Source organism: Priestia aryabhattai B8W22 (assembly GCF_000956595.1).
GTDB lineage: Bacteria > Bacillota > Bacilli > Bacillales > Bacillaceae_H > Priestia > Priestia aryabhattai.
In genome coordinates, this window is sequence record NZ_JYOO01000001.1 from 1 (window position 1) to 57,671 (window position 57,671).

The window sequence follows — 57,671 nt, forward strand, 5'->3', positions numbered from 1 at the left end:
AAAGAGCACGTCTTTTTTTATTTATGTTATTTTCCTAATGACTCATTTTGAGAAATAATACGCTGCTTCTGGCTTTTTCGGCCGTGCAATACAAGGTATACTGCTATAGCTAAAAGAGCAATAATGGAACAGAACATATACATTCCTTTGTACCCGGCTGCTGTGGACAGAATACCTAGCAAAAAGGACCCTAAGCCCATTCCAGAGTCAAAAAACACAAAAAACGTAGCTGTGGCAACACCTCGGCGATGAGGAGAAGCTTTTTTTACAGCAATGGATTGAAAACTTGATGTAATCGTTCCAAAGCCTAATCCAATCAATGCTCCAGCTAATAAAAATACCCAGCTTGTTGTCGCTTGGCTAAGCAAAAAGATACCGATAGCTAGAGATAAAATTGATGGATATACCACGCTGTTTTCTCCGTATTGGTCAAACCATTTTCCAGTAAAAGGTCTAGAAGCTAATAAGCACACCGCGTATACAACAAAGAAAAAGCTTGAAGCTTGCGTAAAGCCCATTTCTTTTGCATAAATAGACACAAACGAAATAACACTTGCATATGAAAAAGCTACCACAAGGCCAGCAACAGAAATAGGCAGCGAACGGTATTCAAAAAACGCCGCAAGACCTTTAGCTGGCTGTATTTCATTTGTTGCAGAAGAAGCTTGCACCTCGGGTACACGAAGTACTAGACTGCATACTACTGCTAAAACAGAAGATACAACCGCAACGGTAAAGACCGCTGTATGACTCAAGCTATTTGTTAACGTTAATCCTACAAACGGACCCACTACCATCGCTAAGTTCATGAACGTCGCATAGTACCCCATCCCTTCTCCTTTTCTCTGTTCTGGGATTACATTTGCAACAATTGCCCCTGTAGCAGTTGTGCTCATTCCAAAACCAATACCATGAAGCACACGAAGCAGCAGCAGCGCTGATAATGAGTGGATATTCATATATAGAATAGAACCAATTAAAAAGATGAAGACACCTATTAACAGGACTTTCTTTTGTCCTAATGTTGTCATCCACTTACCGGCTAGCGGCCTGAACACAATACCGGACACTAAAAAGATTGTCACAATTAGCCCTAGGCTTTGTTTGCTTGCATGAAGTTCATCTGTTGCAAACAGCGGCAATGTGACAGTTAACATATAAAAAATGACAAAAACAAAAAAGCTAGTCAGTGAGACCGCTAAAAAATCTTTTGTCCATAATTTCGATTTCTGCATGATTTTCCTCCTTTTATCTTTTCATTCGTACCTATTTATTAAAACAAACTAAAGCATAGTCCAGAAATAATATGTATACGAATTATATTAACTCAAACTATTATAGGGTTCATATATGTAAGTGTCAACATGTATTTATCGATTTTGATTTCCATGCAAAACTTCGCTTTCCGCGGGCCGGCGCTGAGCCTCCTCGTCGCATACGCTCCTGTGGGGTCTCACCTGCTCCGCTTTTGCCGTAGGAGTCTTCGCCTTATCCTCCAATCAACTGCTAGAAAGACCTACACACATGAAACCTACGTTTACCACAAAAAAACAAACCATGAATCAAACACTTTGATTCATGGTTCGTTTTTCACTTCGTCTAATATTCTTTTGTCCTAGCCTCTTTTAGAACCTTCACTTCTTTAAATGAGAAATAATTTGATCCGTTACTTCACTAGTAGTTGCGCTGCCTCCAACATCTGGTGTAACAATTCCCGATTCCGTGACTTGTTCAATAACCTCTAACAAATGACTGCCTAATTCTTGCTCACCAAAATGATCCAACATCATTTTTGCCGTCCAAATCTGTCCGATTGGGTTTGCAATTCCTTTTCCGACAATATCAGGTGCAGACCCGTGCACCGGTTCAAACATCGAAGGATATCTTCCATTTACATTAATGTTTGCAGCAGGAGCAACGCCGATACTCCCCATAATAGCAGCTCCGATATCTGTTAAAATATCTCCAAATAAATTGCTTGCCACAATGACATCAAAACGACTTGGATTTGTGACGAAAAAAGCCGCCAGCGCATCGATATGCTGTGAGTCTGTTTCAATATGCGAATAACTCTTTGCAACATCTTGAAACACTTCGTCCCAAAACGGCATGGAATGAACAATTCCATTTGACTTCGTTGCGCTTGTAACCCTTGCTTTTCTTTTAGAAGCTAATTCAAATGCATAGCGCATCGCTCGTTCTGTTCCTTTTCGAGAAAAAACCGCATTTTGAATCGAAATTTGATCTTCTCCTTGATAAATCCGGCCTCCTACTTCACTGTATTCCCCTTCACTATTTTCACGAACAACGATTAAATCAAAGTCTTTTGGGTTCGTTAGTGGAGATGCAATGCCTTTTAGCCTCTTGGCCGGACGAATGTTAATTACCTGCTGAAATTCTCGACGAATCTTAATGAGCAGACCCCATAGCGACACGTGGTCTGGCACAAGATTTAAATTTCCTACGGCTCCTAAAAAAATTCCGTCAAAGTCCTGAAGCTGTTTTAGCCCATCTTCAGGCATCATTTGTCCATACTTCAAATAATAATCACAGCTCCAAGGAAATTCTGTAAATTCAAATTTTACTCCTCCGTGAATATCTGCAATCGTATGAAGAACTCTAACCGCCGCTGGAACAACTTCTTTCCCTACTCCATCTCCTGGTATGTTAGCTATTTCTAACGTTTTCATCAAAAATCCCCCTGCGTCTTTTATGTAAAAAATTATCGGTCGACCGTCGACTGATATGATCTATTTGATTATACGTAAAAATAACGCTTTCATCAAGAAAATTCTGAATATATTCATTCTCTTCAAAAATTCAAAATTATTATGACTCTTATGAACAAGCGTATTATAATTAGGAAATAAATGATTATAAATAAACGAGGTATATCAATGAATAATTTTGATTTACATAAGCCGTTACCATACTATCTTCAATTTTATGAAAAAATTAAGCAAATGATTGTGAACGGTGAATATGAAGCGGGTCAGCGAATCAATGAAACCCAGCTAGCTAAAGCATTTGGGGTCAGCCGCTCTCCCATAAGAGAAGCAATGCGTTTATTAGAGAAAGATGGCCTTTTAGTTGCAGATCAAAAAACAGGCTTTATTGTTTATTCACTGTCTACTGAAGACGTAGAAGAAATTTACCAAATCCGTACCGCTTTAGAGTCTTTAGCCGTTGAGCTATGTATCACTCGCGCTTCCGATGAAGAGCTCTTTTCATTGAGCAGCTGTTAGAAAGAACGGCTGAAGAAATAAAGCAAGGAGCCGAAGATTCTAGGCTTATCGAACTAAATGAACGTTTTCATCAGCTGATTCTTCAATACAGTCATAATAAACATTTAAAAAAACAGCTTGATAGCGTAAATGTATTGATTTATTTTTGCCGCGTGCTTAATTTTAAAGGCAAAGGACGAGCTGCTGAGATTTTAGATGATCATCAACAAGTGTTCACCTTTATGAAAAAACGCAGTTTAAAAGCTGTTGAACATATGCAAAAACATTTACATCATGATCTTGTTCATTTACAAAAACGTTTAACCATCAAAAGCGCCTCTTTAAAATAAGAGGCGCTTTTTTCAAATTGGCAAAAACACTCCAGGTGCTTCCCCATGCTCATCGTCATCGAGCCACCATTTAAAGCCTTCTTGTGCAACTAATTTTTGCGCTTCTTCAGGGCCTTGTGAACCGGATGGATATTCATAAAGCGGCAGCATGTCAGCCTCAAATGCATCTAATACAGGCTGCACCCATTGCCAAGATAGCTCAACTTCTTTCCAATGCGCAAAAAATGTGGAGTCGCCGATTAATGCGTCGTAAATGATTCGTTCATATGCCTCCGGCACACTTTCTTCTTCCCTTGAAAACGTAATACGAACCGGCTCAATAACGCCATTTTTTAATGGATTTTTGCTGTTAAGCTGCAAAGCGACGTTTTCGCTTGGGCTAATTTCAATAATAAATAAGTTTGGTGCTACTTTATCATAAGGAGTTTCATACAGACCTTTTAAAGAATCTTTAAATTCTATGACGATACGAGTTGATTTTTCTTTCATTCGCTTGCCCGTTCGAATATAAAAAGGAACACCTTTCCAAAATGGATTATCAATCCATAAGCGAGCTGCTACGAACGTGTCATTTTTAGAGTCTCCTTCTACGCCGGGCTCTTCTTTGTATCCTCTAACAGATTTGTGATCAATTTCTCCGCTTCCATATTGTCCCCGCACAACGTCGCGAGCTACTTCTTCCGCTTGGATTTTTCTTAGTGACTCCATGACTTTTTGCTTTTCTTCTAAAATGTTTTCTGAGCAAATTCGTTTTGGAAGATGCATAGCTGTCATCATGAGAACCTGCAGCATATGATTTTGAATCATGTCACGTATGGCCCCTGTATGATCATAATACCCTGCACGATTTTCAACACCGACTGTTTCACTTGCCGTAATTTGCACATTTGCAATGTGTTTGTTATTCCACAGCGATTGCAGGACGGGGTTCGTAAATTCAAGCGCTTCTAAATTTTGTACCATCGGTTTACCTAAATAATGATCAATTCGATAAATTTCTTCTTCTTTAAACGTACTGCTTAGCTTTTCATTAAGCTCTCTTGCTGAAGCAAGATCATGTCCAAACGGCTTCTCAATCATAAGACGCTTCCAGCCTCCAGTTTGATCCAAGCCGCTTTTTTTTATATGCAGAGCAATTACATCGAAGTATTCTGGTGCTACGGACAAATAAAACAAACGATTTCCTTTACTTCCTTGATTTGTTTCTTGCTCATTCACAACCTTTAATAGCTGTTTGTAATCTTCTGTTTTGCTTGCGTCTACTGCTTGATAATGAAAAAGGGACAAAAATTCTTCTTCGTTACTTTCCATTTTTCGTCTCGAAAAATCGTTTATAGATTGCTTTACACGCTCTTTAAAATCCTCATGAGACATCTGCTCGTACCCTGATCCAATAATAGAAATAGCATCAGGGAGCTTTTTGTCTGTAAATAAATTATAAAGAGCGGGAAAGATTTTTCTTTTTGCTAAATCACCCGTTGCGCCAAATAAAACAAAAGTTAAGGACTCCACGTTTTTTCCTCCCGTCAGGTTGTATGTATGATGGATTTTCTCTTCTCCTAGCTTACCTCTGTTTATTTGGGAATATCCTTTTTTCATCAAAAAGGACGCTCACAAGTGCGAGCGTCCTTTGTTATTCACATTAAAATATTTGTCATTCCCCACAGCAGCAAAAAGCTCAGCAGAATCGTCATATTTGAAACGGTTCCGACAAATTTTTGATCGTATTTGAATTCTACTGCGTAAGGTAAAACTGATCCCGCTACGGGTAGAATGAAGCAAACTAAGATTGTATACCGGAACATATCTTCAAATGGAAGCAAGAAAAACAGCGCAATTCCTACGCCAAGTCCGATCACATAGCGAATGCTTAAAAACATGATAATTTTTTTCAAGTAGCTTTTTTGGAACGAAAAATTTAAATATACGCCTAAAAGCAAAAGAGAAAGCGGCATATTCGCTTTAGAGATAATACCTGAGACGTCTAATACATATGCTGGTAAATGAATACCTATAATCGCAAGAAGACAAATAATTACATAGGTAAGAAGCGGCATCGATTTTAATACTTTGTATAAAATCTTTTTAAATTCAATGTCAATATCATCCCCTGAATAGTAGCTGCCAATTACATAGCATAAAACAAAAATAACAAAAGCATTTCCGACATCAAACATACCAAAGTATTTAAGCCCTTCTTTTCCCCAAATGCCTTCTACTAACGGATAAGCAAACATTCCAATATTAAACCCTGGAATCATCATCGTTAGCATACCTTTCACTTTTCGCTCATCTTTTCGAAAAACAAAAACTCCGACAGCAGCTAACAGCAAGCCATAGACAATCCCAATAACTAACAGTAAAATAAGCGATCCATCAATTTTAATACTGCTGAATGTAACGATAATCAAGCAAGGCATTGTAATATTAAAAATAATTCTTGCTAACGCTTCCCCGTCTTTTTGCTGAAGGAGGTTTGTTCGTTTTAGTATGTATCCCAATAGAATAATTGTAATGGAATACAAAAACTGACTGTTAAAGCTACTCATAGACCTACTCCCTTACCTTCTTTTATACTTATTTAATCGATTGTTTTACCCTGTCTTTTTTAATCCTTGTTTCATTATAATATAAGCAGCCTAAAAAGAAACTAGAGAATTGGATGCACTTTACCTGTTTGTTAGACAAAAACAGCTTAGTAACAAACGAAAAAACTTTCTTCTAAATTGATTTTAAAACAGGACATTTTTCTTTTTTATGGAATTTACTTAAAAGGTATGAGTATTTTTATGAGGAGGAAAAAACGTGAAACGAAAAATGATAGCGTTTACTTTTTCTGCTGCTCTTTGTTTTTCCGCTTCAGGATCTCTTGCTGAAGCTGCTAACAAAACAAATGTAATTCCAAATGCTGATCAATCAGCAGAAACCTATTTTGACGGAGCGAACGGGAACTGGCTGACGACTAAAAACCCGGCTCAATATCAGCAGGCTACGCTCTATGGAAACATCGGGCTTACTCCTTATAACTGGGGAAAAGCTGAAAATGAATCAGGCTGGTATCGAATCAATCAGCCAGCTGCGGTTAAAGGAACGCAAGTAAATGGAATTTTTGAAGACGCTCAGTTCGTCATCCGGGTTCCTGATAACTGGAATGGAAAACTTGTGGTAGCAGGCATTCCTGCTACGCGTAACGAAACGTCCATCGATTTATTATTCAGCGATTACGTTCTTAAAAAGGGCTATGCGTTTGCTGCAATTGATAAAGGAACACAAGGAGAAAGTGATCCTACCGATCCTTTTGCTAAAGTAAAAAATGCACTTGCCAATGAAGACGACAGCGTAGCAGAATGGAATATGCGCTATCGCCAAATGACAAAAGCAGCCCAGCAATATCTGACTACTCATTATTCGGACAAACTAATCGACCCGGCCAATCGAAAAAACCCTGCAAGCGATTTGATTCGAAACGATCATAAAGTACCAACATATGCAATTGGCATTTCAAACGGTGGATATGTCGTCAGATACGCACTTGAGCACGATGATCCAAAACAAACAAAAGAGCCTCGTTTATTTGATGGAGGCGTCGATTGGGAAGGCGTATTGTGGAGTGCAAAAGCGCCAAATTTAATCAGTTCACTAACACCTGTTGTCAACAACGCAGAAGAAGCGCTGTACGGAACGGGAAAAGAGCAGAAAAAAGCGATTAAACAAATGTATAAAGCCGGCCTTCCGAAAGGATCAGAAAAACTATGGAATTATCATGATCAAGTGTACTGGGCGATCACTTTAAATATTTACCGTGATCACTTTGATCCAACAGCTCCCGGAAGAACAAACTGGCACAACTACTTAAACTTTACTTCATCAGGCCTACGGGACCGCTCATGGGACTACATCTTTGAAAATTATCGCTACCAAACCCGACCAAAAAGCGTAAAAGAAAATGTAGCAAAAGTAGAAAATACAGGTGATATCGATGTACCTCTTATCAGTATGACCGGCTCTCTCGACTCACTTATCTTCCCGTCTATTCACGCGGAAGGCTATGAAAAACTCGTTAAAAAAGCTGGCAAGGCAAATCTTCATCGCCTTTATACCGTAAAAAACGGAAATCACGTTGATAGCTTAGTGTGGAATAAACAAACGGATCCAAATCAAGAGCTTCAGCCCCTGCTTCCATATGCTCATCAATCTTTTGATTTGTTAGTAGACTGGGTAGAAAATAAAAAAGCAGCGCCTGCAAGTAAAGATATTAAAGCACCAAAAGACAGCCTTAAAGTCATCGACATAAAATCTGAACGAGAAGTAGATCCCCGCTGAGGCTGAGATATAACGAAATGAATCCAGCCTAAAGGCGAACAAATGAGATACATGAGCTGGACTGCTTGTGACACCGCAGTTGATTTTCGTGCAAGGCTTCGCTTTCCGCGGGCGGCCGCTGAGCCTCCTCGTCGCTTGCGCTCCTGCGGGGTCTCACCTGATCCGCTTTTCCCGTAGGAGTCTTCACCTTGCCCTCCAATCAACTGCTAGGGGGAACGAAACAGATAAAACTATACTTACCATCACAAAAAAACGAACCACTAATCAACATGTTGATTAGTGGTTCGTTTTTCACTTAGGCTAAAATACGTTTGTCCTAGCCTCAGTCTTCATAATAATCAAGATACAAATGGCCTGTTGAGTCTGCTTGCCCTAAAAATACCTTATCGACTTTGGCACCTTTCTTTTTAAGCTGCTCTTTAACCCACGCTACGCTATATCCCAGCTCATGAACCGCTTCTTTCATTATATTTCCGTCCATGATAATCGTTTGAGGTAATCGTGTCGCCTCTCCTTTTATTAATAAATCTTCTCTCGTAACGTTTTGCTTTTCTTTTTTTAACAGCACGCTTAATTCGCCGTTTGTTTCCAGCATGGCAAAAGCGACGTCTTCCACATAAAAAATGTCTTTTTTCCGAAGCTGCTCCATGAGCTCATCTACTGTATATTTTTCTTTTTTTACATTTTCCTCAAGGATTTTTCCTTCTTTAATGAGGATCGTTGTCGTGCCTTCCACCGCTTTTCGAAAGGTGATGCTTTTTAACGATATGTTTGAGACAACAATAAGAAATGATGCCCAAACTAAAATTGCTACTACGCCATGACTTGCCTGTAAATCTACATCCATTGAAATTGTTCCTGCAATATCTCCAATTGTAATGCCAACGATATATTCAAAAAAAGAAAGTTTGGATAACTGTTTTTTACCTAACAGCTTTGTAATAAAAAACAAACCAAGTAAAATCAACACTGAACGAAGTACTACTTCCATCCAATGATTCAACGCATGCACCTTCTTTACTAAAATTGATGTATCTTTTATTTTGTGCATATTTGTACGTATCAAAGCAGATTTTCATCTTCCATTATTTACATACCTTTCACGGCAGGTTAGAGTAGAAAGAAGTAGGAAACAAATTGGGGGACTTATGATGAACGATGAAGTGTTAACCATATTTAACGACCAACAGGATCGCATAGGAACAGCGTCTCGCAAAGAAGTTCACGAAAAAGGCTATTGGCACGAAGCGTTTCACTGCTGGTTTGTCAGCCGCGAAAATGATACAGACTATATTTACTTCCAAATTCGCAGCGAACAAAAACAAGATTATCCCGGCGCGCTTGATATCACAGCTGCCGGACATTTGCTTCATACAGAAACCGCTGAGGACGGTGTAAGAGAAATTCACGAAGAGCTCGGCGTCAACATTTCATTTGATGAATTGCTTCCTTTAGATGTCTTTAAATACGAAGTATCTCAGCCGCACTATATTGATAAAGAATTTGCACACATATTTTTATACCACAACTCTTATCCTCTTAGTGCTTTTACGTTGCAGCAAGAAGAAGTATCAGGACTTGTAAAAGCACCTTTTTCTAACTTTTGCGAACTATGGCTTGGAAATCAAACAGAACTTATCGTTGAAGGGATAACAAATGAAAAAGAGCCTATCCACCGTACAGCACATAAAAGTGAATTTGCTCCTCATCCCGAAGCTTATTATAAAACAATTATTGCATGTATTAGTCAGCAGCTGAATTCAGCAAAAAAAGCTTAGAATCCTAAGCTTTTTTTGCTGAAAAAATCATATATGTTGCACTGCCAAGCGCAACAAGCTTGCCGCTGCTGTCTTCAATTTTCACTTCTCCAACAGCAAGCGTTTTGCCGCGGTGAGACAGTGTAGATTTAGCAACTAAATAATCACCTATACCCGGCCTTGTGTAATTTACTTTTAACTCAACTGTACTGGCACTTTCCTCTTCAGAAAGAGAAGACCGCACAGCTGAACCAACCGCCGCGTCGATAAGCGTAGCAATAACGCCTCCATGAACCGTTCCTCTTCCCTGCAGAAGCTGCGGCTGAATCGTGATTTTTAACTCCGCATATCCTTTTTCAAGCAGCTTTTCTTCAATACCTATATAATCCCAAAACGGAATCATCCCTTTACTCGTTCGTTTCATCAATCTCATCCTTTGCATAAATAACTATGTAAGAAATTCTAGAAAGGCTGGAAAACTCCTGTTTTTTACATACAAAAAGCGCTTGCTCTTTAGCAAGCGCTTTTTATCCTTCTATTTTTCAAATAAAAACTGCACTTTATTTTCTTTCCATTCTAACTTAGCGTTAAAGGTTTTATCACCTTTTTTAAACCCTTCAATCAAATCTGTCTGTCCTTCGCTTAGCAGCTTTTTTAAATTAGCCTGCGTGACTGTTTTACCTAAAATCTTTTTTGATACGGTAAACGTGCATTTTGTTTTTGCATAGTTTGAGCATCCGTAAAAGGAGCCTTTATCGACTACTTTTCCATCGCAAAGCTTACATGAACCAAACGATTTAGAAGAAAAACCTTTACCTTTGCCCTTACCTTTTCGCTGAATGGATTCAGTATCGTATCCGCTGAAGTTCCACTTGCTTTCTGCTTCGACAGCATCTTCGATAATTTTAGCTGACAGCTTCTTTGTTTGTTCCATAAAGGCAGCGGCTGATGCTGTTCCTTCACCAATTTCAGCTAAACGCTGCTCCCACTTAGCCGTCATTTCTGGAGAAGCTAAAATTTTATCTCCAATCGCGTCAATCAATACCTTTCCTTTATCAGTCGCAAATACTTGGTTTTTTTTCACATCAATATATTTACGATCTTTAAGCATTGTAATGATTCCAGCGCGCGTAGCTTCCGTCCCTAAGCCTTCTGATTTTGCTAAAATCTTCTCAAGCTCGTCATTATCTAAATGCTTACCCGCCGTCTTCATCAGTGTAATCAATTGACCTTCCGTGTAGCGTTTTGGCGGCTGTGTTTTACCTTCTTTTACGTCTACTTTAACAACTTTACCTTCTTCACCTTCTTGGACATTCGGAAGGATAACATCATCGTCTTTCTCATTTTGAAAAATTACTTTGCGCCAGCCTTCTTGAATTTGCTGCTTTCCTTTTGAAATAAAGGCGGCTCGCTTTTCCACGAGTGTCGTAATGGTTGTATAGTCAAAAATCGCTTTTTCATAGTGTGCTGCAATTAGCCTTCTTACGACTAAGTCGTAAATTTTCTGTTCGTCTCCTGACAGTTTGCTCGGGTCCTTCACTTGTTCCGTCGGAATGATCGCATAGTGATCACTCACTTTTTTTGCATTTACATAGCGCTTATTTCCTAGAATTGAAGAGTACGGAAGCGGAAATAAATGTTCGTATTCAGAAAAAGCGCTCAGCTTTTCTAAAATCTCAGGAAACGTTTCTGCTTCACCTTCTGTTACGTAGTTTGAGTCTGATCTCGGATAAGAAACAATTCCTTTCTGATACAACCCTTGCAGCACATCAAGCGTCTTTTTAGGTGAAAACTTAAACGCTTTATTCGCCGTTGCTTGAAGTGATGATAGATTAAATAATAAAGGCGGCTGGAACTCTTTTCGCTCCGTTACGAGTTCATGAACTTCCGCGTCTTTTCCTTCGCAAAACTGAGCAATTTTATATGCCATCTCTTTTTCTTTGAGACGTGATTCTCCGTCTTGATGCCATTTGCCTTCATACTTCTTTCCTTCAATATCAAACTTAGCAAGCACTTCCCAAAAAGGCTCTGATTTAAAGTTATCAATTTCCTTTTCACGCTTTACAATTAAAGCAAGCGTTGGCGTCTGCACGCGTCCTGCTGAAAAAACATCTGACATGCCATGCTTTTTTAACAAAATGCTATACACCCGTGAAGCATTCATCCCAACGACCCAATCTGCACATGCTCTTGTATAGGCTTCATAATAAAGGTTGCGCGTATCGCTTTCATCTTTTAATTGTTGAAAACCATCATAAATGGCTTTTGGCGTTAAAGAAGAAATCCACAATCGTTTCATCGGCTTATGAACACCTGACAGCTGAATGATATTACGGACGATTAATTCTCCTTCGCGCCCCGCATCTCCCGCATGTATGATTTCTGTGACCGTCGGCTTTTTAAGCAATTTTTTTACCACTTGAAACTGCTTTGCTTTTGAGCGCGTCACTTCATATTGAAAACGGTCTGGAATCATTGGCAGCGTGTCAATTGACCACTTTTTCCACTCCGGCTTATAATCTTCCGGACTTACAAGCTGACATAAATGCCCCACTGCCCACGTCACATATGCTCCGTCTGTAAACACTTCATTCGGTGGAATCTCTAAATAGCCGTCGTGACGCTTCGGCTTGAACTGTGAAGCTAGCGTCGATCCTTGATCCGGCTTTTCTGCAATAATTAACTTCATGTATTTAATCACCTTACATTTCAAATTTCCATGTGAAACTTAGTCAGTTTTATTATTTTATCATAGAAAGAGCTGTTGGAGTATGAATGGGGAGAAAAGTAGTTTCAATGAGAAATACATATTCCATTTTAAAAGCGTGTCAGTGTCCGTTATAATTTTTCAATAAAAAAGCTGTAGATCATTTTCTACAGCTTCGATACACATCTGAATTTTTCTGGCACAGTCATTATCATATCGACTAAAACAAATCTCCTTTAGCACGCGTTATGAAATAATCAATAACCACATATACAAACCAACAAGCGTAATAAACAATGTCGGAATCGTTAAGATAATCCCCGTTTTAAGATACGTTCCCCAGGAAATTTTCACGCCTTTTGTTGACAGAACATGAAGCCATAAAAGCGTCGCTAAAGAGCCTATCGGGGTAATTTTTGGTCCTAAATCCGATCCAATGACATTTGCATAAACGAGCGCTTCCTTGATTGTTCCAGCTGCGTGTGTGGCATCGATTGCTAGTGCATCAATCATAACGGTTGGCATATTGTTCATAATCGATGAAAGAATAGCCGCAGTGAATCCCATACCGATCGTTGCTGCAAACAGTCCATGACTGGCCGTTGCTTGTATCACGTCAGCCAGAATTTCTGTTAAACCAGCATTACGCAAGCCGTATACAACAACATACATGCCGATAGAGAAAAAGACAATCGCCCACGGAGCTCCCTGTAACACTTTTTTTGTATGAACCGCTCGGCTTTTTTTGGCCATCATCAAAAATAGGATAGCGATAATACCTGCGATGATCGAAACAGGGACGCTAAAGAATTCTCCAATTAAATAGCCTAGTACTAACAAAACTAAGACAATTCCAGATAGCCGGAACATCTTTTCATCTTTGATGGCATCCACTGGCTTCTGCAAATCTGCTACATTGTATTTCTTAGGGATTCTTTTGCGAAAATACACATACAAGACCATAATACTTGCAAACAGAGAAACTAAATCTGGAACAATCATGCGTGATGCAAATTCAGAAAAGCTAATACCAAAGAAGTCGGCCGATACGATATTCACTAAGTTACTAACAACAAGCGGCAGCGAAGTTGTATCCGCAATAAATCCACTTGCGATAATAAACGGAAAAACCATTTTATCGTCGAACTTTAATGCCCGAACCATAGCTAAAACAATGGGTGTTAAAATCAAAGCTGCTCCGTCATTAGCAAATAGCGCTGCTACAACGGCTCCAAGAAGAGACACGTAAACAAACATACGCCCACCGTTCCCTCCTGCAGCTCTAGCCATATGAAGCGCTGCCCATTCAAAGAAACCAATTTCATCTAAAATTAAAGAAATAATAATAATAGCAATAAACGTAAGAGTCGCATTCCACACAATGCTGGTTACCTCAAGCACGTCTTGAAAATCAACAACGCCTGCCAGTAAAGCAAGAATAGCTCCCCCGCAAGCCGACCAGCCGATTGATAAATTCTTCGGCTGCCAAATGACAAAAATTAATGTTACTAAAAAAATCAATGATGCTAGTACAACTGATGCCACTTTTTAAACCTCCAATTATTCACAACAACTAATACGCAGTCCTTGTTTTTCTAGCTCTTTTAAACGTTTGTCCTGACTTGGTACAGATTCAAGTATGCCCAGAACAAATTCATAGTGCTGGCTTTCTTTATTAAGAGAATAAAAAACCCATTGCCCTTTTCTTCTTTCCTTCACAAGCTCAGCATCTCTTAATTTTCGTAAATGTTGACTAATTGAAGGTTGGCTAGCTTGATAGATACCTACGAACTCACACACACAGCATTCATTGTTCTCTATTAATTTCACCATCGAAAGCCTTGTTTTATCCCCCAATAATTTTAGGATGTGGGCTGCCTTTTCAATACTATCTATAGATTTTGTACTCATTAATGAACACCTCCTACTCCCTTTCAGCTGATGTATAATAATGGGCTTATGTATTAATGCTTCATTACTATAATTGATTTCTAACTGATTTACAATTTTTTAGTGAACAAAAAGTGATTTAGTAGTTGTTTAAGGATTTGATTTAAAGAAATTATTTTTTCCTACTAATTTAAGTCAAATCTAGCATACGATAATATAGGTATGTTTTCTCGTAAAAATGCTACTAATGTCCTTGGACAAACATACATACTTATTTTGTCTATTTGAATAAAATATAGAGAAAAATAAGAAAGGATGATTACGATTAAAAAACATTATTCCTATTATAATCCGCAAGATGGTAAATATTATGTAGACAAGCCTTACTCTCTTAGAGACAATAAAGTATCCCCCTCTGCTTCCCCTAAAATCCCTTTAAAAAATACAGCCGACAGAGCTTATAAAATCCCTGTATTCCTCAGCCACCCGTCTATGCTTAATACTACTCAAACAAGATTTCTTAATCGCTTAATCGATGAAATTGAACGTGCTCTTCTTTTCCCTCGCACACTTCCTGATACAGAGCAATATCCTAATAAAACGATAACAAGCGTTCGCCGAATGATACTCTCTAGCTATGGGTTGATCGCGGTGAATATGCAGCAAGTCTTCGCCAATTATACCATGACGAATATTCCCGGCGGTACACCTCCGCCACCATCATGGGAAGGCGCTCCATTTTTACAAATAGAGCCAAGCATGGGTTACCAACGAGGCCTGCCTTTACTTCTTATCAAAGAATCAGGTGTCAATAGTATAGGCGTATGGAATCCATCAGTAGTTCCGTTCTTTATCATTGAATGGGATTCTTCAAAGCCGCTTGATGAGTTTTTTAACCGTGTTGAATGGAGAGAAATATTTCAAAACTGGGTAGCTCAAGTACGAAATGGCTATTTTATTCAAACACAGCCTTCCTATCGATATGGCCCGGATGATCTATAGAAATTACTTCACGCGAAAAGTACTTTCGAAAGCTATTCTTATAAACAACGTTGAAATGTGAGGTGAATATAATTGACTCTAATTACTAGTGGGACATGCGTAGGAGTTCTATATCGAGCTAATGCCGGTTCATCATGCAGAAACGGGTACTGTGTTCATAATGGAAGATTAGTAGGCGGCGTCATAAGCTCAAATGGCGGTACCTTAACGGTTACAAGAAGCATCGATAACACAAAGTTACAGACCTATAATGGTATTCTTCTAAGTCACCGAGCCGTAAATCGAACGACAGGGCAAGTCACGCAGCAATATTTGTATTTTAGAAAAAATCAGTTAGAAAAAGTAGAAGTCACACCTTATACACAATATAGTGACCCTAGCTGTCAAAGAGAAAGTCATTACAACATCCCCGATGTTATCTACCCGGGTGAATGTGTAGGAATCAGATATCGGTCAGGAGATGAATGGCATATAGGAAACGGGCGATATCTATATTGGACAGGCCAAGTGAATCACTGTATATTTGATGAACGTCCGCAAAGTACAAATAGACAATTTTTACGGCAGATTTGGTACGTACACTGGATACTTGATCCAAACAATGAACGAAATATTATAACTCAAAAGATCTCTCGAGGACGTGAATCTCCAAGAGGTGAACGCAGAATTTATGCTTTTAAGAATCTGCTTCCAGCTAATGGTGAGACGGTCCTTGTAAAAGCTGCTTCTCCTGTAAATTCTGCTTCTTGGCCTTTTCGCATTATCTATCAGTAAGAAAAACAGATTGTAATCCTTAATGCTATTACAACTCCCATCCTCCGCCTAGTTTCCTCTCAAAATCCCACAAATAGGTCAAGGTCAATTTGAACTGCCCCTCCAATGGTTAACCATTGGAGGGGCAGTTTCTTATGACTTTTTGTTTTTATTTGTCCATACGCTTCTCTACTTTATTTTCTTGTACTGCTTCCCTTTTTCTCTTTTTTGTAAGAAAATAGAAGCGCTAATCCAAGAAGTAATCGGAATAATAATGGCTACACCAATGCCTCCGCTTAAAATAGAAATGACTTCTGCACAAAAGGTTTTTGAATTGATAATGTCTCCAAACGAATACGACAATCTCTTAAACCAGATAATTAACGTCAAATACCCGCCTACAAAGGCAAAATACAGTGTATTGGTTGTGGTGCCCAAAATATCTCTTCCGATTTTCAAACCAGAATTGAAGAGATTTTTTTTAGTTACGGACGGATCATGAACAAATAACTCATTCATAGAAGACGAAATAGATAGCGAAATATCAATGATCGCTCCTATGGCACCCATAATAATTGTACAAATGGCTATTTTAGCAAAATCAATGCCAACATAAAGTGAAAAAGCGTTAATTTCTTCTTCCTGTTCTTCTCCAAATCCTTGAATCATTGCATGATGTTCAATAATAAAAATAAAGAACACTAAAACAGCTAAGGTAATAATTGTTGAAACAAACGCAGCAAGCGTTTTATGATTGAATTTATTGATATAAAATAAATTAATGCAGCTAATGATTGTACAAGCTATCAACGTAACAACAATCGTATTTTTTATAGACAGCATAAAGAGAATGGTTAGAAAAATAACGCCAAAATTCAAGAACAAAGCAAGGAAAGATCTAATCCCTTTTTTTCCGCCCACAATACTCATCAGAATAAATAAAATAAGAGCAAGCAATAGTAAAACGTTCACTTTCTGTTCCCCTTCCTAAAAATAAAAAGAATCGAAAGATAGAGTGTAATTGGAATCGTTAAAACAATGCCAATGCTGCCAGTAAGAGCACGGATTAACTCCAAGGAGAAATTCATCGAAAACGTATATCCTAAAGGAGAGCCATTCTTTAAATAAAGAAGAACCATTGGGATTGTTCCGCTTATATACGAAAAAAATAAAATATTCGTCATAGCTCCCATAATGTCTCCGCCAATTTCCTTGCCCGATTTCAGTAAATCTTTGTGCGCTATCTCTTTATTCTTTTCATATAGTTCATAAACAGAAGAAGTAATGGTAATCGCTACATCCATGACAGCTCCCAATGATCCGATTAATACCTCACTCATAAATATTTTTTGAGGAGGAATCGTCACAAACTCCATTCCTTCATAATGAAGACCGTTCGAATCTGTTAGCTGCATGACGATGTAAGCAATTAATAGAGAAACAAATGTACCTATTAAAGTTGAAATAATTGCTACATGCGTTTTTTCTTTATTACCGCTTACTAATAACAAAGAAATAACCGTAAAAAGAACGACCGCAACAATACATACAGCTAGCAAGCTCACATTCCCTAGTGCTAGATATACATTGAGGGCCCCGATTAAAAGAACAATATTAATAAGTAAGCTGATAATTGAATAAAAACCTTGTTTTTTTCCAATCGCCAGCAAAATTAGTATAAATAAGCCCGCGACAGCGGTAACCTGCGTGTCCCGCTTCACTCCTTCAATCGTGCCGCTTAAAGCATGCTGTGAATTCTTTTCTAAGGAGACAAAAAGATCTGTTCCGACAGTATACTTTTGATCATAAGCACCTGAGTATGAGTACGTATTCTCTAAATGAATAAGCCTTCCTTTATATTTCCCGTTCATGATTTTAGCAACAATTTTTTGAGAATATACGGCATCTTTGTTGCGATTTAAATCAGTAGATTTGTTTTGTTCTACAACATTCGCCTTCACTACCTCGGCTATCGGTTTTTTATAAAGCGAATAATTATGGTTCGTTACTATTAGCGCTATACACAAACAGCAAATTCCTAGTATATAGAGAAAGATTTGTTTACGCGATAATTTATTAGACTTTTGCTTCGAAAAAAGATTCCTTATATGCTGGGAATACAGAGGTGACATCACATAATTCCTTTCTGGTTATTATTTGAAACGCAGGGCTTTTGAACATGAAGAGACTGCAAAGAGATCTAAATTCCCTTTGCAGTCTTTTCATTCATTTATTATGAGCGTTATAGAGCAAGACATACTCCAGGTACACAAGACGCTCAAACCTGCTGTTTTTCCCTTCCGTACTGTAACAGAGAAAAATGAAATTATAGTGAAAACATAGAACGATTTATCTACTTCACTAGTTTTTTATGACTATCTTATATAATCATAGGAATATAAAAACAAATAGAAAATTGTCTGCGCTATAATAAATTGACTTTATAGCTACTAATTAGTTATAAAGCTCATGAAAAGCGACAAATAGTTGCTAAAAACAAGGAGGTTATTTCATGTTAACGAAAAAACACTTGTCACACTTTCTACTCTTGCGCTTGCAACAACATGCGTAGCATTCAGCACTCCAACTAGTGAAGCAGCTGCTAAAGATACCTACTCAAAAAAAATTGAAGCTAAAGCAGAAACGAGGCCTACGCTTCGTAAAGGTTCTCACTCTAGCTACGTAAGAGACTTACAGCAAAGCTTAAAGGATGTGAAGTATAACACATCCGTTGATGGCATTTTCGGTACGCGAACGCAAAATGTAGTAAAAGAATTTCAAACCGATCACCGCCTGTCTCCAGATGGTATTGTTGGCCCCTTAACATGGGCAGCTTTAGATGAGAACAAGGTAGAAAGAAAGCAATTCCCTGTCAGCACGGCTATTACATTCGGTAAAAAAGAACTCGGTGACAACATTGTCTTTAGTACAGACGACCGCTTACGGAAAGATAACAACGATAAAGCTTACTATAGATTCGTAGCAAAAAATAAAGACTGGATGGATCAAGGGGGATCAGGTACCATAGGCTGGTATCATATTTACAAAAGTGGAGATGTGATTGAAGAATCCAATTAAATCTATTTACAGATAACGGTTCGAAAAAAGCCTTTATAATCACTCTTTTGAGTGATTTACTTCCCGCCTTACAGAATGCTAAAATTTAAAGGAATCATTCCGTAGGTATTTTACTTGAACAAGAACAGCTGTTACTCCCCGTCGCTGTTCTTGTTATTTTTTTAGATAAAAATACAAAAAACAGCATGTGAACATTCCACGCGCTGCTTTTTTCAATTACATGACTACTCTGCGGGTCGAGGTCCTGCTTCTTGTCCTGAACTTTCTACCGTTAGTATTGGCCGAACGGTGACATCTTCATTTACACGAATTTGGCAAGATAAGCGCAAATGATCTTCAATTGAACTTTCTGAGTATGCATTTTTCTCCGCGGTTGTTAAATCGCAATATTCTCCTTCGAGTACTTCTACTCTGCAAGTCGTGCATTTAGCTTTCCCGCCGCACCGATGAAGAATATTTATACCGTTGTCTTCGAGTGCCAAGACAAGCTTTTTCCCTTTTGCCACTTCAAAACTTCCGTACCCTAAAACGGTTACTCTTGGCATATATCTCCCTCTTTCCCTCTACTGTATCCAAGCGATTTGAATTACACTATATGCAATTTCTTTTTATTGCATGCCTAAGTTGTAATCCATTATTTCTACTGATTGCGACGTCTGTTGTACGTTACAGACCCCTTTTACATGCCTAGATCCAATTAAGAAGACCATCGTTTTGTAGTACAGCAACCAAAACGACAAGCCCAAGTATAATAACAGGTATTAGTGCCTTTAAAATTTGATACTTAGATAATTCTATGCGCTGAGGCTCCTTTAACAAATGGCTTTGATTTAACTCAGTATTGTTTTCACTTTCTTTATGATTCATGTTCCTCTGCCTTTCTATTTTTTATAGTGCGGTTCATATCTACTTCTGCTGAAATAACAAAACTAGACACAAGGTTTCTTCATAAAAACCAGCTTAACCTTTTTAAGAACATGCTATACTAACAATTCTATTTTAAAATAAGTCTCTATCATATGTTTCAAACAAACAAATTTACATTATTTCCCTTCTTAATAGCGTTTCTCACATCACTAAACGCACAAGCAAGGTCGTTATTTATAATCAAAAGTAAAACTCCATCACGAGTCATGGGGTTTTACTTCGTACGCTGGTTTTTTGGAATTTTAATTTGTTTAATATCTCCCAGCACATAAATATAAAAAATTAAGCCTAGCAACAAGACAATTCCCGCTACAATAAAGCTTAGATTAAAAGAACCTGTTTTATCTAAAAGATATCCCGTTAAAGCTGTAGCTATAATTCCTCCAAACAAATTATTAGCTAAATTAACGATAGAACTGAGAAGGGAAATAGACCCTGCAGGCGCAATTTCTGCAGAAATAGACCAGCCGATTGGTGCCGTTGCAGATATACCTGCCAGTCCAATCGAGATACAAATCATCGCTACGACGACACTATTGGTGAAAATAGAGCCTAAAAAAACAAATCCTAAGCATAATCCCACAACAATGATCGTGCGATATACTTTTTGACTGTTGTATCCTTTTTTTATAAGGTAATCAACAAGCCACCCGCCAACTAAAATGCCAGCAAATGTAGCAATTAGCCAAGGTACTGCCGTAAGCAGGCCCGATGACATTATATCCATACCGTATTTTTCTTTTAAAAAAGTTGGCAGCCACGTTAACAGTAAATTAAACGTATATCCATAGCCTGTAAACCCAATCATTAGCCCCCAAACTTTTCGATTCGCAAATAATACTTTCAAGGTATGTAAAAATTTTGATGTTTGCTCATCGTTTGCATTTAGATTATTTTCTTGAATATACTTCAACTCATCATCTGATATGCGTCTATGCTTTTCTGGCTTTTCGTAATAAAACCAAAACAGCAGCGTAAACAGCACGTTTATAATTCCAATGGATAAAAATGCTGTGCGCCAATCAAATTTGGTGATGAGAAACGCTACAAGAGGCGCGCCAAGTACATTTGAAAATTTGGCTGCTGAATCAAACAAAGAATTTGGTAAGCTTCTTTCGTTTGGAGGAAACCATAGCGACGTAGCTTTTGATGCTGCCGGAAATGCGGAAGCACTCATTATTCCTATTAAAAACCGGACAATATAGAGAAGAAGTTTTCCTTGCAAAAAAGCCATTGACATCGTTAATAAACTCCAAATCACCATACCGACTCTTGTTACCCATGCTACTCCAAACCGATCAAGCAAGCTCCCGGCAGGTATTTGCATGATCGTATAAGAATATGTATAAATAGAAAAGACAATTCCGAGCTCTGTTCCCGTTAAGTGAAATGCATCTTGTATTGCAGGAGCGGCCACTGACACCGCTACACGATCAAAATAGTTTAAAATAATCATACTGCTTAACAAAGATGAAATGAACCATCGTGTGCGTCCTGTTCGCTTTACTGTATGTTCACTCATAGCTAGCTCCTTTCATCAGTAGTTTGTTCGTTTTATTACCGTAGCATTCTACTTAATACCACAACTTCTTTTGAAAGAAACATGAGTTTTCTTCATACATCATGTAAGAAATTTATCATTATAAAGCATAAAAAAAGAAGCAAACAAAAAAAGCCTAAGAATACATCTATTCTTGGGCTTTTCTTGCTAACAGTCTATTTTGCTGAAAGCTCATCTTCGGTTACCCACTTGTGGTTTTTCACTTTCTTTCCGCCTGTAGTCGGTGTGTAGTCTACCATATATACCGTTGTTTTTTCCGCTGAATCAATCGTTGCTTTTGCCCCTTTCATACCTTTCATATGGTCTGCTTCAAGCGTTACTTCGCTACCTGGCTTTAACTGCTTGTTACCCGCATCTTTTATTTCTTCTTGAATAACCCACTTATGATTTTTCACTTTTTTTCCGCCGGTCTTTAGCGTATACGAAACGGTATAGGCGGTAGTGTCGTAAGCACCAACAATCGTTGCTTCAGCCCCGTTCATGCCTTTCATATGATCAGCTTTCATAACGGCTTTATCTCCAACTTTATATGTTGGATTCTCAGCTTGCTTTAATCCTTTTGGAACCTCTCCTGAACTAGAGTGATTCATCTCTGAGTGATCGTGCATGGATTCATTTTTGTCAGCTGAAGGCTTTTCATGACTAGAATCGTTTCCGCATCCGCTTAGTCCAATAATGACAGATGCACCAAGAATAAATAGCTGTTTTTTCATGACAGTCCCTCTTTTCCACCTAATAAATTTTAAAATAAAAATCATTTAACCCTTAGAAACAACTTATCTATGCATACTCTTCTTCGTTTCTTTATTATAGCCAGACTTTGTGCAGATTTTGTGAAGATGAAGGTAGTTAGGTACAAAAAATTCCTGTGCCTAAAAAAGGCCTTCGTATGAAACACTTACCGCTAGGAAAAAGTATAAAAATAAAAGGAGGAAAGAAACATGCTAAAAATACGCTTTGCTCTGTCCTCACTCATACTTGCAGTTAGCTTGGTGATGGGAGCTCCCTTTGCTTCCGCACACTCCAAGCCCCCCTCTAATGTACAAAAGGTAGAAGTAACGTCCATTAAAATGAAAACGCTCAAAACGTTTATCGATGAACAAGATATGAATGCATTCACCAATAGTATAAAAAAGGCAGAGCGCATGAAACTTCTATTGGATGAAGAATCTGCTGGGAGTATTGATTGCAAAATGACCATTACCTATGGAGATGGTTCCAGCCGTCATTATTTCATTTGGATTATGGATGATGGACGGGATGTGTTAATTGCCCATCAAAAACATCCCGAGGACCTTCATCTTAAAGGATATGAATTAAGCAAAAAACATTCCTTGCACCTAACAAAGCTGCTAAAGAATATTCTTTAGCAGCTTTGTTTTACATCACTTTCACCGAAAATGGCTTGGTGACTCCAATATTTTTCACTTTATATTTCCCACACAGCATATACTGCTATGACTGCAAGCACGTATAAAATAGCTGAGATGATCCACTTTTTCATACCTTATAGCCTCACTCTCTGCAATCGCAGTGCATTTAATACAACCGATACAGAACTAAAAGCCATCGCGGCTCCAGCAACCCAAGGAGCCAACAGCCCGACTGCTGCAATGGGAATACCGAGCGTGTTATAACCCATTGCCCAGAATAAGTTTTGCTTGATATTAGAAATCGTTTTTCTGCTCATTTCAATCGCATCTGCAATGCTCATCAAGTCTCCTCGCATCAGCGTAATATCAGCGGCTTCCATCGCTACATCCGTTCCTGTTCCGATGGCCATTCCAATATCAGCTAACGCAAGTGCAGGAGCATCATTAATGCCATCTCCTACCATTGCGACTTTTTTACCTTGCTGCTGAAGCTTTTTCACTTCTTCTGCTTTGCCTTCTGGCAACACTTCTGCGATAACGTGATCAATACCCGCTTGCATTGCAATAGCCTGAGCTGTTTGACGATTATCTCCTGTAATCATCATCACTTCTAAGCCCATCTCTTTCAACCTAGAAACTGCTTCTTTAGAAGTCATTTTAATGGTGTCTGCAACAGCAAGCATGCCGGCATATTTTCCGTCAAGACCAACGAGCATGACCGTTTTTCCTTCTCGTTCTAAATTTGTCATTCCTTCTAAAGCTGCATCAATATTCACTTTATGTTGGTTCATAAGCTTTCTTGTTCCTACTAACAGTTCTCGTTCTTGTACAGTTGCTTTTACTCCATACCCTGGAATAGCTTCAAAAGATAACGGGTCTTGAATTTCTATACCTTTATTTTTTATACCTGCTACGAGGGCTTGAGCTAGAGGGTGCTCCGATAAACGCTCAGCCGATGCGACTAACTGCAATAGCTCATTTTCTTCGTAGCCTTGTGCAATACGTACATCGGTTAGCTCGGGAGTTCCATTTGTAACAGTTCCCGTTTTATCTAAAAGAATCGTATCGATTTTATGAGTCGCTTCTAAATGCTCGCCGCCTTTGAACAAAATACCAAATTCTGCTGCGCGGCCCGAACCGGCCATAATGGAAGTTGGAGTAGCTAAACCTAACGCGCATGGACATGCAATCACTAATACGGCAATAAGCTTCTCTAAAGCCAGTGCAAATTCGCCAGGCACAATCCAGATATACCAAACAAAGAAAGTAAGAAGAGCAATTCCAACCACAATTGGCACGAATATACCTGAAATATAATCAGCTAATCGCTGAATAGGCGCTTTAGACCCTTGAGCTTCTTCTACTACTTTAATAATTTGCGCAAGCGCCGTCTCTTTTCCAACGTTTGTAGCTTTTATTTTTAGAAAACCATTTTTATTGAGTGTAGCTCCAATTACTTTATCTCCAATGTTTTTATCTACCGGTACGCTTTCACCTGTCAGCATAGACTCATCTATAGCCGATTGCCCTTCAATAATCTCTCCGTCTACAGGTACTTTTTCACCGGGTTTAATAAAAATAACTTCGCCTTTTTGCACTTCTTCCACTGGAATTTTAACTTCCGCTCCGTCTCTTACTACAACAGCCGTTTTAGCTTGTAAACCCATCATCTTTTTAATTGCTTCTGAAGAACGGCCCTTGGCGTTGGCTTCAAATAATTTCCCTAAAAGAATCAGCGTAATTAATATAGCGCTCGTTTCATAGTAAAGCTGAGCTGTATGAACAGATGAGCCAAGCGATTTAAGAGAAGAGTACAAACTATAGAAATAAGCTGCGCTTGTGCCTAGTGCTACTAAAACATCCATGTTGGCACTTTTGTTACGCAGAGCTTTAAATGCACCTACATAAAATTGTTTCCCTACCACGAATTGAACAGGCGTAGCTAAAGCGAGCTGAACCCATGGATTCATCAGCATATGAGGTAAAGGAATAAACGACGTAAACGTAAAATGACTAACCATTGCCCATAATAACGGTACGCTTAAAATAAACGAAAACCAAAACTTCCCTTTTTGTTTACTCAGTTCTTTTTCTCGGTAGCTTTGCTCTTCTTCTCTTTCCTCCGACTTTAGCTTTGCTCCGTATCCAAGTTTTTCAACTCGCTGCGTTATATCTTGCGGAGCTATTTGAGAAGGGCTGTATTCAACAGAAGCTGTTTCTAAAGCAAGGTTAACACTTGCCTTTGTCACGCCTTCTAATTTGTTTAACCCTTTTTCAATACGGGTCGAACAAGCGGCGCACGTCATACCAGTAATAGCAAATTCGGCTTTTTCATTTACAACTCCGTATCCAAGCTTTTCGATTTTTTCTTCAAAGGCCTGTGGACTTGTTTTAGACGGATCAAATATGATAGTAGATCTTTCTAAAGCCAAATTCACGTTTGCTTCTTTTACACCTTCTATTTTTTTTAATCCTTTTTCAATTCGATTTGAACACGCTGCACATGTCATACCCGTAATTTGCAAGGTGGATTCTTTTTGTTTGTCACTCACCGCGTTTCGCCTCCTGTTATATACCTACAAGGGGTATATTTTTCTCCTAAATCAAGCGTGCGAAGGTATTCGCACGCGATGCTATTTATGCTACGTCATAACCTTGGTCATCAATAGCGTCTTTAATAGCTTCGATCGTTACTTGACTTGGATCAAATGCAACCGTTACTTTTGCATCTTCTAAGCTTACTTCCACGCTTTTAACGCCATTAAGTTCGCCTACGCCTCCTTCAACAGCTTTGACACAATGACCGCAAGACATTCCTTGTACTGATAATGTTACGTTTTCCATTTCTAGCATCTCCTTTATTTCATTAATCGTTTAATGGTTGTTAATAATTCATCCACTACTTCTTCATCACCAGCTTGCACACGTTCTACAATGCAATGCTTCAAGTGACCTTCAAGCAAAATTTTACTTACACTATTTAAAGCAGACTGCGCAGCTGCGATTTGAGTAATCACGTCGTCACAATACGTATCTTTTTCAATTAATCCTTTAATTCCTCGAATTTGTCCTTCAATTCGATTTAATCGGCTTGTTAGATTTTTCTTCACTTCTGGAGAATGGTGACTTTTTCTTTCACTATTTATCGTACAACATTTTTCTTCACTATTCATGTGATTCACTTCGACCATCTAACATCCTCCCTTCATAAGTCCATGTTACTATACCCCCCTACCCTATGTAAAGAGAAAAGCTCACTTCTGCTTACTTTATCTTTTCACCAATTTCAACAGCTATGCTCATATCATGTTCAACTAACATCAACCCACTTATAGCCTATTCCCCATACGGTTTGCAAGTATTCGTCTACAGGAAAGCCTGCTTTTCTAAGCTTATCCCGAACATTTCGCACATGAGAGTCAATAGTACGGTCTCCAATCTCCGCCTCATATCCCCACACTAACACAAGCAAGTCGTCTCGGCTGAACACGCGATTTAAATGCTGAAGAAGTAAACCCACTAATTCAAACTCTTTAGGCGTTACTTGAATCTGCTGATTTTTATATTGTAATACGTGATTTTCCTTGCTCCATACTAACCCTTTGTAGGTGATTTCATGTTTTTCCTTTAACGAACGTCTAAGAACCGCACGGATGCGTGCAACCAATTCTTCTTCGCTAAACGGTTTAGTAATATAGTCGTCTGCCCCTATATTTAATCCTTTTACTACATCTAATGTTTGACTGCGGGCTGTGAGCATAATGACAGGTAGATCAGACATTTTTCTTATTTCTTGGCAAATCTCCCACCCATCTCTGCTTGGCATCATAATATCTAATAACATCAAATCTGCTTTGTTACCTTGAGAAAGATAGCGTAGCGCTTCAGTGCCGCTTTCAAATTTTATACACGTAAATCCGTTTGGCCGTAGATAAAGTTCTAGTAAATCTAGCATCCTTACTTCATCATCGACTAATAAAATGGTTGTCATTCTATCCATCCTCTCTTATTACAATCTCTACAGTCGTTCCTTTTCCCATCTCGCTTGTGATTGTTATTTCTCCTCCGTGAGCTTCTACAATCTCTTTTACAATGGATAAGCCTAGTCCGTAGCCTCCGCTTTTTCTCGAGCGAGATTTCTCTACTCGATATAGCTTATCAAATATGTAAGGTAGATCTTTTTCTGGAATACCTATTCCTCGATCTTTAAGGGTTATGGTTACTAATTTAGCTGATTTTTTTACGACTACATCAATTTTGGTCTCTTCTTTTGAATAGTTCATTGCATTATCAAGTAAATTGATAATTACTTGCTGAAATCTTTCAGGATCTAGTGAAATGTAAAGACCTTGAGGACAGCTTATGTCCAGCTTCATCCCTTTTTCTTTTAAAGCTAAATGAAAGTTCGCGCATATGGTGTGCAAATATGCAGCTAGCTCTACTTTTTGTTTTTGAATAAAAAATGTATGCTGATCCAGCTGCGCCAACTGAAACAAATCTTTAACTAACTGTGAAATTCTTTCTGCTTCTTCTTTCACAATAGCAAGATATTTATCCCTTTCTTCCGGTGTATTAGAAGGCCTTCTTGCTACGTCTGCATAGCCCTTTAAATACATTAAAGGCGTTTGAAGTTCATGTGAAATGCTGCTTAAAAATTCATTTCTCTCTTTTCGCAACCGCTGCAGCTCATTCGCTAGCGACTGAATCGACATTCCTAACTGTCCAAGTTCATCTCTTGAATGAGCGCCAAGTTTCACAGACAAATCTCCTTGACTCAGCTTCTCTGTTGCTTTTTTCATTTTGATTAAAGGAGCCGTTATAAATTTAGACAGGGCAAAAATAGTCACAATGGAAAATAAAACGGAAACAGCTCCCGCTACGTAAAAATGATGCTGTAGTCTCGCAATCATTTCGTGAATATCATTTGTGTTCTTGAACATATAAACCGTTCCGAACTGCTGATGATCTTTTTTAATAGGTGATGCTGTGGCGATATAAGGTTTGCTTTTCCAGTCGCCTTGCATGATTTCACCTTTGTATGTAAGAGATTTTCCTTTCCATTTCTCTACCGATTTTCTTGCACCTTGAATTAAAGGCCTAGACGAACTGATAATTTTTCCTGTTTTATCTGTGATAACAACGTCGGTTTCTGCCTCAGATTCCATCAGTGCAACATGGTTAAGCGTAGCTGAATCATGATGCTTCTCTAATACTTCTCGGTGACTGTTTCCTCTTAGACGCAAGCTTTGCAACTCCTCTGAAATTCTTGTATTGGCAAGACCGCTATATAAATAGAAAAAGAGAGCGGCTTCAACTAGTAAAATGAACATTAAAAACAAGAGTCCAAGCTTAATAGAAAGTCTATTCATTTATTCACACCCCTTGCTTTCATTATAGAAGTAATAATTGAAGAAACTGTGCAGAATAAAAACGCCCCCACAAAATAATTGTCTTTATACTATGAAAAATCCCCTAATAAGAAGGTTCCTCTGTTGATACAACTGTACTGAATTAGTCAAATAAGCGTTATTCTCTGACATTTTACCATAGGTACACGCACGTACGCAGAACAGCATTTCAATGAACAAGAAAGGGATGTGAATAATCCCTATTGACAGGCTTAAAAATAAAGGTTCTTTTAACTATCATTATTAAGTGAACTCTTTACTGTTTTTCTAATAAAAAAGGTTAATTAGCAAAAGCTAATTAACCTCGTTAAATAGTGCAATTTCACCCAGTTCTCTCAGCTGAACTGTCTCTTGTTACCTGCAAATTTCCGGAGCGTTTTAATTTGTTCCACCCTACTCTTGTTCCTTTTAATGCAGCTAAAACTGCCTTCCAAGCTACCCATAGTAATAAGTAGCGATACACAATTCTTTGTATCACTAGAGCAATCAATGGTTTACTGCTTATTCGCTCTAATCTAAAGGCCACTAAACAAACAAGAAAATCAACAATAAAGTAGCACCCATATAGAAGAACCGAATGTTTAACATCTCCAGTACATAGCCTCAAAACAAATAAAAGGTCTAAAAATGGTGCAAATAAAGGAAAAATGAATTGAAACAGCAGCATATTAGGAAGAGCCATAAAACCTAATGCTTTATGCTTGCGCCCTCCAAAAGCTCTTTTGTGCTTCCACAAGCACTGTAAAGTTCCAAAGTTCCAGCGATGGCGCTGTTTGAGAAAATCTTTCCGCTTTTCTGGTGCTTCTGTATATGCACTTGCTTTCTCTTCAATTGAAATTTTATAACCGCTGCGCAATATACGCAGAGACATGTCTGTATCTTCAGCTAATGTATCGGCCGTAAAATATCCTAATTCTTGAACAAGTTTTTTTCGCCATGCTCCTATTGCGCCTGGAACCACCGTCACGCAATTAAGCATGGAAAAAGCACGTTTCTCTAAATTAAAACCTGACACATATTCAATATGCTGCCATGTTGTTAATAAATTACGGACATTACCTACTTTAATGTTCCCCGATACCGCTCCTACTTTTTCATCGTTAAAGTGTCTCACCATAAGTGATATAGCTTCAGGTGAAATAATGGTATCGGCATCAATTGATACAATGATGTCTCCTTCTGCTTTTTGGATACCCAAATTGATCGCCGCAGCTTTTCCTCCATTTTTCTTTCGAAGAAGATGAAACTTGTCATTGTCTCTGAAATCTTCAGTAACAGCCTTTGATGTGCCATCTGTTGACCCATCATCAACCATAATAATCTCAAGATTTTGATATGAACTCTTCAACACCGACTTGATCGTCCTGCTTATCACATTCTCTTCGTTGTATGCAGCGATGACTACGCTGACTAAAGGCTGATATGAAGCATCAAAATGCAGTTTATCAGCTTTTCTTTTATGTTTAAGCGCGAGATAAAAGACAATAAGCAAACGCAGTGTAAATACAATTAATGTTCCATAAAACAGAACGAAAAAAACAGTATGCAGCGCAGCAATATTCGCTAGAATCAATTTGATGTTTTGAATAATCGGATTCTCTGCTTTTAAAACGGCGGGCATTGTACTTTCCCTGCTTTTATTCGTCAAATCCCCTGCTGTTACAAATGTATACCCTCGTGCCTGCAGCTTTTCAATGATTTGAGGCAGTGCTTCTACTGTTGCTTCTCGGTTTCCTCCTCCATCATGAAGTAAGATAATATCACCGTTCTCTGCTTGCTTCATCACACGGTTTACAATTTCTTTACTATTTTTAGCTTTCCAGTCACTCGAATCAATATCGTAGTTAACAGTTATATATCCCATCTTCGTCGTATCCGCCATTTTTTGAAATGAAGCTGGGTCATATACCGTTTCATCATAACCATTATAAGTGTTTTGATTATCTCCATACGGAGGCCGATATAAAATAGATGAATGACCAGTGATCCCTTGAATGATTCGTTCTGTTGCATTTACTTCATACTTTAGCTGATTTTTAGAAATATTGATTGTATTTGGATGGGAAAATGTATGATTTCCAATTTCATGACCATCTTTATATACTTCTTTAACAATATCTTGATGAAATACTGCATTTTCACCAATCATAAAGAAAGTAGCTTTTACATCATGGGCTTTTAAAATTTTTAAAATTTTCTCTGTGTATTCAGGATCTGGCCCATCATCAAATGTTAAAACAATTTCTTTGTTAAATATTTTGCTTAGCCGTTCAATCTCAGGAGCTTGCGGCATTGCTGTGTACTCTTCCTCTGAAATAAATCCTTTCGAATCAAAAGCAAAACGTCTTTCTCCTGGAGAAGCCTCTGTTTTTGCATGAAGTATGCTTCCTTCTCCATAATTGTAAGCAATTTCTCCATTTTTAACAGTCTGAATCTCACTTACTTTATGTCCTTTTACTACATCCCATACAGACGGGTCTTCCGTTCCCAGTCTCCATAAAGCAACTCCTTTGGCACCGCTTGATGAAGCAGCTTTCCACTGATTATAAAATGTCACGCTGTCCAAAAACCATAGCTCATGCGTACCCGTTCCGTCTTTATAATTTACATACGGCGTTTTGCTTTTATCATCCCACTCTACATTCAAGTGAGCTTTTTGAGCCATTCGCATGACGTCTTCAAATGATACGACTTTTCCTCCTTGCTTGCTCTTTTCATCCCAGTCATATCCATAGTTTCCAAGACTAACAATCATCTTATCTTTTAACGATTTTGATAAATTGTTTTGATACCAAGAAAATGAAGCAATAGGACCCGGGCTTTGAAAGTGCTCGTCGTACATCATTAAAATCATACGGTCATTATACTGTTCTAAACGGCTATAATCGAATGCTTTATTAGCTGGAGGCACATCCATAGTTACCATTAACCCATCTTCATGGAAGGCTGTATAAAGTTTCTTCATAAAGTCTGTTAGTAACTCTCTGTCGCTGCTTTTGATATTTTCAAAATCTATATTTATCCCATCATATCCATTTTCTTTAATTTGACGATGTAAATTATGTATAAGTTTGGATTGTTCCTGAGGAGATTGCAGCAAGCGGTGAACCGTTTGTTCATCCCATTTTCCATTCGACTCATTTGTCAGCAACGGTAAAACCTTTGTATGATGCTTTTTAGCAAAATCTCCGATATCTTTTTGAACACTGCTTTTTAATTCTAAGTTCGAATTTAATGAAAACCATTGAGGTACAAGAACATCAATTTGGTCAATATTATTTTTTAATGAACGTTCACTATTTTTATCCCAATTAACATAGAACGCATAAAAATCTTCTTTGTTCACAATCCGGTTTTCTAAAAACTTTTTATGGGACTCATCTTCTGAAAAAGAAGAGAGCCGGCCGCTATCGTTATCGGATGGATAAATAGTCGAAAATTCATTCTTTTCTTCAGTCCCCCATGTTGGCAAGACCGGATTAAAGTGAAGGCTTAAGCCTGAAACGAAAGCTGAAAAAAGAGTAAAAATGATTACGAGTATAAATAGACTTATAATAATATGCCATCGTTTTAGAGAACTAGTCTCAAAAATGAATTTTTTCTTACTTTTGTCCGTGTGCGAACCAGCCGTCTTCTCGCCTCGCCTGTTCTTTTTGGTGAATCGTGTTGTTTGCACATCCATACCTGCTTTCTATCCTTTTTAGCTATGATGTAAAGGAAAAAACGTTTCTACCTCTGTTTTTATATCCTCTATGTATGTTTATCACTTTCTCTACACTTTTTATTTTGCTAGTAGAAAAAAGTGTAGAGATCGCGTTGTTTTTGTAAAAAGTCATATACTCAAAAGAGCGAAAACTTTTATACCCCTGTGCGTCTGACACTATAAGTTTTTCTGCAAACAAAAGGATAACAGAAGTAAATGAAGCGGTATATATGCTAATTTATCGAATTTAGAGATAACTTATGGAAGTGTAAGGCTTTACAGCTATACCATCTTCTAGGTCTTATCTCGTCTGATTAGTTATTTAGACATGTATTTTTTCATTTTCTTAAAGCTTTCCAATAAAAGTAGTGTATTACGTGGAGACCTCCTGCGCTTTTACCATATTAAAAATTCCTAACCAGCTAAAGCACCAGACGATTTAAAGGCGACACAGATTAACTCAAAATAAAAAGCATGTTCTCCAAGGAGAACATGCTTTTTATTTAATAATGATAACAGGACATTCTGCGGATTGAGCAACTTCGTGACTTACACTTCCTAAAAATGTCTCTTTAACAAAGCCCTTTCCTCGGCTTCCTATTACAATGACGTCTTGTTGATTATCACGTGCATATTCGATAATTTTCTTTGAAGCGGTGCCTTCTAAACCATATGCCTCGTATGGAATACCTGATTGAGTTAAATGATTGTGAGCTTCAGATAAAATATCGCGATTTTCTTCTTCTATCAGTGCGTCTAAGTCAACGCTAAAAACAGGCTGCTGCAAGTGAATTCTTTCCTTAATATGTACAATTGTCAGCTTATTAGCATTTACGCTTTTAGCTAGTTTACTTGCATGTTGAAGAGCACGAATGGAAGGTGCGGAACCATCAAAGGCGACTAAGATTTTGTTATACATATAAAGAACCCTCTCTCTGTTTGTTCTTTCGTGATGTACTACTATCTAGGTGCTGTAGATGATAAAGCAAAAAATAATAAAGTAAGAGACTTCTTGATTTTTGCTTTATCATCCATACTATACTTTTACCGCTTTCAGAAAAAACAAAACATTTATCCGTTTTTTTCCATATAAAAAGCCTTTGCTCACTAGAAGCAAAGGCTGATTGTTTATGTTAGTAGGTTATTTAACAAACTTCTTTTAACTCTTCAGTTAAACGTAAAAAAGTTTCTTTATCTCTTTTTTCTAACGACTGATCGATTTGCAGTAAAAGCTGTGCTTTTTTAAAGTCACGAAGAGATTTGTTTAGCACTAGTTGAGCTGCTGTCGCGTCTGATACTTTTACTTCTTCTCGTGTCATTTTGCGGGACGTATAGTTTTCCATTACAAGTCAACTCCTCATCCTTTTCGCTATTATATAAGAAATCATATAATTATTCAAATATTTTTTCTTATTTTTCATTTTAAATTTGACCCCCAAAAACCGAGATTAAGACATAACGAAATCAATTCGATCTAAAGACAAACAAATTGGATACATGAGCTGAACCGCTTATGACACCGCTGTTGATTTCCGTGCAAGGCTTCGCTTTCCGCAGGCGGCCGCTGAGCCTCCTCGTCGCTTGCGCTTCTGCGGGGTCTCACCTGTTCCGCTTTTCCCGCAGGAGTCTTCGCCTTGCCCTCCAATCAACCTCTAGAAGCACCTACCCACATAAACGAAACCTACGTTCACCACAATAACAAAAAAATCCGAACGAGTTGGATCCTTTCTCAAGAATCTCGATTCATCGTTCGGATTTTCTTTCAACTAAAATACTTTTGTTTCAGCCTCTTATTATCACAACCACTTTGGGCGTGAAGAACCTCGAGGAACGAGAACCGTCTTATATTCCCCTGGGGTTTCTGACATTTCAATTTGTTCTGTAAGCCCTTGATACAATCCTAAAGGTGTTTGGGCTGTAAAGAGATCCGGTGCAATGTACTCATGCTTCTCTGACGAACCAGCTGTTTGATGAGCGTATGTTTTGTCATAGATGCCCATTGATAAAATCCATAAAGATACGCGATTTAGTGATACACGCACGCGGTAGCTGCCTCCTTCTTTTGCTCTTCTTTCCAGTGCCATTAAAGCACCGACTTCAAGCAGCCAAGAAACCGCATAATCGTTTACCACTACAATAGGAGGCAGCTTAGGATTTTCTGGCGACCCTTCTAATGCCATGACTCCCGTTACACTTCCCGCTGTTTGATCAAATCCATTTCTTTTCGCCCAATTTCCTTGCGTTCCGTGCAGGTTAACGGTGCAGTGGATGATGCCTGGTTTTAGTTCCGCACACTCTTCAGCTGTTAGACCGTATCTCTCTAGAAATCCGTATCGGCGGTTCGCAAAAAAGATATCGGCTCCTTTTAGAAGTTCAACCATTTTTTCTTTTCCTTCTTTTTCACCGATATCCAGCGTTGAAGAGCGCATACCGACATTAGACGTAGCATAGATCGTATCATGCTCCCAATCGGTTGGCTTCCAAATATTTAAGACATCGGCACCGTGTAAGGCGAGAGCCCGACCAAATCCTGCTCCTGCAATAACATGACCAAGACCTAATGCTCGAATACCGTCTAGCGGCGTTTTAGGATTCTTTGAAAAAGGAATCGGCTCACTTTCGCCAATCTTTTCAATTTCAATTAAAGGAAGCTGTGCTATTTCTTCATACACGGATTCTTTCATAAACTCTTCAATTGTCCGCACAACAGGCATGATAACTCCTCGCTCCGCTGCGGCTTTTTCTAATTCTTCTGCATTCCATCCGCGAATTGCTTTTGCCACTGCCTCAGGGTCTTCTATACAATTTAATAGCTTGAGCGTTTCATGCTTAGAGCGTGGATATGGATTCAGCGGCATCACCCATTTGTCATCTTTTGTTTGATAAAAGTGAAAGCCTAATGGGTTATATGGATCATTTGCTTTACTTGGTGCGTACCCGTTAAGCTTTTCCCATTTTTTATCGTAAAAAGGTGATAATCTTCGGATAGCTTTTCGCAAATCCATATGAATATCTTGACCTTTTCCTCCGCGTATTCTCCAAACTTTTGAGACAGCTACTGATTTAGCAACTAGTGCAATAGCTGCTGCTGAGGCAAGGCGCAGCGTACTAGGAACAATCGGATCTTCTCCGTAAAACGTAATGTTTCCTCCGCTGTCTTTTGCTGATAAGCCGACTCCTTGAAGCACATTTTCCAACTCTTGATAGATATCAAAATCACTATTATCCGTTAAACGATTTTCATTTACTTTCACAATAGAATTTGTTAGCTGACCTTTCGTAATGTTGCTCACGTACAGTCCCTTCTTTCCTAATATAATTACCTCATTATGTCCCTGCTTGCTGAAGTTATGCCCTCATCGAGTTAAATCAAAACACTTTAAATATAACCTTTACGTTAACGTTAATATTATCTTAAACCGAATGTATCATATATCGCTTATGCGAACAAATAATTTGTTTCATAGACAAACAAAAGCGCTTTATGCTTTTGTACATAAAACGCTTTTGTCCTACTTCATATTTTCTTTTTTGAACTACTTTTCGATTGGTTTTTTTAATGCATGTAAATTTTCTTCCGCAGAAAGCATGACCTGGTTCATAATATCTTCTGCATCTTTAATGGCTTGGTTATAAAAGTGAGGGCCGATATGTTCTTTAATAAACTCTAATACATTTTCTGCTGCAAATTCACTGATTTCTTCATCTCGTTCGTTATAAAAAAACGTTTGAATTTCATTCAGCATTTTATCTTTGTCTTCTTTTGAAAAATTAATAAACATAACTAAAACTCCTCTTTACATTGATATCTGTCTACCTGACATCATAGCAAGAGGAGCTGAGAAAATGCAGTCTTTTTTTCTTGTTGTTTTTGTGTACAGTGTTTATGCTAATTTGAATTAACTAGACACCTTCATAGCCGGTTTTTCTTTTATGCGGCTGGAGCGCTTTTTCATATCTTGTAAAATTTCTAAATATCTCTTTTCCGTCAACTCATATTTTACGAGTGGGACAAGTGATAACAAGCAAAGGATGCCTGGAATGATCGTAAAGATTAAAGCAATCCAAATGAGCGTGCTGTGTGACTGAATTTGATTTGGCACATATCCTACTGCTGAAAGAATATACCCTCCTACTGCTCCGCCCACTGCTGAAGCAACCTTCGTTTTGAAGATATTCGTAGAAAACACCATTCCTTCCGCTCGGTTCCCGGTTTTCCACTCGCCGTATTCTACACAGTCAGCAAGCATAGATGTTTGAGCAATGTTGCTAACCCCACCGCCGAAAGAAGCTAAAAAGCTTAAAATCATTACCGGCATAACGTGAAAACCAGTTACAAACATTGTAAGAGTAGCTACGGCATTTAGCGCAATTCCCCCTATTGCTGCGCGTTTCTTTCCAAATTTATTTGAAATAAAAGGAGACGCGATCGCTCCTACAATTTGTGCTGTAAAAAATAAGGTTAAATAAAGAGACGCGATATTCTCTGCATTTAAATTGTATTTAAAATAGTAAATAGAAAACGTAGTTCGAATTGTTAAAATCGTTTCAACTAAAAGCATCGAGAAAATTAGATAGCGCAGCGGTTTATTTTGAATAAATAAGTTCCAAACTGCTTTTGGCGTCTGCTTTTCCTGTCTTTTTACGGTATAGTTTTCTTTTACTCCTGAAAATGTAATAATCATGGTAATCATTAAGATACACGCATAAATAAGACTAAGCATAAACCAATTCCCAAAATAATGAGCTAGTGGAAGAGTTAATAAACTAGCAAATAAAGAGCCTACTGCTGCAATGGTTCTAGGAAAAGCCACTACTTTATTTCGTTCTTTTACATCTTGTGTAATCGTTGCCGAAAGCGACCAATAGGGAATGTCCATAATAGCAAAGCTTGTTCCCCACGCGATATAGGTGATATAAGCATAAATTAATTTTCCTGTATGAGAAAGATCCGGACTAATAAAACACGCGACTGTAGCAACAGCTGCAAAAAATCCGCCTATTAGCAGATAAGGCCTAAACTTGCCAAATCTCGTTTCTGTATTATCAACTAGCATTCCAATAATAATGTCGGCAATTCCATCCCATATCCTAGCAATAAGAAATAAAGTTCCTACAGCTGCGGCATTTAATCCTACGCTGTCCGTATAAAAAATCATTAAATATGTACTTGTTAATGCATAAATAATATTATTTCCAAAACTCCCCATTCCGTATGACAATACGGTTTTTAAAGAAACTTTTGACTGTACCCCCGTGCTCATATAACCTAACTCCCTTCTCCTATAAAACGCTTTCATATCATGGATGACTAGAATCTCATTACTACACGAGATTCTAGTCTTCTGTTGCTGCTACACGTTTTCTGCGATACGACTTTCGTAAGGCTGTAGCACAATATCTTTAAACACTTTTACTTCTGACGTATGGTTCATAAGGAAGTAATAACTCTTCTCTCCCAGCTTTCGAGGATATACTTCAATTCCCTCTTCACTTTCTGTATGCTCAATATGCTGTTGTTTCACAATATCAAGCGCAATTTTTTCAAAAGCCTGTTCCTCAATTCCACAGCCTACATAATAAACCGTTCCACGGCCACACTGATTTTTTGTTACAGCCGCTTGATTATAAAATGGATCATCATACTCATACAGCACTTCAGCTGTTACAGGCGTGATAATGTCTCTCCACACGGACGCACTTGCTTGTTCTCCTTCATACGGTCCTTTTCCTTAATCGATGCTTTTTGGGTAGAAGACAGTGCTTCCACTTCATGAATTTCAATTCCTGCTATTTCTTTTACATATCCCGGCAGCGTCTGTTTAAAGTGAATATTATTTTGTTTGTCTTTAATGCCAGTTCTAAACGTAAAAACGATGACGCCTCCGTTTTCAGTAAATTCAGTAAATCTCTTACCTAGTTCTTCATCAATGATTTGCAAAGCTGGAACCACCAGTACTTTATAGCTTGAAAAATCTCTCGCAGCAGGAATAACATCAATAGGTGTATTCAACTTATAAAACGGTGTATACCCTCGAAGAAGCTCTTGCGTAAAGTCAAACCCTTCACTTTGCTGCTGAAAGCGCCACGACCATATATTTTCATAGTCATATAAAACGGCAACATCCGACTTAATATCAGACTCAAGTACATGTTCGTAATGAACGATTTCACTAAATAACGACTGCACTTCTTTGTAGCGTTTTCCATAGTGATTATCGTGACCTACAATTCCGTAGCAGTATTGCTCGGCTCCTCTTGTCATTCCGCGCCAACGGAAATACAGCATATTCGTGCATCCATGAGCAAAAGCTTGATAAGACCACATTTTTGCCTGATTAGGTCGCGGTAGATAACCGATGATATCATGACCTTGAGCACCCATTAATTCCTCTACAATCCAGAAGTTTTTATGTAACAAGCCTCTATTAAAATCATGTCCTAATGCAATATGAGCCGGGGTAATTGGCTCTGTTTGACCGCCCCATACCGGATAATTATCATAGGATACAAAGTCCATTACTTCTAGGTTTTCTTCATGATCGAACCATTTATCAAAAAAGCCTCCTGATACGTTCGTTGTCAACAGCTGGTGATCACCTTTATATTTCTTCACAATTGCTGTTTGTTCGTGAGCATATCTGTTTAACGAAAAAGAGCGAAAGCGGGCCCAGTCTAGCTTTAAAGAAGGGCTGTGTGTCGTAATTGTTTTTACAGGCATAGGCACTTCGGTAAAGTCGTTATACGTTTGTCCCCAGAAAATAGTGCCATACTTCTCATTTAACTCATTGATATCTTCATATTTTCTTTCCAAAAACTGCTGAAACTCTTTATGGCATTGTTCGCAGTAACACATATCACTGCCTTCATGACCAAATTCATTGTCAACCTGCCATGCTACGATTGCTTCTTCTGAGCCGTAGTGCCTTACTAGTTGTTCTGTAATCTGAGCGCTATACTGCCGGTAAAGAGGAGAATTAAAACAATATTGACGTCTTCCTCCAAACGCCCTGACCGCCCCATTTTCATCTTTTGATAAAATAGAAGGATGCTGCTTCGCAAGCCAAGCCGGAAAAGTGGCAGTAGACGTACCAAACATAACATCAATATTCTGTTTTTTAAGCTTATTGATAACGCTATCAAAAAATGAAAAGTCATATTGCCCTTCTTTAGGCTCCATAAGGTGCCAAGCGAACTCCCCTATTCTCACCATGTTTGATCCTAACTCTTTAATACCTTGGATATCTTCTTCTATCATATTCTCTGGCCAATGTTCAGGGTAATAATCGACGCCGATGTACATTTTTCTCTACTCCTATCTATTTCTTTATTTCATTAAATGAACGTTTTGCTGTTACTTGTTGAGGTATTCTTGGAAACGGTGACCAAAAGCAAAAAAATCACATTTCCTTTCTTCATAAATAATTCTCTATTCAACTTTTAAGATACATACTTCCTAATCTTTTAAAACGCTTACAAGTTTATTTTATGAACTTTATTCAAAATATTCAATGGTAAAATTTTAGAGAAAAACATCCTTTTTTTGCTCTTTATTAAAACAAAGAATAAAACGCTTACAAAGACAAATGTTTTTATAATTCTTTTATGTACCTTCCCTTGTACCTTCTATATCCACATTTAGGTAATAAATTGCTTGGAAAACAATGATCAAAAGTGATATTTTTTACACATGTGATCTATCAATTAGTAAGATTCATTTGACTCCTCTATAAAATAGTAAAAATTACAGAGCAGTTTTTTACCATTATTAATACATAGACACATCGTTTATTTACATGTTTTGAAACATTAACATGAAAGAGATTGAGACATAACGAAATCAATTCAATCTAAAGACGCACAAATGGGGTAAATGAGCTCGACTGCTTGTTACACCGCTGTTGATTTCCCTGCAATTAACAGCTAGAAGCAAATACCACATTAAACCTGATTTCACTATTACAACAAAAAAAGGCCGCACAATTAATCAATTCTCTCGATTAATTGTGCGGATACTTTTTGTGCTAAAATACTGTTGTCTCAGCTCTGACTTGCTGCTGATTATGAACACACCTTTTTAATGCTATAATTAGCTTCGCATGCAAAAGAAAAAAGTAATCACAACAAGCCTTTAAATCATACATAATCGCTGTACCTTATTTTCGCATCATTTAAAATAAAGGAATTTTAAAGAGAAAAGTGAATAGTATAAACATGCACTTTATTCACTATCTCTTTTTAAATTTTATATATTCATTGTTTTTAAAGGAGAGGATATCATGCCAGGAGCCACAAGCATGGTCGTAATCGGGATTACTGCCTTAATTGTATTTGGACCAAGTAAATTGCCGGACATAGGACGAGCATTTGGACATTCCCTGCGAGAATTTAAAAATGCGGCGGAAGGAATTATGCAGGATGACGACAAACAAACTCCAGAAGGTACCACTAAAGATAAAGAGGAAAAATCCTAATTTTTATGTAAATAAAAGTTATATAGACTAAAAAACCCACTTTTCACGTGCAGTGGGTTTCTTTTTTGATGTATGATAGTAAAAAATAGTAAAGAAAGAAGGTAACTTTTTGTTTAAATCGAAACTGCATTTTTGGACATTAGAACTATTAATGATTGCTTTACTGATTTACATTTGTAAACATATTTCGTTTGTTTTTCTACCAATCGGTGTATTTATCTCTACTTTGTTTTTCCCTATTCTTGTAGCTGGTTTTCTTTTCTTTTTATTCGAACCAATTGTGTCATTTCTCACAAGAAAAAAAGTGCCAAAAACACTGGCCATTTTACTATTATACGTTGTTTTTATCGGCGTAATTGCTTCTATTGTGGGCGGTGTGGGACCTACTTTATCTAAACAATTAACTGATTTGGCTAAGAATATTCCGTCTTACATTGTAGAAACGAGAGAGTACATAAATGATTTATCTAACTCAAGATGGTTTAACTGGCTCATTGAACAAAAATATGTGTCGCTCGATCATATTGAAGAGTCACTTTTAAACTACGCGTCCACTTTACCTACGAATCTCACAAACAGTATTTCATCTGTTTTAAGCGTCGTAACGAATATTACACTTACCGTTGTAACTGTTCCTTTCATTCTTTTTTATATGCTTAAAGACAGCCATAAACTTCGTAAAAATACGCTGCGTATGCTTCCTGCTTCTTACCGAAAAGAAACGTTGCGCACAATGAAAGAAACAACGAATACGCTAGCTACTTATATTCAAGGTCAAATGCTCGTTTGTTTGTTTGTCGGTATTAGTACGTTCATTGGTTACCTCATCATTGGGTTGCCCTATGCATTAATACTTGCACTAATAGGAGCCCTTACTAATATTATCCCGTACGTCGGCCCTTTTATTGGCGTAGCTCCCGCTTTAATCGTAGGTTTATTATACTCTCCTACAAAAGCGATATTAGTGATTATCGTCGTCGTCATCGTTCAACAGCTCGATGGGAACATTATTTCTCCGCTGGTAATTGGAAAGAAATTAAACACTCATCCTTTAACGATTATTATTTTATTGCTTGTTGCGGGTAATATTGCAGGAATACTCGGAATGATCTTAGCGATTCCGGCTTATGCTGTAACAAAAACAATTGTGATAAATATTGTAAGGATGATTCAATTCAGAAACAAATCTATCAAGTTGTAAAATGCAAAGGCAATACAATAAAAGGACCTTCTCTTGAAGGTCCTTTTATTGTTCTATAGGTTCAGCATTCACACACCATAAGATGATTTCCATCTGGATCTTTAAATGTAAACCAGTGATTGTGTTCAATTCCTGTCGTTAGCTCTACTTTTTTCTGTTTCATATACTCATAAGCTTCTTTGATGTCGTTTGTATTCAAATGAAAAGCCGGCGTTTTAAAAAGCGTATTTTTTGAATAAGTTTTGCTATCTAATACAATTCCTGTTACCTTCATAGGTAGCACATATAAATGATTATATAAAATGTCTCCATCTGCAGGCAAACCTAGCACGTCACAATACCAGTCTCGTGCTTTTTGTATATCTTTTACAGGAATAAAAATCGTGCCTACTTCATTTAATATAGGGTTCATTTATGACCTCCAGGGTATGTTTAGTAGTTTTAGAAAGTATTCTCCTTTAACCGCTGATATCCTTTTATTTTAAATTGCTTGCTATTCATCCAGTAAACTCCGCAGCAGAATTAGTAGTCTTGCGAACAGAGTTATCCTCCTTACATAAGCTACGCAGCAAATGTATATACTTCATCACCAAATTTGGATTACGAAAAAAGAAAATAAGAAAATCTCCCCCTTCGCCTGCTTTGCACGTGTATAATGAAAAATAGACTATAGATAGTAGCCGTCTTTTGTTTGTAGCATCGAACTTTCGTGCATTACAATAGATTTAAAGCTACTATCCAACTAAGAATTAAAATGACTAACTTAAGATTAAGGAGGTTAGATGTGTATGGATTATTCATCTTTACTCATACGCGAAGTCATTGATAGAGTATCTAAATTACGCCTCTTATCTGTTTATAACGAAAGTATAAAAGGTGATTTAGAGAGCACCATCCTCCCTCTTTATCAGCAGCACTTTGAAAATAAAGATGTAAACGAAGCGTTGAGGATTTTAAAAAAAGACTTTCTCAATCGTACGAAACGCAGATGGTTAGATGCTGCTATACGCGACTATGAGCAAAAAAAGCCCAAGAAGAATAAAGAGCTGATTGGGGAATACAGAGCGCTAACAGCTTATTATAAAACAAACGGCAAAGAACTCTTTTGCAAACAGTTTGAAAACATACCGTCTCCGGAAGAAGTCATTAATAAACGAATTGATATTCTACGTGAATGGAGTCAAGAAGATAGCTTCTTCTTAACGGATTATCCTTATATTCATCAAAAAACCAAAACGCAGCGAGAAAAAGCAATTCATACGGATATATCTATTATTATTGGGCTGACTATACTGGATCCTAGCTTCCAAAACGGAAATCATAGTATTATTGAGAGCCCTTTTTCAACTGTAGAGAACCCTTTTTTCTCTAACTCAAGAGCAAAGCTTCTCGTCGAGCAACCCCTATTAGAGAAAGAAGGAAAAGAATATTTCTTAAGTACTTATAACTCTGAAGACGGGACAGATTACGAATTGTTAATAGAAAAAGAATACGCTGAAGAAAATGGAAATAAAATTAGTGATTTAGATCGGTTTGATTATAAAGTGTTTTTAGAGATCATGAGCCAACGCGACGAGTTGTTCGCTACACAAAAAATCATTAACGTAAAGATTGGTGACCTTGTGAAAGCACTTTATAAAACAGACAGTAAGCGCAATTATCAGATGATAGAAGAAAGAATTACAAAAATGAAGCACTACAGCATGTCAAAAGTACAGCATAATAAGACAATTGCCTATGGTATTTTTGACTTTGTGGATATTACTACGATGCCAAACGGAACGCGAATTGCTGAAATTCACGTCAATGAAGTGATATATAGAGACTATATTCAACGCCAAACGGTGCGTATTTACAAAAATAAAGTAGAAAAATTAAGTTTAGACGCCGCTTACCATTTGCTATTCGTTATGCAAAAAGAGCGTCTCATTTGCTATGAAACAAAATCTTCATACAATGTCACAAGAGATTATTTATATTTTTCGACAAGAGTCCGCTTTCGAAAAAGACGCAAAAAAGAAAACCTTGTCGAAATTGAAACAGCCTTAGATGAGCTAGTCGAACAAAAACTAGCTGTCCAATCTTATAAAAGAGTGGGCCAAGTGTTTCAGATCACCTTTATTCCTGTGGGAGAAAGTGAAGTAAAAGACTTATTAGCCGGTGATTACGAATATGCTCCCCTTTCTATTTATCAAAACGTAACAAGTTCTATAGGCTAAAAAAAGAATGCTCTTATGATCTTTATAAGAGCATTCTTTTTATCTGCCTACTATTAGTTACTGCATTTTTTGCTCCACATTTCCGTGCAAAAGTGTTTTTTTGCTCCAATTCTCCATATAAACATACTATTTCCCCTGCTGATATAGTTATTAAACTTCATCTTCCTCATCATTTTGTGAACTTTTTGTGTCCAAAAGAAGTGTTACAACTACTTTTTGCTCCAGGTTCCCGTGCAAAAGTGTCGTTTTTCTTTCTATACTGCATTTACTATAAGTTTGGCTCCAATCTTCCGTGCAAATATGCCACTTTTACATAATTTTTCTTGGGACAGCGACTTTTCCCCTCCGTTTTCTGCATTTTTGGCTCCAAATCTCCGTGCAAAAGTGTTTTTTGCTCCAGATTTCCGTGCAAATATGCCACTTTTTTAAAAAAACGCGATTTTTTCTGCAAATGTTCATTTATTCTCTGTAAAAATGTGAACTTTCTGTGTCTAAAAAAGGGCTATTTTTTTGTTTTTTGTTCCTATTTTCCGTGCAAATGTGTCACTTTGTCGCCCAAATCTTTATTTTTATCATTTTTGCTCCTATTCTCCGTGCAAATATGTCATTTTTACATCAAAATTTTTTTTGAATTTGTCGCATTTTGTGTATTTCATCCGTCATAATACGACATTTGTCTTAAGAATGCTGTTTTATCAACGTTTATGAAATATAACGCTATTTTTGCTCCACATCTCCGTGCAAATATGTCACCTTGTAAATAGATGTCTCGTCCCTTGGTATCACTAGTCTTTTAAAAAAATGCACCATTTTTCCGTGCAAATATGTCATTTTACAGCCTATATGACTGTGTCTATACTGTAAAAGACGACGTATATAGTTTTGGAAAGGAGGTAACTGCATGAGTATACAAAAGCTGGCACTAAAACGGCACACCCTGATAGCAAACAAGCTGCTGATTGTCATGAGTGGTTTAAATAGAGAGACGAAACGAGACAACAGCTATTACTATGAAAAACATTCATTTGGTCTAGCGAAAAACTTTGTAGACATAAAGTGGACAGGTTCTCTGATGAAGCAAATTTTGGCTTACGTAGCCAAATGTAACAGCCAAGGTCATATTTCAATTATTTCTGAGCAAGAACTGGCTAATACAATCCAATGTTCCGTTCGGACCGTTCAAAATAATAATAAGCTTTTAGAAGACTATGACATCATTCGCTGGGATCGTTTATGGGGAGACTATATTCAAGTTTCTTTAAACAACTATTTAGAGGATTTTTTAGATTTACATATAAAAGAAGCTGCTGATGCTCAAAACATATCATATACTCCGGAAATGCTTGATAAAGATCACAATACATATACTTCAAAAGGTGGTTACACTTCTGTTTCAATGGAAGTGATTTATCAATTGCTGGCTATCAAAAATATTAACATGCTGCGCCTGGCTTTACGTGCTTTGTATGTATACGAATCTGATGTAAACGTAAAGAAAGATTCAGAAGCCCTTTTATCTTACACCGAGGTAAAACACATTCTTCCGAAATACATTGGCTATAAAGCTGCTATTAAAGAAATGGCTAGTAAATTGAGTGAAATTTTCCGTATCGATGTGCTAGAAAAAGATGATTGTGTCAAAACATTATTAGAAGAAAAGCAGCCAAGAAAATCAATTATTGAAAAAATCAAGGATGGTTTTATTTTAAGCTTCAATTTAACTGGTGCTCATGATAGTAAAAAACAAAAAGAAATCGAAAAAATCCGTGGAGAACATGCATTTGCTCAGTTTAAGAGTTTCTTTAAATCTTTTGGCCATTATTCCATTAAAAAAGAAGATATTCATTCCATTGTACATGAGTTCGGTTTAGATATAATCGAAAAATCATTAACGTCCGTTCAGCGTTACTTACAACAAACTTACATAGAAGAAAGTATGGATGCATTTCGCCCTCTTGTGCATGAAATGGAGTCAAACTTCTTTACGTATATCCGCAAAATTGCCAACGGGTATTATCAGGCAAAAATTAACGCTCTATAATACTCTTTTTTGTTATGCCTTTTTTTACTCACCTCTACTTTATTTCCCTCCCATTCTTTCTTTCTCTTTAACTTACTAAAATATATTTGTCTATTAACTATAATAAACCCCTTTAAATGATAATGATTTTCATTTTCGTGAAAAAAATCAATTAAATGAACAAAAAATACAATAAATAAACGTTATTTTCCGATCGATTGCGTAGAAAATATGGCTGTGATAAAAAAATCCTATATTTTTTCGTGAAAATTCTTGTTGTTAACTGCAGTTTTTTTGATTCCTTAATACCTCTTAAACTCAGTCAGCAGAAGGCTTTTACCAATATCAGTTTTAACAATATTTATAATTTCTTTAATTTCTTTTTAATCTCTTATAAATGTATAGTAATTTCTTTAAAATAAAGAGCAGCGAATAAATAGCATTCGTATATCTGAATGCATTAAATTAAAATATATAACTCACTGAAAAAGTTATCCCATAAAATAGAAACCATCTTTCTTACTTCATGTATCTGTATCACTTCATAAAAAAACACACAAAACAAATTCTTTACATCTGCTTTGTGTGTTTTTTTTATTTAGTAGGATTATATTGTTTAAGAACTTTATCACGTACATATTTAAGATGATGATACATTTTTTTGAATGCATCATCTGGGTCATGATTAGCTAACGCATTATAAATAGCGGTATGATGTTCTACAGTAAGTGCTGGTTCTCTAAAGGTAATTTCGCTATCTGTTTTTTCATGAGTGAAAAGCAAGGAATTAATCATACCTTCTACCACTGGATTATCCGCGCTAACAGCAATAATTCGATGGAATTCCTTATCCGCTGCACCGTAATTGTTATCTGTGCTCTTTTTTATTTCCTCAATCGTTTCTTTTAACTGGCTTAATTGATCATCGTTTATTTTTTCCGCCGCCATGGTTACTAGGCCCAGTTCTAGTGCCATGCGCGCCTCCACTACTGCAGGTAAATTATCGATTGATAACGCTAACATAACGGAAAAAGGATGTGCTCCTATTTTGTTATTAAAATACGTACCTCCACGAGTTTTTCGTGTAATTACACCAAGTACTTCTAATGCACTCAAGGCTTCTCTCAATACAGGGCGACTTACATTCAGTACGTCTAATAACTCCATTTCAGTTGGCAGTTTGTCTCCTGGCTTTAATTGCCCGCTGACCAATAACTGAATAATACGGTCGACTACTTGTTTTGCCAGCGTATTACGATTAACGGATTCAAATGACACTTTTTTAGTCGAACCACTCATCTTCATCCACCCTTTTCTGAATATTGTTTATTTGTAAGACTAATTATATCATATAGAATTTTTTTATGTATTACCAACCACTACTTCTTAACTATTCTTATTTCTTATCTACATAAGATTATGTATTAAACTGCTCGTTATTATAAAAACAGAAGCTCGAACAAATACGTAGAATTGTTCGAGCTAAAAGCACCCTATAATTATTTTTGAAAAAATTTTTAACGTACCAGACAAGGACGTTTATTATCAAAGCTCCAATTTTTAATTAAATACTGCATAGCTTTTGAATCATCACGTGCTCCTAATTGCATTTTCTTATATAGCTGATGTGCTTGCTCGATTCGTTCTAAATCCACCTCTATGCCAAGTCCTGGTTTCTTAGGTACTGCTACTCTTCCCCCCTCAATTTTAAAAGGATCTTTTGTCAATCGCTGACCATCTTGCCAAATCCAATGTGTATCAATAGCCGTTATTTTTCCAGGAGCGGCAGCAGCCACATGAGTAAACATGGCCAGTGAAATGTCAAAATGATTATTTGAATGTGATCCCCATGTAAGACCCCAATCATGACACATTTGAGCTACACGAACTGAGCCTTGCATCGTCCAAAAATGGGGATCTGCTAGAGGAATATCTACAGCGTTTAACTGGATAGCATGCCCCATTTGACGCCAGTCTGTAGCAATCATATTCGTAGCAGTTGGCAGTCCAGTTGCTCTGCGAAATTCCGCCATTGTTTCTCTTGCTGAATATCCATTTTCGCTTCCGCAAGGGTCCTCTGCATAGGCCAATATATGATGTTTATTTTTACATAGTTGAATAGCTTCTTCCAAAGACCAAGCTCCGTTGGGGTCTAAGGTAATGCGAGCTTCAGGGAATTTTGCAGCTAATGCTGCTACCGCTTCTATTTCTTGCTCACCTTGAAGTACACCGCCTTTTAATTTAAAATCATTAAATCCATACTGCTGATGAGCTGCCTGTGCAAGTTTTACAATTGCTTCAGGAGTCAGAGCTTCTTCATGACGAAGTCGGAACCACTCCACTTTTTCATTTTCACCACTTAGATAGTCCAAGTCGGTTTTTTTGCGATTTCCAATATAAAATAAATAACCTAGCATTTCCACATATTCTCTTTGTTGTCCTTCTCCTAATAATGCTGCAACTGGTACATCAAGAAATTTTCCTACTAAATCTAATAACGCCGCCTCCAACGCTGTAACAGCATGAATAGTCGTCCGTAAATCGAATGTTTGAAGGCCTCGCCCTGCCATATCTCGATCTTCAAATTTTTTACGTACTGTATTTAAGATGTTATTATAATTTCCGATTGATTGACCTACTACAAATGTTTTCGCATCTTCAAGCGTTTGACGAATGTTTTCACCTCCAGGCACCTCTCCCACCCCTGTGCTTCCGGTACTGTCTTTTAAAATAACAATATTTCGAGTGAAAAAGGGACTGTGAGCTCCGCTGAGATTAAGCAGCATACTATCATACCCAGCCACTGGTATGACCTGCATATCTATAATTTGAGGCGTAGACGATTTTTTTTCGTTTTGAATTTCACTATTTGTAAGGACATACTTGTTCATGATTTCCACTCCTAATTTAGGTTTTGTTGTATCCGCTTACATATTAAACGTACTTTCATCCTTTGCGGGGATATTCTTTAGTTCTACTCGTTTAATCTCTCCCACTAAAAGAAGATAGCAGAGAATAGCTACAAGAGCGTTAGCGCCCACAAAAACCAATGCTCCATTAAAAGAGCCTGTTGCATTGACAATGTACCCAATAATAATAGGTGTTGTAATAGAAGCAATGTTTCCAAATGTGTTAAAAAGCCCGCCGCTTAAACCCGCTATTTCTTTAGGGGAAGTGTCAGCCACAACAGCCCACCCTAATGCTCCAAATCCTTTTCCAAAAAAAGCAAGTGACATAATTACTACAACAATCCATTCAGCATCTACATAATTGCAAGCAACCATGCTACAGGAAAGCAACATGCCAATAACGATAGGTGTTTTACGTGCAAACGTTAATGAACGACCTCTCTTTAAAAAGAAATCAGATACAATTCCCCCTAACAGCCCTCCTAAAAATCCGCATATAGCAGGTAGAGAAGCAATAAATCCAGCTTCCAAAATTGACATTCCGCGTGCTTGAACTAAATAAACAGGAAACCATGTTAAAAAGAAATAAGTGAGCGTCGTAATACAATATTGTCCAATATAAACCCCTAACAACATTCTGCTCTTAAGAAGTTGTTTAATTTGATTCCATCCCGGGCCGGTATTTTTCTTTTTTTCTATTTTTTTATCATCCATATCAATGAGCCCGCCGCCCTGCTGGATATAATTTACTTCTTCTTTTGTAATGCGAGGATGTTTGCTTGGACTGTAGATCACTTTCATCCAAACAGCAGCTAAGATTACCCCTAAGACACCCATAATAATAAATACAAAATGCCAGCCGAACCTGTGAGTGAGCCATGCCATAATAGGCGAAAATAATACTAGTGCAAAATACTGAGCCGAATTAAAAATCGCAGAGGCTGTCCCACGTTCAGATTTTGGAAACCAGGCCGCTACAATACGGCTATTTCCTGGAAAAGAAGGGGCTTCAGCTAACCCAACCATAAAACGAAGCGTAAATAAGATAATTATAGCAGCACCGCCACTAAAAAAGCCGATAAATCCTTGAAAAAAGGTGAAAATAGACCAAAAAAATACACTGCATGCAATGATTGTCTTTGATCCGAATTTGTCTAAAAACCAACCTCCAGGAAGCTGACCAATTACATAAGCCCATCCAAATGCTGAAAAAACATACCCCATTGAAACTGAATTTAAGCCTAATTCTTTTTGAACAGAGTCTCCTACAATGGACAGCGTCGCTCTATCGGCATAGTTAATCGTTGTCAAAACGAAAAGCATAAATACGACAAACCAGCGTACATGGCTTTTTTTGCTGCTTCCCGCTTCCAATTTTGGTTTAGCTTGCATAATCACCTATTCCATCCCCCTCTTATTGTTTTGTTCTTTTCCTATGTTTATCTCTCTTAAAAAGAAGGAATTTTCCTCCTTTTCAAGAGAATAAAAGGTTCATAATACAATAAAGGTACTTAACTTTTTATAAAAACAGTTTTAATAGCAGTGAAAAACTCCTTAGCAGCCTCCCCTTGTTCTCTAGAGTGAGAACTTGATTGTTTCATGCCTCCAAACGGTGCCTGAAGTTCAACGCCTGCGCTTTCCGAGTTAATTCGAATAAGTCCAGCATCCATTTCATTAATAAATGAAAGCATATGAGAAATATTTGTAGTGAAAATAGAAGCGCTTAGCCCATATTGAACATCGTTAGCTAGTGCTAATGCTTCCTCGATGGATTCTACTTTCATCAGCGCTATGACAGGACCAAAAATTTCTTCTTGTGAAATCGTCATATTCGATTCTACGTTTTCAAAAATAGTAGGTTCTACGTAAAATCCATTTTCGTATTCCCCGTCAGTTAACTGACGTCCTCCGTATAAAAGAGTTGCACCTTCACTTTTTCCTTTTTCAATATATGACAATACGGTCTGTAACTGATTTTCGCTTGCACATGGCCCCATCCACGTTTCCCCGTTTAACCCTTCTCCAACGGTAATTTCTTTTGTTTTTGCTAATAGCTTTTGTTTGAATTTTTCATATACCTCGTGCTGAACAATTACCCGACTAGTCGCAGTACATTTTTGACCTGTCGAACGGAATGCCCCGCTGATTGTACCTTCTACTGCTAAATCTAAATCTGCATCCGCCGCTACAATTACAGGGTTCTTCCCCCCCATTTCTAACTGATATTTAGCTCCTCGAACGAAAGCCTTTTGACCAATTTGTTTACCTACTCGATCGGAACCTGTAAATGTAATCGCATTAATTTCTGGATGTTCAGCAATAGCTTGACCAATGATTGACCCTGAGCCAGTAATCATGTTTACTACACCCGCTGGAATTTTTGCTTCTTCAAAACATTCGATAATCTTAGCACACGTAATAGCTGTTTCGGTAGCTGGTTTAATTATGATAGTGTTTCCGTAGACAAGTGCCGGAGCTATTTTCCATATAGGAATAGCAATAGGAAAGTTCCATGGGGTGATAACTCCAACAACGCCTAACGGCACTCGAGATGTAAACATCAATGCTTCAGCATCGGTAGAAGGAATTACATCTCCCATTTTTCTCATACCTTCTCCCGCATAGTATCGAAGAATAGCTATTCCGCGAGCTGTTTCTCCTTTTGTTTCAGACAAGGTTTTTCCCATTTCACGGGTAGCGCATTCCGCAATTTCATCTAGTCTATTTTCCATAATATCCGCAGCTTTGTGAAGGTACTGTCCGCGAGCTGCGCCTGACAAGCGCTTCCATTTTTCTTGAGCTTGTTGAGCTGCTTTTACCGCTAGATTTAAATCTTCAAGAGTTGATTTTTGTACATATCCTACAGCCTCTTTCTTATTGGCTGGGTTTAGACTTTCCATCATCTCTTGAGACGATGATGGCACGCCTTTTCCGTTAATAAAATTTAAATATTGTTTGTTTTGAACACTAATTGTCATATGAACTCTCCTTTTTATAAAGCGTTTACATTTTATTGGTTAAGATAAAACTTGTTTAGAGGATTTAGGGTATTGATCAAATGCTCGTGTTAAAATCTTTTCGAGCTGTGCGTAATGTTCTTTATCTACTGAAACAATAGGAGGCCTTACTGTATCTGTAACAGGTAGACCTATAATTTCCATCCCTGCTTTAATCAATGAAACAGCATATCCTTTTTTCTGCTTGCGAATATCGTTAATTGGAAGAATTATATTTTGGTAGAGTTCACTTAGTAACTCTTGATCGTAACTTAATAAAGCGTTGTAAAACATTCTTGATATGTGCGGAATATAGTTAGAGATTGCTGACGAATAAGAATCAAATCCAATTGGAGCGTATGCTGGCATCGTTACTTCAGCCATTGGCATTCCGTTTAGCCAGCTTAGTCGTTTCCCTAAAGACTGGGTTAATTCTATATTTAATTCCATATTTCCATATCCGTCTTTTAATCCTACTAATTGGTTTAATTCTGTAAGTTTTTCTAAAGTTGGCAACTGTAAAATGGCATTGTCTCTTTGATAAACAATTGCGTTTAAATGTGTATGCTTAATGATTGCTTTTAGATAGTTGTAAAGGCCTTCTTGTTCACCTTCAATTAAGTATGGAGGTAAAATTAAATAGCCGTCTGCCTGTTTTTCCTCTGAAATACGAGCCCACTCTAAAGCTGTAGAAAGATTACCGCCCACACCTGTATAAACGGGAACTTTTCCGTTGACGACAGATATAGCTACTTCTAACATTGCTGTATATTCTTTTGTATTTAAGGATTGAAATTCCCCTGAACCGCAAGCGATGAAGATAGCCTCTAATCCTTCGTCTAATAAAAATTGAATATTTGTTTCTAAAGCTTTTTCATCTAATTTTCCTTGGTTATTAAGGGGAGCAACGGGGAAACCTAAAATTCCTGTAGGTGCTTTTCTATTCATATTCACATGCATATCCTCCTATAAATTTTCAGATAATTTTTACATTTTTATTGTAAGACAAATTAAATTGTTTGTCAATAAAATAAATAAACTTAAATTATTAAATAAAGGATTTTAAAATAGAAACAAAACACACCTCTAACAAAGAGGTGTGTTTTGTTTCTATTTATACGCTTTTTTTATTTCAATTTCATAGTTTCTCAACTTACGGTAAAGTGTACTTCGATCAATTCCCAACAATTTAGCTGCTTGAGATATATTGGAATGGGTTTCCCTTAGAGTAAGCAAAATTTGCTCTTTTTCAGATTGAAGATGATTGTTAGTTTCCGCTTCTTCACCGATGTAATTTGTTTCAAAAACATTTTCATTTAGCTGCTCTTTCATATCCTGAGCCGAAACTACATTATTTTTACTGATCACTACTAACCTTTCAATAAAATGCATTAATTCTCTTACATTTCCTTTCCATTCATAGGTAGTTAATTGTGAATAAGCTTTTTCTGTAATTTCTATATTTTTCTTTTTATAGAGATTAGTGTAATAGACTAAAAAATGCTGAGCAAGATAACGAATATCACTTTTTCTTTTACGGAGCGGTGGAATATTTATAGTTAAGACCTTAAGCCTATAGAGTAAATCCTCTCGAAATTCGCCTTTTTCTACGACTTTTAATAAATTTTTGTTCGTTGCTGCAATAACTCTTACATCTACAGGAATATATTTATTATCACCTAAGCGCATAACCTGTTTTTCTTGTAAAACTCTAAGTAAGCGCGATTGTCCATATGTATCCATCTCAGAAATTTCATCCAGAAAAATCGTTCCTCGATGCGCCATTTCAAACAAACCTTGCTTTCCTTTTCTGGTCGCCCCAGTAAAGGCCCCTTCTACATATCCAAATAACTCACTTTCCAGTAAATTAGGCGGAATGGCGGCACAATTAACAGCAACAAAAGGACCGTTTTTCCGCAAACTTTCTGCATGAATACTCTGAGCAAATAACTCTTTCCCAGTGCCAGACTCCCCATAAATTAGAACGGTTGCATCTACCGAAGACACTGTCTGTCCAATCCGTTTGGCTTCACAAATATGCTTAGAATGTCCTAAAATATCAGAAAATGTGTAGCGTGTCTCGAACTTTCTTGACAGTACTTCCCCTCTAATTTTAGCTTCCATTTCTTGAATACTTGTAATATCTTGAAAAGTTATCATTGCTCCAATAATGTCTTTCTCCACTTTAATTGGAGCAATATTAAATATTAAACTTTTATTTTTGATTTTTTTGATTATACCTAGATGCTCTTCTCCTTCAAAACAATTTTTAATAGGCAAAAAAGGCATAGCAGCATCGATCTGCTTTCCTAGCACTTCTTGCCTTTTTAATTCTAGTAAATGCTCAGCAGCATGATTAAATACTTCTACTTTTTTATTTCTATTAATACTAATAATTCCTTGTATAGAATAATCAATAAGGGCTTTAACTGTTTGGGAACGCTCTTTTTCAATTTTTCTTCCTAAAGAAATCTTTTTAGCTTCTAAAAATGCTGTTCTAACAGCGGAGTTTCCAGATTCAATAGGAATTGCCTTAAAGCCTTTCCTAAGCGATAAAGTAGTTGTTTTCATTCCGCCAATAACAATATCTGTTTCTACTGAAGAAAGTTGCTCAATACAAGTTGGAATATCTTCAACTGAATTAAGAGGATAAATAGAAAGGTTGATACCCAAAATATCTGCTAAAATTTCCACATCATTTTTCATATTCTGAAACGCGAGCATGGCCACTTTAGGATTCTCTAAGCCTGTTGCCTTCTTGCTTTTATAAAAGACTTGAGCTAAATCTTGTCCTGTAATTGGAATTTCAACTAGAGGAATTCTGCTTACAGAATCAGTAATTAACCTTGCAGTCCCTCCTCTGCAAACGATAACATCACAACTGGATTCTAATTTATTGGCGAGTTTTACGGCGCGACTTAACCTTGCAAGATAGATTTCAACCTCTCCTTGTAATCCTAACTCTTGAATTACTCTTCTCCCTTGTAAAAACAGTTGTTTATCTGGAGCAATAAAAGCAATTTTTGACATATTCGTTCCCTCCTTATTAGTTAGAATATTCTAGTTATTATAACGCATTGACACAACAATTGTTGCTTTATGTACAACAATTGTTGTATATTTCATCACTTTTATTCGATATAAAGGCTTTTTTACCCGTTAAAGCACTTGGCATGATTATTGCAATAAATAAAGATGAACATGTTTAGAAAGAAATTAAAAGCGATTAAGGAGAGATGAATCATGTCTTTGCAAATCAATCAAACGGAAAAACCCCTTTATATCAAAGTAAATGAAAACGATAATGTTGCTACTATTGTAAACTCAAAAGGATTGCCGAAAGGAACTGTGTTTCCATCTGGGTTAGAGTTAAAAGAATATATCCCTCAAGGGCATAAAGTTTCATTAAGAAACTTTGAGAAAGATGACAAAATTATTCGTTATGGAGAAATTATTGGAACTGCTTCCTCACCAATTTCTCAGGGAACTTGGGTAAAAGAATCATATGTTACCCTGCCTGATCCTCCTATTTTAGAAAAGTTGCCTTTGGAAACTAAAGTTTTTGCCCCTTTACCTCCTTTAGAAGGTTACACATTTGAAGGCTATAAAAATATAAATGGAAGTGTTGGAACAAAAAATATACTTGGGATTTCGACAAGTGTTCAATGTGTAGCAGGAGTACTTGATTATGCGGTTAAAAAAATCAAAACAGAGCTTCTTCCTTCTTATCCAAATGTAGATGATGTAGTAGCTTTAACTCATAATTATGGCTGCGGAGTTGCCATTAATGCACCGGATGCCGTCATTCCGATTCGTACATTACAAAATCTTTCTACCCATCCAAATTTCGGGGGTGAAGTTTTAGTAGTTGGCTTAGGGTGTGAAAAGCTTCTTCCTGAACGTTTGATTCCCCAGGAGGATTCAGGAAATATAACACGTTTGCAGGACCAGGCCGGCTTTAAGCAAATGGTTGCTACAATCATAGAGATGGCAGAGGAAAAATTAATTAAGCTAAATAATAGGACGCGCGTAACCTGCCCCCTATCTGATTTAACGGTAGGTTTACAATGTGGAGGAAGCGATGCCTTTTCCGGTGTTACCGCCAATCCAGCAGTTGGATATGCGGCAGATTTACTAGTAAGAGCAGGCGCTACTGTTTTATTTTCTGAAGTTACTGAAGTTCGAGATGCTATTCATTTGTTAACGCCACGAACAATTAATGAAGAAGTCGGTCAATCTCTAATTAATGAAATGAGCTGGTATGATCAATATTTAAAAAGAGGCGAAGCTGATAGAAGTGCAAATCCTTCACCTGGAAATAAAAAAGGCGGACTTGTAAACGTAGTAGAAAAAGCACTTGGCTCTATAGCTAAAGCAGGAACAACTCCAATCGTCGAAGTTTTATCGCCTGGAGAAAAGCCGACTAAAAAAGGCTTAATCTATGCAGCAACTCCGGCGAGTGATTTTGTATGCGGAACATTACAGTTAGCTTCTGGGATGAACATGCATATTTTCACAACAGGGAGAGGAACTCCATATGGCCTGGCAATGGCACCTGTTCTTAAAGTATCTACTAGAAGTTCATTAACTGAGCAATGGGATGATTTAATAGATTTAGATGCAGGAAGAATAGCACAAGGAGAGGCAACCATTGAGGAGGTGGGTTGGGAACTTTTTCACTTAATTATAGAAATAGCAAGCGGCCATAAGAAAACGTGGAGTGATTATTGGGGGCTGCATAATGATTTATGTCTTTTTAACCCTGCTCCTTTAACTTAACAACATAACGAGAACCTGTTTCTAAACTGGTTCTCGTTGTTTTATGACGCGTTGAGTAACTAGTTGGAGTTTAAATGATTTCTATCTACGGCTGCCGGTGGTGTTTCCATCCAGCCGTTTTCCATCATAATATCCGCTGCATCTTTTACAAACCTCGAGATATTTGTCATTGATTTTCCATATAACAGCGCCAAATCATGTCTTCCATTGACGGCTACCGAATTTCCAAAAGCCCTCATTTTCATTGAGAACATATCCATTTTGTGAAACAGCATTAATTTATCGGAAAACGGTGAAAAAGTCGAAGTAGTAATTAAATGATCAAGAAAAGATGGCGCTGGTAAATTATCTAGATGAAGCTTTTCAACATAGCGTTCTACCGCTTTATTTGTCAGATCTTCGCCTTTTACAAATAATGCACGAATTTTTTCACTTTTAACAACTTGACTAAATGCCAAAATTAAGGCTTTGCTTGTCACATTATTCTCGATGTTATCATACAGATGAGCAATTTCTAATGCGTGCAAAGGTCGAACATCTCCTATAAACCCGCTTAAATAATGAGTAGTAGCGATGTTCACTTTTTCTGGTGCGGGAATAATTGGCGGCTTAATAATAAATCCTTTATCCATTAAGATTGCCTTTATTTGCTCCATCAATTCCATTGTTGCTTTCATACAATACGTTAAAAGTGTCTTTACATCTTCTCTATACATTAGCGGCAGTGCAATACTGTAAATGCTTAAACCCGCTTTAGCAGCATATTTTAAATAATGCACGTAAAATTCATCTTCAAACAGCTTTGGAGCACCTAGGTTCACGTCTTCTTGCGTAAATCCATACGGAATTGGCACATTCTCTTTTGTGAAAATGTCTTTTACGTTACTTTGAAATTCTTCCGTTAAACCTTTTGCATGTTGTAACAGCTTTTTTATATCCGGATCTTCAACGTGTTCAAGAAAATAACTTAAAATATATGAAGACATACTGTTGCCCATATAGGTTGCCCAAAGTTTA

General features: G+C 37.4%; 46 protein-coding genes and 2 pseudogenes (1 of these 48 running past the window's edge). 13 read left to right on the forward strand and 35 right to left on the reverse strand.

The window, feature by feature from the left end:
• Nucleotides 1–26 precede the first annotated feature (26 nt).
• Complete coding sequence (locus tag N178_RS00005; protein ID WP_045289411.1) at nucleotides 27–1,235, reverse strand: MFS transporter; 1,209 nt, start codon at nucleotides 1,233–1,235, stop codon at nucleotides 27–29.
• A 399-nt stretch (nucleotides 1,236–1,634) separates the two neighbouring features.
• Nucleotides 1,635–2,690, reverse strand: a complete 1,056-nt coding sequence (locus tag N178_RS00010; RefSeq protein ID WP_045289413.1) for a tartrate dehydrogenase — start codon at nucleotides 2,688–2,690, stop codon at nucleotides 1,635–1,637.
• A gap of 207 nt (nucleotides 2,691–2,897) precedes the next feature.
• Here N178_RS00010 and N178_RS00015 point away from each other — a divergent pair.
• Nucleotides 2,898–3,574, forward strand: a pseudogene (locus tag N178_RS00015) (GntR family transcriptional regulator).
• A 12-nt stretch (nucleotides 3,575–3,586) separates the two neighbouring features.
• On the opposite strand, the gene zwf reads toward N178_RS00015, so the two are convergent.
• The gene (zwf, locus tag N178_RS00020) at nucleotides 3,587–5,086 is read right to left on the reverse strand and encodes a glucose-6-phosphate dehydrogenase (RefSeq protein ID WP_045289415.1); all 1,500 of its coding nucleotides are present in this window, start codon (nucleotides 5,084–5,086) and stop codon (nucleotides 3,587–3,589) included.
• Nucleotides 5,087–5,211: 125 nt separating this feature from the next.
• Nucleotides 5,212–6,123 (reverse strand): AEC family transporter, encoded by a 912-nt coding sequence (locus N178_RS00025; protein ID WP_045289416.1) that lies wholly within the window; start codon nucleotides 6,121–6,123, stop codon nucleotides 5,212–5,214.
• 256 nt (nucleotides 6,124–6,379) lie between these two features.
• On the opposite strand from N178_RS00025, the gene N178_RS00030 reads away from it, so the two are divergent.
• Together N178_RS00030 and N178_RS27715 are read left to right on the forward strand one after the other, a co-directional pair.
• Nucleotides 6,380–7,897: a peptide chain release factor 2 gene (locus N178_RS00030; protein ID WP_045289418.1), complete on the forward strand. Its 1,518-nt coding sequence runs from the start codon at nucleotides 6,380–6,382 to the stop codon at nucleotides 7,895–7,897.
• 51 nt (nucleotides 7,898–7,948) lie between these two features.
• Entirely contained in the window at nucleotides 7,949–8,074 is a 126-nt protein-coding gene (locus N178_RS27715) for a hypothetical protein (protein WP_272946302.1), read from the forward strand.
• Nucleotides 8,075–8,219: 145 nt separating this feature from the next.
• Here N178_RS27715 and N178_RS00035 read toward each other — a convergent pair whose 3' ends face one another.
• Complete coding sequence (locus N178_RS00035; RefSeq protein ID WP_237758366.1) at nucleotides 8,220–8,909, reverse strand: DUF421 domain-containing protein; 690 nt, start codon at nucleotides 8,907–8,909, stop codon at nucleotides 8,220–8,222.
• Between the two features lie 136 nt (nucleotides 8,910–9,045).
• On the opposite strand from N178_RS00035, the gene N178_RS00040 reads away from it, so the two are divergent.
• The gene (locus N178_RS00040; protein ID WP_052942361.1) at nucleotides 9,046–9,675 is read left to right on the forward strand and encodes an NUDIX hydrolase; all 630 of its coding nucleotides are present in this window, start codon (nucleotides 9,046–9,048) and stop codon (nucleotides 9,673–9,675) included.
• Nucleotides 9,676–9,679: 4 nt separating this feature from the next.
• On the opposite strand, the gene N178_RS00045 is transcribed toward N178_RS00040, so the two are convergent.
• From N178_RS00045 to N178_RS00060, 4 genes are all read right to left on the reverse strand, one after another.
• Complete coding sequence (locus N178_RS00045; protein ID WP_028413673.1) at nucleotides 9,680–10,078, reverse strand: PaaI family thioesterase; 399 nt, start codon at nucleotides 10,076–10,078, stop codon at nucleotides 9,680–9,682.
• A 111-nt stretch (nucleotides 10,079–10,189) separates the two neighbouring features.
• Entirely contained in the window at nucleotides 10,190–12,343 is a 2,154-nt protein-coding gene (locus N178_RS00050; protein WP_045289425.1) for a DNA topoisomerase III, read from the reverse strand.
• Between the two features lie 264 nt (nucleotides 12,344–12,607).
• On the reverse strand, nucleotides 12,608–13,906 hold the full coding sequence (locus tag N178_RS00055; RefSeq protein WP_045289427.1) for an arsenical efflux pump membrane protein ArsB: 1,299 nt from the start codon (nucleotides 13,904–13,906) through the stop codon (nucleotides 12,608–12,610).
• 15 nt (nucleotides 13,907–13,921) lie between these two features.
• Nucleotides 13,922–14,272 (reverse strand): ArsR/SmtB family transcription factor, encoded by a 351-nt coding sequence (locus N178_RS00060; protein ID WP_045289429.1) that lies wholly within the window; start codon nucleotides 14,270–14,272, stop codon nucleotides 13,922–13,924.
• A gap of 471 nt (nucleotides 14,273–14,743) precedes the next feature.
• On the opposite strand from N178_RS00060, the gene N178_RS00065 reads away from it, so the two are divergent.
• Together N178_RS00065 and N178_RS00070 are read left to right on the forward strand one after the other, a co-directional pair.
• Nucleotides 14,744–15,253: a hypothetical protein gene (locus tag N178_RS00065; RefSeq protein WP_052942366.1), complete on the forward strand. Its 510-nt coding sequence runs from the start codon at nucleotides 14,744–14,746 to the stop codon at nucleotides 15,251–15,253.
• 72 nt (nucleotides 15,254–15,325) lie between these two features.
• Nucleotides 15,326–16,027, forward strand: a complete 702-nt coding sequence (locus N178_RS00070) for a hypothetical protein (protein ID WP_045289431.1) — start codon at nucleotides 15,326–15,328, stop codon at nucleotides 16,025–16,027.
• A 168-nt stretch (nucleotides 16,028–16,195) separates the two neighbouring features.
• On the opposite strand, the gene N178_RS00075 is transcribed toward N178_RS00070, so the two are convergent.
• Both N178_RS00075 and N178_RS00080 read right to left on the reverse strand, forming a co-directional pair.
• Nucleotides 16,196–16,978, reverse strand: a complete 783-nt coding sequence (locus tag N178_RS00075) for a YibE/F family protein (protein ID WP_045289433.1) — start codon at nucleotides 16,976–16,978, stop codon at nucleotides 16,196–16,198.
• Nucleotides 16,975–17,967 carry a YibE/F family protein gene (locus tag N178_RS00080; RefSeq protein ID WP_045289881.1) on the reverse strand — a complete coding sequence of 331 codons (993 nt, stop codon included), beginning with the start codon at nucleotides 17,965–17,967 and terminating at the stop codon, nucleotides 16,975–16,977. The genes N178_RS00075 and N178_RS00080 overlap by 4 nt, the downstream gene beginning before the upstream one ends.
• A 526-nt stretch (nucleotides 17,968–18,493) precedes the next feature.
• Between N178_RS00080 and N178_RS00090 the strand changes: the two genes are divergently transcribed.
• Complete coding sequence (locus N178_RS00090; protein ID WP_045289436.1) at nucleotides 18,494–19,084, forward strand: peptidoglycan-binding domain-containing protein; 591 nt, start codon at nucleotides 18,494–18,496, stop codon at nucleotides 19,082–19,084.
• A gap of 224 nt (nucleotides 19,085–19,308) precedes the next feature.
• Here the strand turns inward: N178_RS00090 and N178_RS00095 are convergent, their stop codons facing one another.
• The 3 genes from N178_RS00095 to N178_RS00110 all read right to left on the reverse strand — a co-directional run bounded on the left by N178_RS00095 (nucleotide 19,309) and on the right by N178_RS00110 (nucleotide 22,285).
• Nucleotides 19,309–19,629: a 2Fe-2S iron-sulfur cluster-binding protein gene (locus N178_RS00095; protein ID WP_029714556.1), complete on the reverse strand. Its 321-nt coding sequence runs from the start codon at nucleotides 19,627–19,629 to the stop codon at nucleotides 19,309–19,311.
• Nucleotides 19,630–20,225: 596 nt separating this feature from the next.
• Nucleotides 20,226–21,533: an MFS transporter gene (locus tag N178_RS00105; protein WP_045289440.1), complete on the reverse strand. Its 1,308-nt coding sequence runs from the start codon at nucleotides 21,531–21,533 to the stop codon at nucleotides 20,226–20,228.
• Between the two features lie 194 nt (nucleotides 21,534–21,727).
• Entirely contained in the window at nucleotides 21,728–22,285 is a 558-nt protein-coding gene (locus N178_RS00110; protein WP_045289442.1) for a YdhK family protein, read from the reverse strand.
• Between the two features lie 228 nt (nucleotides 22,286–22,513).
• Here N178_RS00110 and N178_RS00115 point away from each other — a divergent pair, with 228 nt between their 5' ends.
• Nucleotides 22,514–22,942 (forward strand): hypothetical protein, encoded by a 429-nt coding sequence (locus N178_RS00115; protein WP_045289444.1) that lies wholly within the window; start codon nucleotides 22,514–22,516, stop codon nucleotides 22,940–22,942.
• 137 nt (nucleotides 22,943–23,079) lie between these two features.
• Here N178_RS00115 and N178_RS00120 read toward each other — a convergent pair whose 3' ends face one another.
• The 13 genes and pseudogenes from N178_RS00120 to N178_RS00175 all read right to left on the reverse strand — a co-directional run bounded on the left by N178_RS00120 (nucleotide 23,080) and on the right by N178_RS00175 (nucleotide 39,359).
• The gene (locus N178_RS00120; protein ID WP_045289446.1) at nucleotides 23,080–25,497 is read right to left on the reverse strand and encodes a heavy metal translocating P-type ATPase; all 2,418 of its coding nucleotides are present in this window, start codon (nucleotides 25,495–25,497) and stop codon (nucleotides 23,080–23,082) included.
• Between the two features lie 85 nt (nucleotides 25,498–25,582).
• Complete coding sequence (gene copZ / locus N178_RS00125; protein ID WP_045289448.1) at nucleotides 25,583–25,789, reverse strand: copper chaperone CopZ; 207 nt, start codon at nucleotides 25,787–25,789, stop codon at nucleotides 25,583–25,585.
• A gap of 14 nt (nucleotides 25,790–25,803) precedes the next feature.
• Nucleotides 25,804–26,136, reverse strand: a complete 333-nt coding sequence (locus N178_RS00130) for a metal-sensitive transcriptional regulator (protein WP_045289451.1) — start codon at nucleotides 26,134–26,136, stop codon at nucleotides 25,804–25,806.
• A 119-nt stretch (nucleotides 26,137–26,255) separates the two neighbouring features.
• Nucleotides 26,256–26,936 (reverse strand): response regulator transcription factor, encoded by a 681-nt coding sequence (locus tag N178_RS00135; RefSeq protein ID WP_045289453.1) that lies wholly within the window; start codon nucleotides 26,934–26,936, stop codon nucleotides 26,256–26,258.
• 1 nt (nucleotide 26,937) lies between these two features.
• A complete protein-coding gene (locus N178_RS00140; protein ID WP_045289456.1) occupies nucleotides 26,938–28,314 on the reverse strand; it encodes a sensor histidine kinase in 1,377 nt (458 codons plus the stop codon).
• Nucleotides 28,315–28,675: 361 nt separating this feature from the next.
• The gene (locus N178_RS00145) at nucleotides 28,676–32,029 is read right to left on the reverse strand and encodes a trifunctional glycoside hydrolase family 18/polysaccharide deacetylase/glycosyltransferase family 2 protein (RefSeq protein WP_160297349.1); all 3,354 of its coding nucleotides are present in this window, start codon (nucleotides 32,027–32,029) and stop codon (nucleotides 28,676–28,678) included.
• A 526-nt stretch (nucleotides 32,030–32,555) separates the two neighbouring features.
• The gene (locus N178_RS00150; RefSeq protein ID WP_045289458.1) at nucleotides 32,556–32,975 is read right to left on the reverse strand and encodes a universal stress protein; all 420 of its coding nucleotides are present in this window, start codon (nucleotides 32,973–32,975) and stop codon (nucleotides 32,556–32,558) included.
• 226 nt (nucleotides 32,976–33,201) lie between these two features.
• Nucleotides 33,202–33,399: an IDEAL domain-containing protein gene (locus N178_RS00155; protein WP_013082792.1), complete on the reverse strand. Its 198-nt coding sequence runs from the start codon at nucleotides 33,397–33,399 to the stop codon at nucleotides 33,202–33,204.
• A gap of 168 nt (nucleotides 33,400–33,567) precedes the next feature.
• Nucleotides 33,568–33,705, reverse strand: coding sequence for a hypothetical protein (locus N178_RS26830; RefSeq protein WP_169746643.1), 138 nt, complete (start codon nucleotides 33,703–33,705; stop codon nucleotides 33,568–33,570).
• A 147-nt stretch (nucleotides 33,706–33,852) separates the two neighbouring features.
• Entirely contained in the window at nucleotides 33,853–35,349 is a 1,497-nt protein-coding gene (locus tag N178_RS00160; RefSeq protein WP_080890114.1) for a CoA transferase, read from the reverse strand.
• Nucleotides 35,350–35,592: 243 nt separating this feature from the next.
• On the reverse strand, nucleotides 35,593–35,838 hold the full coding sequence (locus tag N178_RS00165) for a DUF2164 domain-containing protein (protein ID WP_013082790.1): 246 nt from the start codon (nucleotides 35,836–35,838) through the stop codon (nucleotides 35,593–35,595).
• 117 nt (nucleotides 35,839–35,955) lie between these two features.
• Nucleotides 35,956–37,320 carry a glycoside-pentoside-hexuronide (GPH):cation symporter gene (locus tag N178_RS00170; protein WP_045289466.1) on the reverse strand — a complete coding sequence of 455 codons (1,365 nt, stop codon included), beginning with the start codon at nucleotides 37,318–37,320 and terminating at the stop codon, nucleotides 35,956–35,958.
• 90 nt (nucleotides 37,321–37,410) lie between these two features.
• Nucleotides 37,411–39,359: pseudogene (locus N178_RS00175) on the reverse strand (beta-galactosidase).
• A gap of 976 nt (nucleotides 39,360–40,335) precedes the next feature.
• On the opposite strand from N178_RS00175, the gene N178_RS00180 reads away from it, so the two are divergent.
• Together N178_RS00180 and N178_RS00185 are read left to right on the forward strand one after the other, a co-directional pair.
• Nucleotides 40,336–40,530, forward strand: coding sequence for a twin-arginine translocase TatA/TatE family subunit (locus tag N178_RS00180; protein ID WP_045289468.1), 195 nt, complete (start codon nucleotides 40,336–40,338; stop codon nucleotides 40,528–40,530).
• Nucleotides 40,531–40,639: 109 nt separating this feature from the next.
• On the forward strand, nucleotides 40,640–41,731 hold the full coding sequence (locus tag N178_RS00185) for an AI-2E family transporter (protein ID WP_045289470.1): 1,092 nt from the start codon (nucleotides 40,640–40,642) through the stop codon (nucleotides 41,729–41,731).
• Between the two features lie 61 nt (nucleotides 41,732–41,792).
• Here the strand turns inward: N178_RS00185 and N178_RS00190 are convergent, their stop codons facing one another.
• Nucleotides 41,793–42,143, reverse strand: coding sequence for a VOC family protein (locus tag N178_RS00190; RefSeq protein WP_045289472.1), 351 nt, complete (start codon nucleotides 42,141–42,143; stop codon nucleotides 41,793–41,795).
• Nucleotides 42,144–42,519: 376 nt separating this feature from the next.
• On the opposite strand from N178_RS00190, the gene N178_RS00195 reads away from it, so the two are divergent.
• Nucleotides 42,520–43,950 (forward strand): hypothetical protein, encoded by a 1,431-nt coding sequence (locus N178_RS00195; RefSeq protein WP_028413700.1) that lies wholly within the window; start codon nucleotides 42,520–42,522, stop codon nucleotides 43,948–43,950.
• 901 nt (nucleotides 43,951–44,851) lie between these two features.
• Nucleotides 44,852–45,991, forward strand: a complete 1,140-nt coding sequence (locus N178_RS00200; protein ID WP_045289476.1) for a hypothetical protein — start codon at nucleotides 44,852–44,854, stop codon at nucleotides 45,989–45,991.
• A 573-nt stretch (nucleotides 45,992–46,564) separates the two neighbouring features.
• Here the strand turns inward: N178_RS00200 and N178_RS00205 are convergent.
• The 6 genes from N178_RS00205 to N178_RS00230 all read right to left on the reverse strand — a co-directional run bounded on the left by N178_RS00205 (nucleotide 46,565) and on the right by N178_RS00230 (nucleotide 54,905).
• A complete protein-coding gene (locus tag N178_RS00205; protein WP_045289477.1) occupies nucleotides 46,565–47,269 on the reverse strand; it encodes a FadR/GntR family transcriptional regulator in 705 nt (234 codons plus the stop codon).
• 218 nt (nucleotides 47,270–47,487) lie between these two features.
• A complete protein-coding gene (gudD, locus tag N178_RS00210; RefSeq protein ID WP_045289478.1) occupies nucleotides 47,488–48,861 on the reverse strand; it encodes a glucarate dehydratase in 1,374 nt (457 codons plus the stop codon).
• A 36-nt stretch (nucleotides 48,862–48,897) separates the two neighbouring features.
• Complete coding sequence (locus N178_RS00215) at nucleotides 48,898–50,271, reverse strand: MFS transporter (RefSeq protein ID WP_045289887.1); 1,374 nt, start codon at nucleotides 50,269–50,271, stop codon at nucleotides 48,898–48,900.
• Between the two features lie 119 nt (nucleotides 50,272–50,390).
• On the reverse strand, nucleotides 50,391–51,857 hold the full coding sequence (gucD, locus tag N178_RS00220) for an alpha-ketoglutaric semialdehyde dehydrogenase GucD (protein ID WP_045289479.1): 1,467 nt from the start codon (nucleotides 51,855–51,857) through the stop codon (nucleotides 50,391–50,393).
• A gap of 39 nt (nucleotides 51,858–51,896) precedes the next feature.
• Nucleotides 51,897–52,829: a 5-dehydro-4-deoxyglucarate dehydratase gene (kdgD, locus tag N178_RS00225; RefSeq protein WP_045289480.1), complete on the reverse strand. Its 933-nt coding sequence runs from the start codon at nucleotides 52,827–52,829 to the stop codon at nucleotides 51,897–51,899.
• A 156-nt stretch (nucleotides 52,830–52,985) separates the two neighbouring features.
• Nucleotides 52,986–54,905, reverse strand: coding sequence for a sigma-54-dependent Fis family transcriptional regulator (locus N178_RS00230; RefSeq protein WP_045289481.1), 1,920 nt, complete (start codon nucleotides 54,903–54,905; stop codon nucleotides 52,986–52,988).
• 213 nt (nucleotides 54,906–55,118) lie between these two features.
• Here N178_RS00230 and garD point away from each other — a divergent pair, with 213 nt between their 5' ends.
• Entirely contained in the window at nucleotides 55,119–56,654 is a 1,536-nt protein-coding gene (garD, locus tag N178_RS00235) for a galactarate dehydratase (RefSeq protein WP_045289483.1), read from the forward strand.
• 59 nt (nucleotides 56,655–56,713) lie between these two features.
• Here the strand turns inward: garD and N178_RS00240 are convergent, their stop codons facing one another.
• Nucleotides 56,714–57,671: the 3' portion of a DUF3231 family protein gene (locus N178_RS00240; RefSeq protein ID WP_045289484.1), read on the reverse strand. It continues 77 nt past the right edge of the window; only the last 958 of its 1,035 coding nucleotides appear in the window; its start codon lies beyond the right edge, outside the window — the gene reads right to left on this strand; the stop codon is at nucleotides 56,714–56,716.

Excerpts from the sequence above, each read along its gene's own strand:
- N178_RS00005 (WP_045289411.1), bottom strand. The coding sequence starts at position 1,235 with ATGCAGAAATCGAAATTATGGACAAAAGATTTTTTAGCGGTCTCACTG.
- N178_RS00010 (WP_045289413.1), bottom strand. The coding sequence starts at position 2,690 with ATGAAAACGTTAGAAATAGCTAACATACCAGGAGATGGAGTAGGGAAA.
- N178_RS00025 (WP_045289416.1), bottom strand. The coding sequence starts at position 6,123 with ATGAGTAGCTTTAACAGTCAGTTTTTGTATTCCATTACAATTATTCTA.
- N178_RS27715 (WP_272946302.1), top strand. The coding sequence starts at position 7,949 with ATGAGCTGGACTGCTTGTGACACCGCAGTTGATTTTCGTGCAAGGCTT.
- N178_RS00040 (WP_052942361.1), top strand. The coding sequence starts at position 9,046 with ATGATGAACGATGAAGTGTTAACCATATTTAACGACCAACAGGATCGC.
- N178_RS00045 (WP_028413673.1), bottom strand. The coding sequence starts at position 10,078 with ATGAAACGAACGAGTAAAGGGATGATTCCGTTTTGGGATTATATAGGT.
- N178_RS00050 (WP_045289425.1), bottom strand. The coding sequence starts at position 12,343 with ATGAAGTTAATTATTGCAGAAAAGCCGGATCAAGGATCGACGCTAGCT.
- N178_RS00060 (WP_045289429.1), bottom strand. The coding sequence starts at position 14,272 with ATGAGTACAAAATCTATAGATAGTATTGAAAAGGCAGCCCACATCCTA.
- N178_RS00065 (WP_052942366.1), top strand. The coding sequence starts at position 14,744 with ATGCTTAATACTACTCAAACAAGATTTCTTAATCGCTTAATCGATGAA.
- N178_RS00095 (WP_029714556.1), bottom strand. The coding sequence starts at position 19,629 with ATGCCAAGAGTAACCGTTTTAGGGTACGGAAGTTTTGAAGTGGCAAAA.
- N178_RS00105 (WP_045289440.1), bottom strand. The coding sequence starts at position 21,533 with ATGAGTGAACATACAGTAAAGCGAACAGGACGCACACGATGGTTCATT.
- N178_RS00110 (WP_045289442.1), bottom strand. The coding sequence starts at position 22,285 with ATGAAAAAACAGCTATTTATTCTTGGTGCATCTGTCATTATTGGACTA.
- N178_RS00115 (WP_045289444.1), top strand. The coding sequence starts at position 22,514 with ATGCTAAAAATACGCTTTGCTCTGTCCTCACTCATACTTGCAGTTAGC.
- copZ (WP_045289448.1), bottom strand. The coding sequence starts at position 25,789 with ATGGAAAACGTAACATTATCAGTACAAGGAATGTCTTGCGGTCATTGT.
- N178_RS00130 (WP_045289451.1), bottom strand. The coding sequence starts at position 26,136 with ATGGTCGAAGTGAATCACATGAATAGTGAAGAAAAATGTTGTACGATA.
- N178_RS00135 (WP_045289453.1), bottom strand. The coding sequence starts at position 26,936 with ATGACAACCATTTTATTAGTCGATGATGAAGTAAGGATGCTAGATTTA.
- N178_RS00140 (WP_045289456.1), bottom strand. The coding sequence starts at position 28,314 with ATGAATAGACTTTCTATTAAGCTTGGACTCTTGTTTTTAATGTTCATT.
- N178_RS00150 (WP_045289458.1), bottom strand. The coding sequence starts at position 32,975 with ATGTATAACAAAATCTTAGTCGCCTTTGATGGTTCCGCACCTTCCATT.
- N178_RS00155 (WP_013082792.1), bottom strand. The coding sequence starts at position 33,399 with ATGGAAAACTATACGTCCCGCAAAATGACACGAGAAGAAGTAAAAGTA.
- N178_RS00165 (WP_013082790.1), bottom strand. The coding sequence starts at position 35,838 with ATGTTTATTAATTTTTCAAAAGAAGACAAAGATAAAATGCTGAATGAA.
- N178_RS00170 (WP_045289466.1), bottom strand. The coding sequence starts at position 37,320 with ATGAGCACGGGGGTACAGTCAAAAGTTTCTTTAAAAACCGTATTGTCA.
- N178_RS00180 (WP_045289468.1), top strand. The coding sequence starts at position 40,336 with ATGCCAGGAGCCACAAGCATGGTCGTAATCGGGATTACTGCCTTAATT.
- N178_RS00190 (WP_045289472.1), bottom strand. The coding sequence starts at position 42,143 with ATGAACCCTATATTAAATGAAGTAGGCACGATTTTTATTCCTGTAAAA.
- N178_RS00195 (WP_028413700.1), top strand. The coding sequence starts at position 42,520 with ATGGATTATTCATCTTTACTCATACGCGAAGTCATTGATAGAGTATCT.
- N178_RS00200 (WP_045289476.1), top strand. The coding sequence starts at position 44,852 with ATGAGTATACAAAAGCTGGCACTAAAACGGCACACCCTGATAGCAAAC.
- N178_RS00205 (WP_045289477.1), bottom strand. The coding sequence starts at position 47,269 with ATGAGTGGTTCGACTAAAAAAGTGTCATTTGAATCCGTTAATCGTAAT.
- gudD (WP_045289478.1), bottom strand. The coding sequence starts at position 48,861 with ATGAACAAGTATGTCCTTACAAATAGTGAAATTCAAAACGAAAAAAAA.
- N178_RS00215 (WP_045289887.1), bottom strand. The coding sequence starts at position 50,271 with ATGCAAGCTAAACCAAAATTGGAAGCGGGAAGCAGCAAAAAAAGCCAT.
- gucD (WP_045289479.1), bottom strand. The coding sequence starts at position 51,857 with ATGACAATTAGTGTTCAAAACAAACAATATTTAAATTTTATTAACGGA.
- N178_RS00230 (WP_045289481.1), bottom strand. The coding sequence starts at position 54,905 with ATGTCAAAAATTGCTTTTATTGCTCCAGATAAACAACTGTTTTTACAA.
- garD (WP_045289483.1), top strand. The coding sequence starts at position 55,119 with ATGTCTTTGCAAATCAATCAAACGGAAAAACCCCTTTATATCAAAGTA.